We start from the raw sequence: 57671 nt of genomic DNA, 5'->3' as shown, positions 1-57671 counted from the left end.
CCTCAGAATATCTTGCCTGACGAATGTCCAAAGCTTTAAATCCTGATAGCACCAACCCTACTGTTGTTGCGAACATTGGGCTCTTTGCTGCATCCACCTTGCTTCTGCCCAGGTGCTCGTTTGGATAACCAATTCGTGTATCCAGTCCGGTCATGTATTCGAACAACTGACTCAGATTGGTCAGCTGAGAACCACCTCCTGTCACTACGATACCTGCCGCCAGCTTCTTATTAAAGCCGGAGCTAATGATCTCAGTGTGTACCAGCTCGATGATCTCCTCCATTCGTGCCTCGATAATGTGAGCGAGGTTCTTGATGGATATCTCTTTAGGCGGTCGATTTCTCAAACCAGGGATCGATACGATCTCGTTGGGGCTGGCTTCTTCAGAAATCGCCTTTCCAAATTTCGTTTTTAGGAGTTCCGCCTGATGTTCCATCACCATACAGCCCTGCTTGATGTCAGATGTAATGATGTTACCACCGAAAGGAATCACAGCCGTGTGTCGGATGATATTCTCATAGAATACCGCCACATCAGTAGTGCCGCCTCCTATATCCACCAGGCAAACGCCTGCCTCCTTCTCCTCATCGCTAAGAACAGATAAGCTGGACGCGAGTGGTTCCAAAATGAGATTCTCAATCTGGAGCCCAGCCTTCTTCACACACTTGTTTATATTGTTGATTGCGTTGGTCTGAGCGGTAATGATATGGAAATCAGCTTCCAGCTTCACACCGGTCATCCCTACAGGATCCATGATACCATCCTCATAGTCTACGATATAGTCCTGTGGCATCACATGGATAATTTCGCTTCCCGGAGGGGTGACAATGCGGTGCATATCGCTATTGAGACGCGCCAGATCCTCGATGGTGATTTCTCCATCTGTGTCTTCTCGGGTGATACCTCCATGATGGACTGCACTCCGGATGTGCTGACCTGCAATGCCGACATTCACGACTCCAATATCAATACCAGACTGGTCACTTGCTTCAGCAATTGCTTTCTCTATTGCGCGTACGGTCTTATCAATATTGGTGACGATACCACGGATCACACCATCGGATACTGCCTTACCCATGCCCAGTATCTCGAGCTTTCCGTATTCATTTTTCTTACCTACAATGGCACAAATCTTTGTCGTGCCAATGTCTAGTCCAACGATGATTTTATCTTCCATAATATTTTTATTTCTCGGTGATTAAACTTGATTCCGTCATTCCCGCGTAGGCGGGAATCTCAAAACATCCCCCTGCTATCACTTCTCCCTCACACACCCCCTTCAAAGGGGGAATAGATCCTGAAACAAGTTCATGATGACATTCTAAAATGATATTTCCAACCATGCAGGTCATTCGCATATAATTTGATTCTCAAACTTCAGATTTACCCGGTCATAGGTGTTCCAACCTTTCTTGGGCAAGATTTCTTTATAGAAAGTCATCAACTTTGAAAACTTTCGTTCCAAATCCTCAGGCTTCCCAAACTCAACAACCTGCTTCGTTACCTGTGGATACAGTTCTATCTCTCCATCCTTTTTGATGAAGATATGTGCAATCTGGGCCCGCCAGAATTCATCTTTTTCAATGAATGTCAGCAGGTCAAACACCTGCTTTCCAAACTTGCTTTCATCCAGGTTTTTCTCCCACATAAACTCAAACTCGGTCTCCATTAAGGGTACCCGTGCCGTATGCTTTGCATTCACAGGAAGCACTCTGCCATCAGAATCAATATATCTGTCCTTTTTTCCGTCTATGAACAGACGCGCAATCGGCTTACTCTGCTCTACTTTCACCTGCAGGTTTCCTTTCAGATCCCTGTACACCTGTGCCTCCTTTACAAATGGGTTTGCTTCCACACGCTCTTCCAATACCTTCGGATCAAGCTTACCCATCTCTACACCGATCACATAGTCAGCACTTTTGTCTGTTAGCAGATCTACCACTTCCAGCTGATCAGTGAAGAAGTTTCCTTCCTGATCCAGAATCTCCACTTTCACCTCTTCCACCTCACGGCTATTGTTTTTGATCCCTGCAAAAGCAATCAAGGAAATCAACAGCAAGCCGCTAAAGGAGTAGATCAGTATGTTTTTCCTTTCTTCCTTACTCATCTTCGTCAGGTTTAGGGTTGAACTTATTTTTCATATACTCGGCAATCTTTGGGACCTCACGGTCAATATCACCTGCACCGATTGTGCAAACAATATCCAGATTGTGATTCTCAAGCTCATCCAATAAGTGTTCTTTTGCCACAATTACCTTCTTATCATTCTCCATCAAATCATAGATGGATTTAGAAGAAACCCCTTCTATCGGCTCTTCCCGCGCCGGGTAGATATCCAGCAGGATTACTTCATCTGCTTTATCCAATGCTTCCGCAAACCCCTTCTTGAAATCATTGGTACGGGAGTACAGATGTGGCTGAAAAATCGCCGTGATTTTCCGATTCCCTGCCAGTGTTCTCACTGACTTCAGGAAAGCTTCTATTTCTTGCGGATGATGTGCGTAATCATCAATTAAAGTCGCATGTGGACTTCTGAAGACATACTCAAATCTTCTTTTTACTCCTTTATAGGACCTAAGAATCTTTCGGATCTCACGTCCTTCCATCCCAAGGTCTACAGCCACAGTAATTGCAGCGATTGCATTTTCTACATTGTGATATCCGGGCACTTCCAAATGGATATCGGAGATTTTTTCCATTCCGTACCGATAGGTGAAGACAAAAGCCCCATTCACGACTCTAAGCGCATCGGCCACTGCATCTCCATTGCGGATCGCATAGGAAATGTATTTGTTACCGGGATTGATTTTATATCCTGCCTCAGAATACATCAACACCTTTCCATCCTTAGGCGTCTTCTTCACAAACTCTTCGTAAGTATCCAGCATGGCTGTCTCATCCCCATAGATGTCCAGGTGATCCGGGTCAAGCGAAGTGATGATCGTATAGTTTGGATTCAATTTCATAAATGACCGATCGTACTCATCAGCCTCCACTACTACAGGTGCCTTATCATCCCCAATGATCAGATTGGTTCCGGTATTCGTCATAATTCCACCAACAAAGGCTGAGCAACCTTTTCTTGAATGACTCAACAAGTGAGCAATCATGGAAGTGGTTGTTGTTTTCCCGTGTGTGCCGGCCACCGCAATCGTGAAATGATTTTCTGTGATCATTCCGAGCACTTCTGATCGTTTCAGAACCTCAAAGCCATTGTCACGGAAGTAATTCAACTCCAAATGATCCTTAGGAATGGCCGGGGTGTACACAATCAGTGTGCCTTCCTTCGTCAGGAATTTATCATCAATGAGGTCCAGCTGATCTTCGTAATGGACATCAATCCCCTCCTCTACCAGTTTTCTGGTGAGATCGGATTCTGTCTTATCATAACCGGCTACCGATATTTTTTTTGCATGAAACCAGCGAGCGATTGCACTCATACCGATACCGCCGATACCGATGAAATAAGCCTTATTTACTTCTTTGAGATTCATGATTGATGTTTGGTTTTATACATCCTCCTGCTTACACACGAATCCAACACACCACCGCATCGTCGAACCGCCTTCAAAGTGGAAATAGATCCTTCGCTGCGCTCAGGATGGCAAAATTGAACTATATGTTCTCCAGCTAATTTCATTTATCAACCAATTTTACCACTTCGTTTGCAATATCCATGGCTGCATTTTCATGTGCCATGTCTCCAATATTCTTTGACAGTTTTTGCTGTCGGTCTTTATCTTTCAATAAAGCAATGGCTTCATCTATCAGCCGTTCCATGGCTTCATTATCCTTTACCATTTCAGCAGCATCATTATCTACTAATGCTTTCGCATTGATGCTCTGATGATCCTCTGCCACATTTGGGGATGGGACAAGGATGGAAGGCTTACCTGTAAGCATAAGCTCAGCTATCGAAAGTGCACCCGCCCGAGAAATAACTACATCTGCACAGGCATATGCAAAATCCATCTGGAAAATGAAATCCTTAAGGACTACTTTCCCTCCTTTACCCTCTGCTCGTTCCTTCATTTCATTATGATAGTAGCCTCCACATTGCCAGATCAATTGAATGTCTTCCTTTTCCAACTTATCCAGACCACCTAATACGCTTTCATTTAAAGTGCGTGCTCCTAAACTTCCTCCAATCACCAACAGTGTTGGCTTAAATTCTTCCAGTTCAAAATGTCTGTAAGCCTCACCTTTTCGGTTTGGATTTAATTTGATTGTGCTCCGCACAGGGTTGCCTGTCACCACTAATTTCTCTGCAGGAAAGTATTTTTCCATTCCCTCATGAGCAACACAGATCGTTCTGGCTGACTTTGACAACCATTTATTCGTGAGTCCGGCGTATGAATTTTGCTCCTGAATCAATGTTGGAATGCCTTTCTTTCCAGCCACGTACAGCAATGGGCCGCTGGCATAGCCACCAACGCCTACTACCACGTCAGGATTGAATTTCTTGATCAACTTAGACGCTTGTCGAATGCTTGATAGAAGCTTAAATGGAAACATCAGATTATCGGGAGAAAGCTTCCTTTGGATTCCACTGATCCATAGCCCCTCGATCTCAAAACCAGCTTCAGGCACCTTCTTCATCTCCATCTTCCCTTTGGCGCCTACAAACAGAATCTCCACATCCTGAAGCATCTCTTTCAATGCCTGAGCAATGGAAATAGCCGGATAGATGTGGCCACCTGTTCCGCCTCCACTTATCATTATGCGATATGTCCGTTCCTGTTCGATTACGCTGCTTCTTTATATTGATTTCCTATACTTCCGCCGAATTTGTCTATCTCTCCTCTGCTCACACTGAGGATGATACCCAATGCAATACCAGCAAAAAGCTGAGAGGTACCTCCCATGCTAATGAAAGGAAGCGTTAGTCCGGTGACCGGACCTAAGCCTACTGCAACACCCATATTTACCAGAGCCTGTATTACCAAAGCGAAACTGAGCCCTGCGGAGAGTAGACCTCCGTATGCCCGATCGTTCTGCTCAGCGGCTTTCATTCCCCGATATAATAAAGCGAGGTAGAGAAATAATATCAGGACACCTCCAATCATTCCGTATTCTTCTAAGATGATTGCATAGATAAAATCAGAGTATGGATGCGGTAAGAAATTTCGTTGATCACTCTGTCCGGGTCCTTTGCCGATCACGCCACCGGAAGCGATAGCAATGTATGCCTGCTTTGCCTGATAAGGTGTGTCATTATTGATGTAGTCTTCTACCCGCGAAATAGCTGTACCTCCTCTTTGTCCGACCATGAAAGCGACCGATCCAAAAGACATGCAAATCACTACCAGCATAGCCAGGTATTTCACTGGCACTCGTCCGATGAAAAGGACTAACATGCAGGTCAGGAATAATAGGATCGCTGACGAGAAATTGGTCAATGCGATAAGCCCGCAGATTAACCCAATCCAAAATAGCATCGGCACAATCGCTTTTTGAAAATCATCAATAGACTGCTGACGTTTGGAAAGCATACTCGCGAGTGTTACCAATAGAGCCAGCTTCGCAAGGTCAGAAGGCTGGAACGCCTGGTTGATCACCGGGATGGTTAACCATCTGGATGCTTCGTTGATGTTCGTACCAAACATCCAGGTAAACAAGAGTAGTGGCACACAGAGCCATAGAACAAGGCGAGAAATTTTAGAGTAATAACGATAATCGATGCGGTGAGCTAGCCAGATAGCCATTAAACTCACCACCACCAAAACCGAGTGCTTGATCAGATAATACTCCGTGTGTCCATCCCTCATTTTGTATGCCAGGCTGCCGGTAGCACTATACACAACCAAAATGCTAAATAGTGAAAGGATCAGCACGATGAACCAAATCACCGGGTCTCCTTTCAGATTTCGATATGCCCAATTTTTTACTTCATTCATGCCTCTTTCGCTTTTAATGTCTTAGCTAGCTTATTTACAGCTCGTTTGAATTTGTCACCACGATCTTCATAGTTGTTGAATAAATCGAAGCTGGCACAGGCAGGAGATAGCAACACTACATCTCCCTCTTCTGCCCACTCATGAGCCTGGTGTATGGCCTTCTTCACCGAGTCCACCTCTGCTATTTTTTCCAATCTGGTTCCAAAGAATTTGGTCAAGGCGCTGTTATCCTTACCCATACAGATCAGTCCTTTCACCTTCTTTTTCACCAGTTTTTCGATCTGTGAGTAATCGTTTCCTTTATCGATACCACCTGCAATCCAGATAATGTCTCCTTTTACTCCGTCGAGTGCATAGTAAACTGAATCCACATTGGTAGCTTTTGAATCGTTGATATAAGCTGCACCGTCAATCTCCTCCACAAACTCCAGCCGATGCGGCGCATTTTTGAAGTTTTTTAATCCTTTCAATACTTTCTCAATCGGCACCTCCATACAAAGTGCACTCAATACAGCTGCCATGCTGTTGACCATGTTGTGTTTTCCTATTAGTGAAATCTCCGAAACAGGAATCTGATACTCTGAGGCGTTCTGCTTAAACTGAAAATTGAAAATCAGGTGCTCATCTTTGAGGTATGCACTCAACTTGTTATTGTTTGAGGCCGACATGGCAAACATGCTCGCTTCAACCTTTCTTCGACTGATTTCCTCAGTTACCGGCTCAGAATCTGCACAATAAATGAAAGCCTGCTCATTCGTCAGATTCTCAATGATTCTGAATTTCGAAGAAACATATTTATTGAAATTGTACTCATACCGATCCAGGTGATCCGGAGTGATATTTAGAAGCACTGCCACGTCCGGACGGAAATTCTCAATACCATCCAGCTGGAAGCTACTGACCTCCACCACATAATAGTGGTATCCTCCCTCTGCCACTAGTGCCGCCAGACTTGTACCAACATTTCCTCCTAATGCTACTTTGTACCCTGCTGTTTTCAGCAAATGATAGGTGAGCATAGAAGTCGTAGTTTTACCGTTGGTACCGGTAATGGCGATGACTTTTGCTTTGTCAATGAATCGGTAAGCAAATTCTATTTCAGAAATGACAGGTATGCCTTTGTTTACAGCTTTTTGAACAAGTGGAGCCGAATCCGGGATTCCCGGACTTTTTACTATCAGTGAAGCCTCCATGATCAGCTCTTCTGAGTGGCCACCTTCTTCAAAATCTATTTTCTGACTTTTCAGGGTCCTTCTACGGTCTGGTGCCAGATTTCCCCCGTCAGAAAGGAATACATCATAGCCCTTTTGACGAGCAAGTATGGCAGCTCCCACGCCGCTCTCACCTCCACCCAATATGACTATGCGTTCATTCATTATTCTTCCTCTTTTACCTTTCCGTCTATAATCACATCAAAGCATTTTGAATAGATCGACATCAAGTCGTATCCGTCTTTCAAAAAGTCATTGATCAAACTGATCTTCTGCTTCTTATTGGCTAGCTCAAGCTGATCCAGAATGAAAAGCACTTCGTCTGTTTCATCTTCCAGCTGACCCATTATCTGATTGAAAATCATTTCCGAAGGAGCCTTTAACAACTTCAAAAACTGATCATCAATTTTTCTCATGCTTCGAATGAGCATGGAGGTTGCCTGTACTAGTGTACCGGAGGGAATCAATTCGGAAAGCTGCACCGCACCCTTCTGGAATTTCTCGTTCAATTCATGGATTTGTGTTACTGTCATTATCTGATTTTTAGCGTTGCAAGTGTGAAAATGGCTAAGAGAATCCCCACGGTCCAGAAGCGCGCCACAATCTTGGCCTCATGAAGCCCTTTCTTTTGATAATGGTGATGGAGAGGCGACATCAAAAAGATGCGTCTTCCTTCGCCAAATTTCTTCTTGGTGTACTTGAAATAAGACACCTGTATTATCACCGATAGATTTTCGATGACCAGGATCCCACATAAAACAGGGATCAACAATTCCTTTCTGATGACAAAAGCCAACACGGCGATGATACCTCCAAGCGAAAGACTACCGGTATCTCCCATAAATACCTGCGCCGGATACGAGTTGTACCATAAAAAACCAATGCATGCCCCAACGAAAGCCGTACAAAAAATCACTAGCTCGCCCGAGTTCGGGATAAACATGATATTCAGGTAGTTGGCGAAAATAGCATTACCAGACAGGTAAGCTAGCACTGCAAGTGTCAGCCCGATAATTGCACAGGTACCTGCTGCTAAACCATCCAGACCATCGGTAATGTTGGCGCCATTAGAAACAGCCGTAACGATGAAAATGACAACTGCTACGTACAAGACCCATGAATAATCGGAGAGAAATTCAGGTACCAACCATTCGTAGTTAAATTCATTGTTAGCGACAAAAGGGATCGTAGTAAGTAATGTACTTTCATCCTTAAATGCTTCACCTGAGAAGTCCCGCACAACTATGTCATCATGAAATACCATGACCAGGCCGACAAGCAAGCCCAGGCCAATCTGACCAATGATCTTAAACTTTCCTCGAAGGCCTTCCTTGTTTTCTTTTTTTACCTTCAGATAATCATCAAGGAACCCAATGGAGCCCATCCACAACGCTGAAATAATCAAAAGGATGATATAAATATTACTCAGGTTAGCGAACAATAAAGTAGGTATCACAATCGCGGAGATGATGATGATTCCTCCCATCGTAGGTGTCCCTTTCTTCTCAAGCTGACCTTCAAGGCCAAGATCTCGTATCGACTCGCCCAACTGGTATCGACGAAGCATATTGATCAGTCGCTTACCAAAAGTGATCGTGATCAGCAAAGACAGCACTGCTGCCATTCCCGCACGGAATGAGATATACTGAAACAGTCCCGCTCCGGGGAAGTCTATTTGATTGAGATATTCAAATAAGTAGTTCAGCATCTTTCGATTTTAGATTTGTTTGATGTTAGATTAGACATCCCCCTGCATCCGCACAGCCCAGCACACCCTCGAATCGTCGAACCGCCTTCAAAGGGGGATTTAGTTCTTGAGATATTTTCAAAATCTATTTTCATTTAATTCAATAGCTCTTTTAGTACCTCTCTATCATCGAAGTGATTTCTCACTCCATTTATCTCCTGATAGGTCTCGTGACCTTTTCCTGCCACCAAAATGATGTCCTGGTCGCTGACCAAATTGCAAGCAGTTCTTATTGCTTCTTTTCTGTCCGTGATGATCATTACATTTCGTTCCTTGGACTTTGGTATTCCCTCTTTCATGTCCTCCAAAATCTGCTGAGGATCCTCTGTTCGTGGATTGTCAGAAGTCAGAATGATCTTATCACTGAATCGTGCGGCTATTTCTGCCATCTTCGGACGCTTGGTCTTGTCCCTGTCACCGCCGCACCCCACTACCGTAACCAACAATTCGTTTTTCGTCCGTAGGTCATCAATGGTTTGAAGCACATTTTCCAGAGCATCTGGCGTGTGTGCATAGTCCACGATCGCCATTACATTGGACTTGTTTTCAACCTTTTCGAATCGGCCACTTGCACCTGTAGTCGTGGATAGCCCACTAAGCACATCTTCTTTTTCTTCTTCCAGCAACACAGCCACTGCATAGGCAGTTAGCAGGTTGTAGGCGTTGAATTCTCCGATGAGTTTAAACCAAACGTCAACTCCGCTAAAATTCAATTCTAATCCCTGCAGTGTATTATGAATGATTCGAACTTTAAAATCAGCCATCGACCGGATACCCATTCGATGTTTGGTAGCTTTCGTGTTCTGTAGCATCACTGTGCCACGTTTATCATCCACATTGACCAACGCAAATGACTCGGATGAGAGACCATCGAACAGCAGCTTCTTCGCTGCGATGTACTCGTCAAAGGTTTTGTGATAATCCAGGTGATCATGCGTGATATTCGTAAATACACCGCCGGTGAAATGAATACCTGCAACTCGATGCTGAACCAGGGCATGGGAGCTTACCTCCATAAATGCATGCGTACAACCGCTATCGACCATTTCAGCCAAAAGCTGGTTAAGTTGTACCGCATCCGGTGTGGTAAAGCTGGTGTCTAAGATCTTATGGTTAATCTTATTCTCTACAGTTGAAAGTAAGCCCACCGTATAACCCAGGTTTTGGAAAAGCTCATACAGCAATGTGGCACAAGTGGTCTTGCCATTGGTACCGGTAATGCCTACAAGCTTCAGTTTTTCTGACGGTCGTCCATAAAAGTTTGAAGCGATAACACCCAAAGCTTTTGCCGAATTATCGGTCTGAACGACAGTTATATTTTCATCAATATTCTTTGGAACATGCTCACACACGATAACATTAGCTCCTTTTTCCAGTGCAGCTTCAATGAAGTCATGACCATCTACCGTCAGTCCTTTTACAGCCACGAACAAAGAGCCCTTTTCCACCTTACGAGAATCAAAAGCAACGCCAGTAACCACTTCATCCCGGTTTCCGGTGATAGACTTAAGCGAGACACCAAACAATATGTCTTTTAGTGTTTGCATCAGCTTAGTTGAAGTTTAATGGTTGAACCTTTGGTTAACTTGCCTCCTGGTGTCATGGACTGAGTAGCCACACGTCCTCTTCCTTTCACCTGCACTTCAAGTCCCAGATTCTCGAGCACATAGATCGCATCCCGTAGTGTCATGCCTCGTACATCGGGTACTATTTCATATTTCACGGGATTTCCTTTCCAGTAAACAGCATCATTGATGACATCTGTTTTTACCCACTCAGACTCAGACTTAGCATGATTGGAAATACCAAGCTGGTTGCAGATCATTGTAAGTTCCTCTCGCTTTCCTGCTTTGATGTAAGGGAAAACTCCGGTCATATAGGTACGTTCTTGTGTTCCAATCTCATGCATATCCAACTCAAGCGAGTAGATTTTATCTGCGATTTCTTTGAAAACCGGAGCTGACACATCACTGCCGTAGATCTGGTACCCTTTCGGATTGTCAATCACCACAATGCAGCTGTAGCGTGGAGCCTCTGCCGGGAAGTAACCGGCAAATGAGGTATAGTACTCACGCACGTATCTACCATTTCTTACCTTCTTAGCTGTCCCCGTTTTTCCAGCAATTTTGTAGTGACTGTGGTTGATGTTTTTGGCTGTGCCTCTTTCCACAACCCCTTCCATCATCAGCTTCACTTTTCGTAATGTCTCTTTGGATGCAATTCGCTCATTGATGATCTCGGTATCAAATTCTTCCACCATCCGATCGGCTTTCATCACGCCTTTCACAATCATCGGCTTCACCATCTTGCCATTGTTGGCCACTGCATTGTAGAGCGTCAACATTTGCAGGGGCGTCATCTTGAGCTCATAACCGTGTGACATCCACGGAAGGGAAACACCACTCCAGGTACTATCAGATGGATCCTTTATGTATGGTTTGCCCTCTCCTACCATCTGAAAATCAAGCGGTTGGTGAAGGTTCATGCGTTTCAGGTAATTGATGTATTTCTCAGGCTCATTGCCGAAGTAGCGAGAAATCAACTTCGCCACACCAATGTTGGATGACTTTTCAAATACTTCCTGAACAGTCAGCGTACCAAAGCCCTCAGGGGTATGATCCCGCATGGTTTTGTCAAAAAACTCCAGTTTACCATCGCCGGTATCAACCGTATCGGAAAGCTTAATGTCTGTTTCTTCAAGCAGCGCAATCATGCTTGCCAATTTGAATGTAGATCCAGGTTCGCGTGAGCCTTGACTACCTACCGCATAATTGTATCGTTCGTAGTAATCACCCTGGCTATTTCGACTCAAATTAGAAATCGCTTTGATCTCTCCGGTTTTTACTTCCATCACAATGGCCACTCCATAGTCCGCATCGTGCTTTTGAAGCTCATCCAGTAAAGCTGATTCTGTTACATCCTGCAGATCCACATTAATGGTAGTCTGGATATCGTATCCATCCACCGGGCGTCTTTCGGTACCGTCATAAATAGGCCTCCAGCCGCCTCCGGCCATTTTTTGGTACAATCCCTTGCCGTTGATTCCGGCTAGCTGTTTGTTGAAGCTGTACTCCAATCCTACCACGCCACGATCATTCGCATTCACACTGCCAATGGTCCGAATTCCTAAATGGGAGAAAGGCAGAAAGCGCTTTTCTACCTTTTCAAAAATCACCCCACCTTTTAGACGCCCTTCCCGGAAGAGCGGCCAGTGTTCCATGTTCTTTTTGTCCTGGTAGCCGATTTCTTTTCGATTGAGGGTTAGGTATCGACGACCATCTTTTCGTGCCCCGTCAATCTTCCGCTTGTACTGGGTAGGGCTTAAGTCACCATAATATCTTGAAAGCAGGTAGCAAAGCGAGTCGATGTTGTTTTTATATAATCCATTAGAAGGTAAGTACGGATCAATCGCCAACCGGTAAAACGGAAGCGAGGTAGCTAACAAACTACCATCATCCGCATAGATGTTACCGCGCGTCGCTTTGACGTTCATGACCTGCATGCCCAGAGTTTCGCCCATGCTTCTCCACTTGTCTCCTTCCACGTACTGGACTTTAGCAATGCGGAAAATCACTGCTCCCGCCACCAAAAAGGTGAGCAAAAAGGCGATTCTTACGCGTAATACTATGTCTCGTTTTATGCTCATGATAAGGAACTGATTTTACATCCCCCTGCCATCGCACGGTCAGCACACCCCCCTTCCAAGGGGGAATCCATTCTGCCACCAATCTCGGAATCAAAGAATTTGCTATCCACTCGATATCGTATTAGACTAATTTTCAACTTCTCTGATCAATACCGGTGATTCTTTGGTCTCTTCTAATCCGAGCTCTGCTGCTCGTTTTGCTACCTCTGATTGCTTACTTTCATACATGAAATCCGCTTTCAGGGTCGTATAGTCTGCTCTCAGGTCTTCAACTTCTGTTTCCAGATCGTTGATGTCCCGTATTTTCTTCTCTGCGTAGTGGCGGTTGCCGATGTACAACAGACATAGAAAGGCCAGAAATAAAATTTGGGGAAGAAAACGCACGTGTATCACCTCGCTCATGGATGAGTCCATGCGTAGAAAGCGATTGATGAGACGGAATAAGCCTCCTCGCTCTTCTCTTTGTGGTAATTTGTAGGTGTTCTTCATTTTAGTTACGAGTTTATAGTTGCGAGTTGCGAGCGTGTTTCAAGAAAAACTCTCGAAACTCATAACTCGTCACTCAAAACTTTATCTCTTTCTGCCAATACGCAGCTTAGCGCTTCTCGCTCTGCTGTTTTCTTTAATTTCTGCCGCTGTGGGAACGATGGGCTTTCGGTTCACCGGGTCTAATACCCTGATTGGATTCCCGTAAAAGTCCTTTTCATCGACCCCTTTAAAATTTCCTTTGTTAATGAAGTTCTTAACCGGCCGGTCTTCCAATGAGTGATAACTCATCACCACGAGTCTGCCTTCTGCCTTTAGCACCTCGCCTGCCTGTGTCAAAAACTCCCTGAGTGCTTCCATCTCCTCATTTACCTCAATCCGAATGGCCTGAAAGACCTGTGCGAGGTATTTGAGATCCCGACCTTTAGGAGCGTTCTTCATTGCAATAGCTTTCAATTGCTCGTTGGTCTCGATGGGCTGGTTCATCCGGAAATTCACAATCTCTCTTGCGAGTGTTCGCGCATTTCTGATTTCCCCATATGCACTCAAAATATGTATCAGATCCTTTTCCTCGTATTCGTTGACTACTTCCCTGGCGCTTTTAGCTGCGGCCTGATCCATGCGCATATCCAACACACCTTCTGCCCTGATGGTGAATCCACGCGATGGTTCATCAAACTGATGGGAGCTAACTCCCAAATCCGCCAGGATACCATCCACTTCCGTGATGCCATGTAGCCTGAGAAATTTTTTCAGGTATCTGAAATTTGATTCAATGAATGTGAAAGAACGTTTGCCGGCTTCTTCTGCCAGCTGTTGTGCATTTTGCTCAGCATCTTTGTCCTGATCAAAAGCAATGAGGTGGCCGGTTGTCAATCGATCGAGTATCGCTTTGCTGTGACCGCCACCTCCGAAGGTCACGTCTACGTATACTCCATCTGGTTTTATGTCTAATCCTTCCAGACACTCTTTCAGCATCACCGGATTATGGTATTCGCTCATCTTTTTATCCTCCCCCTTACCCCCTCCAGAGGGGGAAATAAGCCTCTTTCAAAACAGTCATTCTGAACTTGTTTCAGAATCTTTCGTGTTTCCTGCCCCGAATTGCCATAGATTCCGAAATAAATTCGGAATGACGTTCTAGGGTTATTTCCGACACTATTCATCCAGGAACTTCTGTGCCAGCTCTGAGTATTCGCTATCGTCACTGATCATGTGCTTATCAAATACCTCAGGATTCCACATTTCTATATAGTTGCCCGTGCCGATGAGGAGTGCTTCCTTGTCTATCTGTGCATGAGCGAGCATCTGTTTCGGGATCAGGATGCGGTTGGCGCTATCCAGCTCCACCTGTGCGATGCTCCTGAAAAAAGTCCGTTTCAACTTTCGCTGCTCCGGATCGAATTCACTCAATGAAGAGATCTTGTGGTGTATTTTTTTGTACTCCACCATCGGATACAGAATGAGGTTCGGCTCGAATCCCTTCCGTATCACTAGTTCTGTAGTGGAGACCTCCGGGAGGTTGTTCTTGATCTTTGCAGGCAAGACCAACCTCCCTTTAGTATCCAACTTACACTCATATTCGCTTGTAAAAAACGCCATACTGAGCCTTGAAAAATATAAACCACCGAGACAAATGTAATCAACTTTTCCTATTTTCCTCCACTTTCCCCCACTTTCATACACAAAATTTAAAATATTGCGTATTTGACGTTTAAATCAATGATTTTAAGCTGAAAATGAAGCTTCTGTGAATGAGTGAGTTATGTGAACCAGCCACTTCAGGCAAACATTTTGAAAAATTTTTGAGATTTGATGCTTGAAATTTGAGATTTAGGACATTTGGTGGGAGATGGTGGGGGAAATTGAAAAATGGAGAATGGGAGAATGAAGAATTGTGAGGATGCGGATATGGAATAATCCACCCTCAGCCGAGGTTTGTGTCTTCACAAACCATATACGAGTCATTCGATTCGTGAAGACACGAATCGAGGAAATTGGTATTTTTTACAAGTGAAAAAATAATGTCACGGAAAGATCTTTCTTCCTGTCAACTATATTTAAACTGACATGTACAGCTAAAAGCAGGCACATGAGTGAGACGACCAATCTTGAAGAAGAGCTGATTCATTATCGCACAAAGCTCTTTCCTTACGCTTATAATATCATTGGAGCTACTGAACCTGCCCGTGATCTTGTAGAAGAAGTGATTGTGCCCTTTTTTACTCACGATCATTCGCATGTTGAAAATACAGCTGGCTATCTCACTCGTTCAGTAATCAATAAATCTATCAACTGTAAGCAGCTACTTCGCAACCAGATGGAGCACTATCCGGGCGACTGGCTGCCCGAGCCTGTCGAAACACCGGAAAGCATCTATCGGGAGGCTGATAAACAACAAGTGCTCAATTATTCGTTGCTAGTACTAATGGAAAAGCTAAATCCACAAGAGCGTGCGGTCTATATCCTGAAGCATGCGTTTGATTTCAAACATCCTGACATAGCTGATGTGCTTGAAATCAAAGAAGATCACTCGCGACAGCTTTATAAACGAGCAAATGACAAGGTGAAAACAATGAAAGGAGGGCGAAGGTCTCTGAATAATTCAGATCGACTTCTTCTGAGCGAGCTGACAAACGCTATGGCGGAAGCTGATCTATCCGCAATTAAACGTCTGTTGACCGATACCATTCAAGCTGTATCGGATGGCGGCCCTGATTATTCTGCTGCACGTAAGCCACTAAAAGGTTTGGATCATGTAGCTAAGCTGTTAAGAGCAATTGGCACCAAGTACATGCTGGAGGGCACTAAAATCCGGTTTACATCCATTAATCATCAGCCGGCCATTGTATACATGGCTGACAAACAGATATACCGCTCCATGATTCTGAAAACCAGAAATGGTAAGGTAAGTGAAATCTACACTCTGCTGAATCGTGAAAAACTAAAATTTCTTTAAAAAAGTGTCACGTTTCTTCCTTTCAAATCGGTCATAATAACAGAATCAAAAAACAAATTATGACAATGGAACGAATAGCGAGTCATGAAGTACCAAAGGGCGCATATGCCGCCATGTTGAATACTGAAAAATACCTGAAGGAAGCAGGAATCAATCCGAAGATTTACCACCTGGTGAAACTGCGGGCTTCTATGATCAATGGCTGTGGCTATTGCATCGATATGCACACAAAGGAGGCACTTAAGGATGGAGAGGATTCACAACGGCTTTACCTTTCCAGGGTGTGGCGGGAATCACCGAATTACACAGAAGAAGAACGTGCGGCGCTGCACCTGACGGAAGCACTTACCAATATCTCAACCAATGATGTAGAGAGTGCCTATGAGCACGCTGCTGAAGTCTTCTCGAAAGATGAGATCGCCAATCTTACCCTATTAATCTGCCAGATCAACTCCTGGAACCGAATAGCCATTACGTTTGGTTTTGTTCCCGGATCGTATGAGGGGTAAGATTTAATTACTGGTCTATAGCTTTCAACCTCCGATCTTCGGAGGTTTTTTGGTTTAGGAATCCTCGTTGGGGACGAGGACAAGGGTGGTAATTTTCGTAGCAAACGAGGACTAGATTGAGACTAGATGAGATTCGGATCAAGACTTCAGGGTCAAATCACGGAAGTAACTTCCGCGCTAGTTGGGATCCTCGTTACAAACAAGGACTTGGTTGGGGGAAGGTTGAGAACTATTGGAAAACTAAATGACTTGATTGATCAATCATGCAACATTATTCATTTCCAATAGTTTATCGGGCTGAACAAAGACACGGAATTCTAAAATCTCTCGACCGAATACACCACCGATTATACATTGCATCTTATGATGACCTAAATATGCAGTACTTACCTCTACTGATGTAGGGTTGTTTTCTTTTGTAACTTCTAAATCTAGCATTTCCTTAGACCGAGCCTCACTACCAGTATTGACAATTTTCCATTGTATTTTTCTCTCTGGATAATTATTTAGAGGTTCACCGTGGCGATTTATGATTATAAATTCCAATCCGATATCGCGAGGTAAAGCATAGGAATTTTCAGAATACAACATCCCATTGTCCAATCTTTTGCATTGTAATCTTTTCTCAGGCATTTTAAATGTAATCCCGTCAACTGTCTTTTCCGTGCAAGAATATGAAAGCAAATACTTCTCCCACTCAAATTTCCAAAAAGGGTATTTCCGGTGTGATGAAATTGAGTAGTTTCTATCCTGCTTAATCTCACCATCCTTGGCATATGTTCTAATGGAATAGAAATCTTCTATATCGAGCCTATTCTTAACATTATCGCCTATCATGATTCCATTTGCAGAGGCTTTTTGCTGAAGCTTGGCAGCCATATCAGTATGAAGACTTGTAGTCGTTAATTCATCACACCCAGGAATTCCATAACGAGACCAAAGTACATCTTTACTTTCTCCAAAATCAATACCTGTTCTTATTTGAATGGGTCTTTCAATTCCCATTCTCTCTATGGCGGGACCTAAATCATTTTTAACAAAATAGGTCAAAATAGAGGCAGCATTCAAGGCACCAATGATTGCGTCATTAGGGTGATGTCCTCTGCGGACAAACAAAACAAATATTCCATCTCCTTGAAGTCTTTGAACATGCCCTCCGAAATAATGACAAACTTTAATAGCGAGGGTCAAAATTGTATCCTTGAGCATCCTAAGTTCTTCTAAACTGCTAACTATATCAATCAGACGGGTTGATCCTTTTATATCCATAAACAAAGAAGCAGCATAATGATTTTCTGTTTGAGAGTGATCCAAGTAGTCAAAATCTGGATGCTCGCCAATTTTTTGTTCCGAAAACCTTAAAGGTGATGGAGGAAAATAGCGATTAATGTCTTCCTCTTTGAAATCAATAAGTAATTCTGGTTTATCAATACTTGCACTAAGCGTTGGGTCCCCTGTGAAGTGATCAACAGATTCGCTGAATATTTTCCCGCCCTGCATGCCTTTGAACATACTTCTTCGTTGTACATATTCATCAAGTCCCTGAAGTGATTTTTCAAATAGTCTCATAGTAGATATTGTATTATTAAGGTTAGAGCCACCAGAAGATGTGAATAGCACAGAAACCCGGCCCATCGAATTTTTTTGAATTTTGCAGATAAACCTTGTGAGAGCGAATACACTTGCTGAATAAGGTCTTCCTCTAAATCAGAATTGCTTTGTATTTGAAACTCATTTTTAAAGCTGTCTAAATCACGTTCTGAAACATCCTTAAAAAAGATCAGGGAGCTTTTCTCACTATTCCCAGTTTTTAGAAATGGATATATGGAGGTGAAAATTAGAAAAGTGGAAACGAGAGAAACTGCAGAAATAATCACTAGAACTAAGTCTAATGAAATTAGAAATGATGGATAGATACACTTAAATTTCGAGTAGTTAACCAGTATGCCCCCTATCACGAAGAAGTGATAAGCAAGAAGCAAGTTTGCCTTTATGTCAACTACCTGCAGAAACCGGTCATACCGATCTATCTGATATTTTAACTGTTCTATTCTATTCTCCTTTTTCAAATCAATCCATTATTAACAGAATACTTCAATTCAAAACCTCGTTCTGGAAATTGATCAAGTAACCAGACAATACAATTGGTATATATCATTTTATTGGTTTCAAAAAATTCATTTCAGCAGGATATAATAAAAAATTATTTTACTGAAATTAGTTAAGAGCTAATTAGACTATGGTTTTACAACCTCAATGCCAAAGTTTATTTTAGCTAAAATTATTAGCATTTTATAATTTGATCTTTGGATAGTTCTAAAAAATACTGTCATGCTGTCATAACGGTATGACACAACAGTAACGTTCTTTGTGAGCAAGTAAATCTGTCAGGTTGTTACGGGTACTGAAATTCACCTTATTTGTGCAATAAAAGTCTGTTCTACTATTAGAATTCTGGAACTATGAGGTAGTGTAAAGGTTTACCACAGCATGAAAACTTAAACCATACTAAAGCTATTAAGAGATCACTCCTTCAAAGGGGTAATTGAAAATAACTGAAGAAGATTTCTGAAAAGAATAGACATAAAAAAACCATCAATGAAGATGGCATCTGTCCATTATCTGTCCTGTCGCTGCAGGCTGGGAGTTGGCACCAGTCATCGCACGCTGACGATCGGGTTGCCAAGGCTGCATCGGGCCCAGTCCCTTCACCTTTCCTGATAATCTATCTAAAGTTACGTGTCTGCACCCGAAATAGTTCCTTGATAAAGTCTTATTCGTCAAAACATCTCATGCCGTTAACATGATCCGGGGAAAGGGGTGCTCACGCCTAGCACCCGGCCCTTCCAAAAGAAAACACCAACTCCTGATCTACTTTAGCCCCCTCAGCATTAGCCGCAGGCTCCCATTGACCTGACGTTTTGCGAATGAGCGCATTCATCGCTTTGTCTATAGCTGGATAACCTGAAGATTCGGTTAGTTGGACATTCGCAATATCGCCCTGCTTATTTACTGTAAACATAATCCGTCCTGCTCCCAATTTATCTTCACTTACGTTCGTCACAACAGAGGCACTGTTTCTCTTGAGGTATTGAACCAATGCATCCATGCCTTCTTTATAGCTGGCCTCTTTCTCAGGGATCACCGTAATGAAATAGTTAAGTTCATTATACTCATCCCAGGCCATCACACGGAAGCTATTGCCATACTCGCATGATCTTAGAGTGGTCAACTGGGGCTCGGTAAGATTAAGATCGGTTCCCTCCCTTTCTGCTTCAAATAAGACATCCAGTCGTTTGATCATGACTTTCTGGATGGGGTAAGCTGACCAGTCCGCTTCGGGTGGAAGGAGGTCGGTCACCGTTGTAGCTTTATGCAAATCTTCCTTCGAGATAGTAGCAAAGAATCGCGAACCAACACCGTAATGAAAATCGACCGGTTTAGAAGAAGTGTGCATAGCACTGAAATCAGTGTGAACATGAACGTCCGTTTCCTTTTTGAATTCGGAGGTTAGTGCATCAGGTTGGCTAACAGCCACAAAACCCACGATTGACATCACAGCTACTAAACATCCGATAATTACTATTTGCTTTTTCATTTTCAACACGGTTTGATCGTTTTACTGATCCAATGATACGGCGCACCTTCAGTCCGGATGTAAGTTGAAGTGTAAAATGATGTAAATGTTATGTAAAACAGTTTTAGCCGGGAAAGAATCAAATAGTTTTGCAATCATGGTATCGTTCAGAACCTTCTTCATAATATTCGTATGCTTAGGTGTTATCATGCCTCAACTGAGTGCTCAGGAATCTTTTGCTGACAAGCACATTGAAGTGGCCTTGCGCAAGATCGGACATGAAATACTACTAAATGCAAAGGATTCCTCCTCCCGGGTATTGCCGGTCACCAGACAAGACGGACAATACATCATTCCATTTGAGGCGGAATTCGGATTCAAACCGGAGGAGCTTGTTCAAACGGTTTCAACGATAATGGATGATGCCAGGATTGCATATCGATACATTGTTGAGGTGGAACAGTGCGAGACGCTCGCAGTGGTGTATAGTTTTGAGATGGATAGATCGGAATATCAGGATATTGTACCGTGCCAATCGAGAACACAGCCCCGTTCGTGCTATCGGCTTGTGCTTACTATCCTGGAACAGCAGCCCAATATGCTGGCAAGTACGGGTCCACCTTCGACCTTTCCGGTATATCCATTAGTCGCCGGCTTCCTATTCGTTTCCGGAATTGTTGCCTTTGTTTTTTGGCAAAAAAACAAGCCATTAGGCAAGTCCCGATTAATCAAGCTGGGTAACTATATATTCGATCAACAAAATGCGCTATTGATCATGAATGATGAAAAGACAGAGCTATCCAGCAAGGAAGTTGACCTGCTGAGCCTGCTTTATTCATCGGTCAATGAGACGGTTAAAAAAGAAACTTTGCTTCAGGAGGTATGGGGTGACGAAGGGAGTTATGTTGGCCGTACGCTTGATGTTTTCATTTCCAAGTTGCGTGGTAAGCTGCAAGAAGACCCCAATATCAAAATATTAAATGCTCGTGGAGTCGGATACAAGCTGGTGGTAAATGAGTGATTGATATCACTATTACTCCCGGCACCAGGGGCATTAAACTAAATCGAGAAATTCCCGTGTAGTCGGGTGTTTCCACCCGACACAGTCAGAATCAAACGAAACCTTCCATCTGAATGTCAGGTAGAAATACCTGACAGCACAGTTAATAGAATAAGCACAACTCTCAAATTTTCTAGCTCCAGGATGTTACTTTTTCAAATTGCTCCGTCCAATTACTAACCCATCATTGGGCAAATACACTTTCTCCCTTTTTTAAGTAACTAATTATGAAAATAATATTGGGGTTTGGCATGCCAGGTTTCGGTGAAATCATGGTTATTGCCCTGTTTATCGTCATATTCTTCGGAGCAAAGAAAATTCCGGAAATCGCCAGAAGCCTGGGTCGAGGTATCCGGGAATTTAAAGACGCGACCAAAGAAATCAAGAAGGAGATCAATGATGGAATGGAGAAAATGGATTAAGAAAGGGTGTGGAAAATTCGTGAGACACAAACCGAGGCATGGAATGACTCAATTTCAAGGTATCATTCCCGTATAGCCGGTGTTTCCACCCGATACAGTCAGAATCAAACGAAACCTTCCTTCTGAATATCAGGTAGAAATACCTGACAGCACAGTTAAAACATCAACCGTATTCATCACACAATCCTGCCGTCTTCCATGGTAATGACTCGATCTGTTCGCTTTGCAAAATCCTCATCATGTGTCACCACCAGCAGAGATAGGTTTGCGTGGTGGCTCAGGTCGCGAAGAATTTGGAATACATTATCAGAGTTTTTACTGTCCAGGTTTCCTGTTGGCTCATCCGCCATAATGATATCCGGGTTATTGATGAGTGCCCGTGCAATGGACACCCGTTGTTTTTGCCCCCCGGAGATCCGGGAAGCCAGCTTGTGTGCCTGATCTGCAATATCCAATAGCCTCAGCTTTTCCAGTGCATCGGCTTCTATTTGAGCCCGTGATCTAAGGCCCAGCTTTAATGCAGGCAGCATAACGTTTTGCAGGACGGTAAACTCCGGAAGCAGGTAGTGAAATTGGAAAATAAATCCGATGTGTTCATTTCTTATGCGCGCCAGTTCATCCCCTGACTGTCCATTTAATAGGCGGTCGTTTAGGTACAGATTGCCTTCATAGTCTGTATCCATAGTAGATAAGATGTATAACAGCGTTGATTTTCCACAACCGGACTTCCCCATGATGGACACAAACTCTCCCCGTTTTATCTCCAATGAGACGTCCTTCAGCACATGAAATATGACCGGATCCCTGAAGTACTTATTCAGCTTCTCTGCCTTAAGAATAATATCGTGCTTTTCCTGCGTCACTGTCCACGAATAATTTCCACCGGATCGATATGTTCTGCTCGCCGTGCTGGTAGATAACCTGCCAGAAAAGTAGATATGAGCGCGAAGACAATACCGATAACATAGTAAAGTGGATTCCAATTGACCGGGAAGGTTTTGATGGTGGGGAGCGCCTCTGTTTCAAACGGAGTGTGATCAATAAGCACAGAGATGCCGTATCCAAACAGCAAGCCCAGCAGACCTCCCGCCAAGCCAATGAGCAGTGCCTGAGAGATGAAGATATACTTGACATCCCGTCCCGAAAACCCAGTTGCTTTTAGTATGGCTATGTCATTCATTTTCTCATAAATAAGCATATTTAGGATGTTGTAAATCCCAAAGCCGGCTACAATCAGCAGGGTAATCGATACCGCATAGGTGATGATGTTTCGAATGGAAGTTCCGGTTTCAAATTGGGCGTTGGCTTCATTGATATCTACCGCTCTAAGCTTGAATTTCCGTTCGATTTGCTGAGCCATTGGCACTGCCTCTTTTATATCATACAGTTTTATGTTTATATCGGTGATGTAGTTTTGTCCCTCCCCCAATATCTGTTGAGCGGTGGCCAGATTTACATAGCTCTGCATATTGTCTATTTCCGCAAGGCCACTTTGGTAAAAACCTACGATTTTGAGTTGGAACAGGTCGCCTTTACTGGAGATGATTTGCACATTATCTCCTACTTTGAGTGAGAGCTTATCAGCCACCCCTGCTCCCATTAAAATGCCGTTGGAGGTCCGCTTTAAAGATTTTGCATCTCCTTCAAATAGATAATCCTCCAGTAAAAACAGCCGTGCTTCTTCCAAAACATCAATACCATTTAGCAATCCATTTATTTGCAATGATCCTGCGGAATAGAAAGCCTGTGCCCGAACCAGTGGTGTAATGCCTTTCACCCTTGGATCCTTCTTTAGATGACTCATTAGCGGAAGTGCATTGTGTATTCTTTCCTGACTAAGTTTTGGTTTAATGGAATGAATGATATTTATGTGACCCTCCACCTCTTTCAGGTAGTCGATGGGTTGTTTCTTACTTGGCTGAACTTCATTATAAATATGCACATGGGGTGTCCGGTTTAATATGAGTCCATCTAATAAGTTATTCAGGCCGGTCATGAAGCTGACCAGGATAATGAACGTACCAATACCAAATGTCACCCCAAGTGCTGCAATGCCCGATTGTTTGATACGGGCCAGTAAATGGGTTTTTGATATAGTCAACAAGATTCCCCAGTTCATCGGTTAAGGCATTAAAAGGTGAGTAGTGGAATCCAGCCCTGAGATAATTTCTACATACTCCATGTTCATTAATCCAACTTCCACCTGCACCACGCCATCACTGGTATTCACCCGATCGTTTTCCATCAGGTAACTCCTTGGAATCACCAGTACATCCTTTTTTTGATTGATGATGATATTCCCTTCACCCGATAATCCTGAATACAAAGGGTCCGGAGGATGTATGAATTCGGCTTCTATCGTAAATGTTTGTGTTCGGCTGTCCTTCTGTGGCAAGATGCGCGTGACTCTCGCCTCAAACACTTCACCTTCAAATGCATCGAGGTTCACAATGACCCGTTGATTGATACGAATCTTGATGATATCCACCTCATCTACCAGCAGGTTTACAGTGAAGGAGCCACTCCTTCCGATGGTGGCAATAGGCTCTTGCGGACTTATCAATTCGCCCGCTTCTTTGAATAAGTCGTACACTTTCCCATTCATGCTGCTTTTAACCGAATAGTCCTCATTCCCAAGTTTGGCACTTTGATAATTATTTCTGGCAGTGTTGAGTGCAGTGGTCAGCTCAGCTTTGGTTCTGCTAAATTCTTTGCGCAGCGACTGCAGATTTTCTGCAGACCTTTCAAAGGCCATCTTCCGGAGCTCATATTCGCGCTGAGTACCGATATTTTGCTCCCACAACCTGCTTTGCCGCAGGTAGTCCACAGAATCTTGCTGGTAGGTCAGATTGGCAGTGGCTATTTTATTTTGGAGTGTTTTTAGAATAGATCCCGACCCGGTGAGATTTTTCTGCGCTAACTCAAGCATCAATCGGGCATTTTCTGCATTCAGCTCCGGACTTTCATTGCGTATTTGCAAAAGAATTTGTCCTTTGCTCACCTCATCACCTTCACGTACATGTAGTTCAGTTAGTATCCCACTTACGACTGAGTAAACTTTATACAGGCTATCCGGCACGATCGTTACCGAAGCATAAACAGACTCAGTAATATCATGCACACCGGGCGTCACCGTGTTGGGTGATTGGTTACATCCTAGTATAAAAAAAAGGATTGTGATTAGAATGGCGGCCTTTTGCTTTATCATCTCAAACATATGGCTAAGATCACTTATTGTCGATGAAAGAAAACTTAAGCCCATCAAATAGATATATGATTAATATCAGAAAATAGTCATACTGACTGGCAAGGTTACCTAACCGATATCGCTAAAACTGAGTAATCACGTTTAAATCGAATGCTTCCGGAGTAGCTGGTTAATAATTTCTGCTCGCCCTGGTTGTAGATGCTCGCTTAGTCCATGTACGAGATACCCTTTATCTCCATTTGCTGCGGCAAGTAAATAAAGGTCCACCTCTTCTGATGGATCCGTTCCGAGATCAAAATTGATATTTTCCAGGATATCCAAATCCTGACAGGATGTATATTTTTTTTCTCCGATCTTTAGTGTTCCGTTTTTGGCAACCTCAACTCTACAATAACCCTTTTGCCCTAATTCATCAATGGCTTCTGATAATGACTGATACATATTCTTTTTATTTAAAACGATGAACTTACTTAGTTAACAAACTATTACACCATTTTGATCGCACGTTCATTAATCACGTCTTCTGCCAACATGGCCAACTCTCGGTCGGTATGCTTTTCCACTTCCAAGTTTTTGTGAATAATAGAGGCTACATTATCAAAATTCAACATCTGCGCATACGTGCAAACAGCCCCATACCCTGCAATCTGGTAGTGTATGATGTGCTGAAGTGCAGTGATCAGACCCGCGTCTCTTACATATTCATCCGCACTTCGATTTATAAGGTCCCTTGCTTCTTTGGTCATGGCTAACATCGCGTCACACATTTCTCCTCTCTTCTGCTCAAACAACGGCTCAAATGCCTGTCTAAGTCTCATCACCTGTTCCTTATTTTCAAATAGATAATCTTCGAATATTTTTCGTAATCGAGGTTCGGAAGCACTTTCTATCATTTTTTTAAGTAAATCATCGAGCTCATTTTCGCTATGATAGAGGTCTCGAAGCTGTTCCATCATTAGGTCTTTCAAACTTGCAATCTTTTTCATTTTCCTGAGTTTTAGCGTTTGTTCATTAATTAACGTTTTGTACCACCCATGAGAGCCTGTTTCTTATTTCCTCTGCTATATCAGCCAGAGCTGGATTGTCTACTGCCATCATAGAGGCGACCGGATCAACGGCCGCTACTTCCACTTTCCGATCTTCTGTTTCGCGCACGATTACATTGCAGGGCAGCATGGTCCCTATCTTGTTCTCATTCTGCAATGCTTTATAGGCAAATTGAGGATTGCATGCTCCCAGAATCTTATACCTTGGAAAATCTACATCCAGCTTTTTCTTAAAAACCTGATCTACATCTATTTCGGTCAGTACACCGAAACCTTCATCCATCAGAAGCTCTTTGACTGTTTGTATTACATCCTCAAAAGTTCCAGAGACGGTTTTATTGAAATAGTATTCCATGATAGTCATCCCGTTTAGCTTTTAAATGCTTTCTTGAAATGATCCCATGCTTCAGACATTTCAGATGAAAAACCGGTCCACTTATCAGATGCTTCTTCTTCCAGGTGATCCAGTTTGGTATTTACTTCATGCAAGCGATGTGACAGTTCTTTCTTCTTCTCCTTCCATTCTTGTCTTGCCTCTGTCATGCCCAGATGCCATTGCAAACGAAACAGGTCAAAGCGGGTATGAAAATCATCTACTTTGTCCTCCACCTTTTCTTTAAAGGATTGAGCATCTTCTTTTGAAGAATCGTAGAGCGTATGGATTTTATGTTTCAGATCGTGCAGCCCTTTTACAAGTTTCTTCTGCTGGTCATGCATGAGATCTTCTGCTTCTGCACGTCCGAGTGCAGCCTGCACACGCAATTCTTCAATGGAAGCTTTGATGCCTTCTGCCTTCTCTTTGCTGACGTCAATGGCGTGATCCAGATCATTCTCAAGCGAGTCAAGCCATGTACGAAGTTTCTTCTTCTGCCGTTCAAACTCTTCTTTTGCATCCGATACTTCATGATGCAATTGCTCGTTTAACTCGTGGACAAACTGCTTCCATTCGAAAAGCTTTTTTGCCCCTTTTTCCTTTAGTGTGAGTTCATCTTTCATGATTGCCATTTTTAAAAGTGGAATAATCCAATATTGAGAACACAATGAGGATTTACTTCTCTCCTCACTCCCTTCTGATTTCAGATATAAAGATTGAAATGATGCGCCACATTATTTAGGACTTCTGTCAACCGTAATCATGATTTTAATTGGCTAATGGGGATCCAACTAAGCCCGGATATCTTTAGTACGTGTCCCTCCATGCCCTCCAGCCACTATCTTCATAATCTTAAGGTTTAAATAGATGAATCTGAAGAATTGAATGATTGGATTTTGCATCCTAAATCGTTGCGCTTTTGTGATTTTAGTTTTCATCTCTTTCAATTTTTTATTCAGGAATAATCCACCATAGCGGCCTCATTTTGGCTTTATATAAAAAGGCATAATGCAGCAAGAGCTTTACCCAGTGTCCGGCCAAACCCATTTCACCGAAGGTCTTTTTCAAACTTCGACCACCAGAATTTTCGTATTTATTATAATCTGGTACAATTGGAAAGGTGGTCATGCTAATGGCATTTCCTTTGGTCATACCATAACCTGCTGAAGCAATACAAGCCGCACCCATATTTCCCATTGACCCACGATGCTTCATGGTCTTGTCCCCTGTCTTAATCATGTGAATAATATTATCTGCTACAAGTTTTCCCATGATGCCTGATGGCATACCTGTGCGTGGTGGGGAAGGGAAAATATCGGTTCCGTTTGTACTTTTCCTTGGTCTTGAAATGCTATGTGGAGGTGCAAAGGCAATTCCCGGTGCAAAGATGTTTGGATAACTGGGGTTTTGATAGGTCTCTGGCCAATCCTGCACACTCCATTCCTCGTAAGGTCTGGGCTTGTAGTCGGCATCTACAATCATAAACCCTTTAAAAAGCCGATCAGTGATGTCATTTCCTTCCTTATCAAAGGCTGTAAAACCATGTCCTGAAAACGCTGGGATCAGCATGGCAAAATCAAAGGTTTCAGTTTTAAATTCTCCAGCGAGGGTCTCATAAGATACTTTGCCATCTTCCACTTTGCTTACACCTGCCTGAAGAATCCAATGGATGTTGCGGTCACGAAATACCATCTCCACAAGCTCTTGAGAACCCAAAACAGAACCACCATAGGAAAGTAGCATGCCATCCATACCAAAATCACCAAGTGTGTACTCGTTGGATATCCAGGTCAGATCCACCTTGTCCCTAACACCATGTTTTCTCAACTCACTTTCCACATTCAGGATATACTCAAACGCCGCACCCTGACAGGTGGCTTTAGGGTGACCTGTTCCGATTAGAATGCTGACCTTTTCATCAGATGCTTTACACTTTTTGATCAGCTCGTCCAGTGAACCCCATGCCTGTTCTGCATGATGATAGGTACACACCGAGTAAACTTTGTTGGTCCCCGGATTCAGGCCAGGTGTCATTTCGAAGGCTAGCTTTGGCCCGGTGGCATTGATGAGGTAATCGTAGGTAACCTTTTCTTTCTCACCCTCCTTATCCCCATATACATATTCCACAAGCACATATGGGATTGGTTCATCCGAACTACCCTCCGGATAAAAAGATAATACACGAGCCTGCTTAAATTGAATTCCTTTTCGCTTATAGAGCGGCTCCAGTGGAAAGGTCGTGTCTGCATGAGTCATACGACCGATCCCCACCCATATATTGGAAGGAATCCACTGGTAATTCCAGTTGGGGGAAATAACTACAACCTCGTGCTTTCTTTGGAGTTTGCGACGAAGGTGCGAGGCGGCCGTGTGGCCGGCAATACCAGCACCTAAAACAACTATTCTGGCCATTTTTCTTCACTTTATTTGATTATTAAACCTACTTGCTAGCACGGCTGAATCAAATGACTTCTATCACAGAAAAAGCTGATAATTCACCTTCCAATTGGGCAGAACATCTCCTACTTTCGACATATTCCAATACCTGTCAATTATGAAAAAGCTTGATAAATCCACTCTTCAAAAACTTGATGCTCAAACCGGAGATCCCTGCATTACCATTGTCATCGGGACTGATGTGAAATCCTTCGCAGACAAAGAACAAATTGAGCTTAAGATCAAAAATGCCATCAAAGAAATCTCTGAAGAGCTTCGGGAAAACTACGATGAAACCAAGAGCAAAAAACTGATCAATAAAGTAAAGACACTTGCCCAAAAAATTGATCTGAATCGCTCATATACAGGAGTGGGATTATACGTTACAGAAAGTTTTCAAGAACTTGTTTCCTTCCCTTTCCCGGTCAGTGAAAGCATTCATGTTTCAAACTCGTTTGGGGTTTCGGAAATACTGGATAGCTATGAAAAAATGATCCGGTATTATGTACTGGCATTGAGCAAAAATGAAACGAGGTTATTCAGAGGTGCGGGTAATTCAGTGCTGGAGATAAACGATCACAATTTTCCATTGAGGATGGAAGATGAATTTCAGGTGAGTAGAAAAGCTCCTCACTCCTTCTACAATGATGAAGAATCAAAAGTAGATCAAGCTAGAATGAAGAGCTACTTTAGGAAGGTTGAAGAACAGCTTGGTAAATATTTGAAGTCCGAACCGTTAATCTTGCTTGGGGTAAAAGAAAATCTGAGTGACTTCAAATCAGTTAGTCAATACACCGATCAAATAATTGCCAAACTCCATGGAAACTTCGATCGTCATTCCATAAGAGACATTGAGCAACTTGTATGGCCTGAACTTGAAAGCTATCTGAAGGAACAGCAATCTGCTTATATAACTACAAGTCATGAATAACCAGGAATTAATCGAATGGCTGCTCCGTGGAGATGTTTCCATCCAGTACCAGGTATATCGTGATCTGTTAGATGCAGAGCGTCCGGATCTGAGAATGAGGATTGCGACGGAGGGCTGGGGAGCCAGATTTCTATCTAAAAGGAATACAAACGGCCATTGGGGCAAGCGATTTTATGAACCCAAGTGGACGTCTACTCACTATACCTTGCTAGACCTAAGAAATCTTGAAATCTCACCCGACCATCCGCTCATCAGGGAAACGATAGACCGGATCCTCAAAGAAGAGAAAAGTCCGGATGGTGGCATTCATCCAATCAGTATGGAAAATAAAAGTGATGTATGTGTGAATGGAATGTTTCTCAACTACGCCTCATATTTCCGAGCTGATCAGGAGCAACTTAAATCGATTATAGATTTCCTCCTTGCTGAACAAATGGATGACGGAGGATTTAACTGTATGTCCAATCGCTCAGGTGCTATTCACAGCTCCATGCATTCCACCTTGTCTGTGTTGGAAGGTCTTACTGAATACGAGTTGAACGGGTATTATTATCGAATGCATGAAATTGATGAAGTGAGAAGAGCCGCCATTGAGTTTTTACTCTTACACAGACTTTATCTCTCCGACCAAACAGGCAAGATCATCAACCCTGATTTTATTAAACTAACCTACCCGTGCAGGTGGAGATATGATATACTCAGGGCACTTGATTATTTCAGACATGCAGATGTTTTGTGGGATGAACGCATGGGACCGGCTGTAGAGGTCCTGTGGAAGAAGCGGAATAAAAACATGACCTGGAATACACAAGCCAAACACCCGGGGCAGGTTCACTTCGATATGGAAGAATCCGGTAAACCCAGTAGATGGAATACGCTTCGTGCCTTGCGTGTTTTAAAGCATTTTAAAATAATGGAAGGAGAATTAGTTGAAGACTTAGCTATTCAGAATTGAAATGAGTCATATTAAAACCCTAAAGAACAGGAAATTACAAATTATCAAAGTTGTTCATACCATCATATGGTTCTTCTTTGTGACAGTGATTTCCTATGTGGTTTACAGTGGACTGATGGATGAAGTTGATCTGATAACCTGGATATGCATTGCTGCAATTCTGGGAGAAGGGCTGGTTCTCTTGCTTTTCAAAATGTTTTGTCCGCTTACTGTTTTAGCCAGAAAATATTCGAATTCGGAAAAGGAAAACTTTGATATCTATTTGCCATTATGGCTGGCCCGTCACAATAAACTCATTTTCACTTCCATCTTTTTGATCGGATTGGTTCTGGTGCTCTGGCGTGTTACTCTATCTGGTTAGTTATTCTTTTTCTCCTCCTTCTCCAGTTTTTTGAAATACCCTCTAAACAGGAAGTGATGCTTCATGGCTTCCATGTTTTCGTTGAATGATTCTGTGCCCTGCCTTATGTTTTCAAGGCTTTCCTCCAGGCTATTTACCATGGTAGAATCATTGATAACACTTCCGGTCAGGCCTGAGCCACTTTGAATTTGAGTGACTAACTCCCTGATATCCCGGGATATTTCCTCAACATTGCTTGTACTTGCATGTATTTCTTCAAAAATCTGATCGATGTTGTTGGCAAGTGTTGTGTCATTCAGGAGCATGCCTACCGTACCCTTGCCTTCGCTCACATTGGCAATATTTCTATCCAGCTCCTCCAGTATTTCAACGGCTCTCTTGCTTGATGCATTGAGGTTACTGACTGTCTCATTGATATCGTTGGCCAGGGTGGAATCAGAAATCAGACGACCCACTGTCCCTTTCCCATCCTTAACGTCTTTCAAGATATCAACTAAACTATTGGTAATTACTGCTACGTTATAGTTCGTACGCTCCAGCAGGCTGAACATTTCATCCTCATCAATTCCATGATACACCTTCAAAGTGTCACCGTCATTTATAAGCCGATCACTGCCATCACCGGGAATAACATTTATTATCCGGTTGCCCAGAAGCCCATCCGTCCCTAGTGATGCAATGGCATCTCGCCGTATAAATTGGTTCATTTCTTCTTTTAAAATAAAACTCACCAATACGGAGGTGTCATTGATCATTTCTATATCCCGAACCGTACCGACATTGATCCCTGAAAAGCGCACATTGTTTCCCTTCTGAAGTCCGCTGACATTTTTGAAAACTGCATGGACGGTAAACCTGGAACCAAATAGATTCTGATTATTTCCAATGAAATACAAAGCCATTACAAGAAACAAGGTCCCGATAATAACAAATAAACCAAGTCGAATATTTTTAAAGTTTTGTTCCATGTCTATAAAAAGAATGAATTTACTATTTCATCTGTTGAATTTTTCAATTCCTCATAACTTCCTTGCTGATAATCAATTCCATCATTTAACACAACAATTCGATGAGCAGTACGCTTAATGCAGCTCATGTCGTGCGAAATGATAATGGATGACGTCTTGTACTTCCGATGCACGTCGTTCATCAAATTTGCTATTTCCCTGCTTGTTATGGGGTCTAAGCCGGATGTCGGTTCATCATATAATATGATATCAGGCTGCAGAATTAGTGTACGCGCAACTCCTACTCGCTTCTTCATGCCTCCCGATAGTGATGCCGGCATGAGTTCCTGCACATCGGGTAAACCAACACTAGTTAAAGCTTCATGTACCATCTGATCTACTTCTGCTTTGGTTTTTTTGATTCTCAATCGTCTCATCGGAAACTCAAGATTTTCTCTTACAGTCAACGAATCATATAGTGCGTTGCTTTGGAAAAGAAATCCAATCTTGCTTCTCACCTCGTCCAGTTCCTGCCGGTCAAGGTTGACCACATCTCTGCCAAACACTTTGATTTGACCCGAATCAGGTTTAATCAAACCGACAATGCATTTGATAAGTACGGATTTACCACTTCCGGATTTGCCGAGGACCGCTACATTTTCACCTTGTTTAATGGATAGGTTAAATCCTTTCAGCACGTGATTATTCCCAAATGACTTTTTAAGGTCAATGATCTCAACGGCTGGAACCGAATCTTCTCTTGTGTTGCTTGGCGCAAGGGTTTCAATATCGGCTTCTTTATAATTCATAAAATAAATCTGCGATTTGGACAGCAATCAAATCAAGAACAAATACGAGCAATGAGGCAACCACCACAGCTGAGTTTGCCGATCGACCTACACCTTGGGTTCCTTTATCAGAGTGGTACCCTTTATAACAACCAATGAGCCCTATTGCAAAACCAAAAAAGAAGGTTTTAATGATAGCAGGTATAACGTCACTAAATGAAAGCGAATCGAAGACCTGATTGAAGAACAAAGTAAAGCTCACTGTGTCCTTGATATTAACAGCCAAGTATGATCCGAATATCCCTATAGCATCTGATAGGATGACCAATAGCGGCAGCATCAATGTGGTAGCTATAATCCTTGTCGCGACCAGGAATTTGAATGGATTGGTGCCGGAGACCTCCATGGCATCTATTTGTTCTGTTACCTTCATGGAGCCTAATTCTGCCCCGATACTCGAACCAATTTTTCCCGCGCAAATCAGGGCGGTTATCACCGGCCCTATTTCCCGGATAATAGAAATAGCCACCATACTTGGCAGCCAGGATTGAGCACCGAATTCAACCAGCGTTGGACGAGACTGAATAGTCAAAACCAATCCCATAATAAAGGAGGTAATCCCTACCAAAGGCAAGGATTTATAGCCAATAACAAATGATTGCTTAATGATTTCCTCCGTCTCAAACGGTGGCTTTAGTCCATCTTTAAAAAAGCGTATAGCAAACCGACTAACATCTGTCGTCTCTGCTAGAAACTTATAAATCTTGGACATACTTCGAGATTCCACATTGTGAAATTAAAAGATGAGGCTTTCCTGTTTCTTGACAGAAGTCAGGGTATCCAATGACTATCATCAAACAAGCCATCTTAGTTAAGATGCATGATTTCAATCATATTTCTGATTGATCAATGATCTTCGTTATGGGTAGTAGAGTTTTATAAGTTTATAAAAAGGAAGGAGTACAACATGATCATCATTGTCTTTGGATTACCAGGATCGGGCAAAAGCTTTTTTGCCTCCAGGCTGGCAGAAAAGCTAGAGGCAAAGTATGTAAACAGTGATAAGCTTCGACTTAACCTGTTTCCAGTGCGGAGCTATTCGGAAGAGGAAAAGAATCAGGTGTACGAATCGATGATCAGGGAGATGGAAATAGCAATCAGGAAAGGTGAAAGTCTCGTACTGGATGCCACATTTTATAGGGAAGACATTCGAAATAAATTCATTGAGAAGGCTAAAGGTCATCGACAAACCATCAGATTTATAGAAGTACACGCTGAGGAAGGTATCATCAAAGAAAGATTGGGAAAGAAGAGGGAGTACAGTGAAGCTGACTTTTCGATTTATCAAAAAGTAAAAGCTTCATTTGAGCCGTTGGAGCAGGATCACTTAACCCTACAATCCACTCAGGAAAACATAGAAGAGATGTTGGAAAAAGCTTTGAATCATATTCAGGAAAGCAATGGAAACTGAACAGGTAAATGAGCTAATGAGATCCGGAGAATATGATGGATTGCCTATAAAAGGTAAGCTCATCGAGACGCATATATCCTGGGTAATCCTGACCAAAAAGTGGGCATTCAAGATCAAGAAGCCAATCAGATACCCGTTCCTTGACTTTTCTACTTTGGCAAAGCGCAAGTTCTATTGTGAAAGGGAATTGTCCTTAAACCGAAGGCTGACAAATATTTACCTGGATGTAATCCCAATCAAATATAAGGATGGTTTTTTGCTGGGAGAAGGCAAGGGTGAGATTGTGGATTATGCCGTCCGGATGACGAGGCTACAAGCTCCAAAAAAGATGGATGAGATGATTCGAGCTAGCCGAATCAATGCTCGTCATATCGAAAGGCTTGCACAAAAAACATCTCAATTCCACCGGGAAACTGAGGTGATTACTACCTCTTTTGACCTTGATCAATCCAAACAAATTTTCAATGACATCCTCGACGTGTCAGACTGGGCAAAAGAGCATTTGGATAGCCATTACTCGACACTTATCCAGGAGGCAGTTGCGTTCAGTGATTCGTTCCTTGAGAAGTTTAGCAACCACATTGAGCATCGGATTCAACATGGATTTAAACGGGATTGTCATGGAGACCTTCACGCTAAAAATATATTTCTGTACGAAGACCCAATCATCTTTGATTGCATCGAATTCAATGACGATTACCGACAGATTGATGTGCTTAATGAAGTTGCCTTTTTCTGCATGGACCTGGAGGCCTTCGGACGCTGGGATTTAAGTGAGATTTTTATGGAAAAGTATGTCTCTTCATTTCCATGCATGAATGGACAGGAGGATGAACAGTTGTTTCTTTATTACAAATTTTACAGAGCCAGTGTACGCGCAAAGGTCAATGCACTTCGAGCTATGCAGGCTTCAGAAAAGGATTCGAAGGATTATTCAATGGAAGTGACCAGCTACCTGGATCTGATGGAGAAGTACAGGATTGATTTAGATCATTACACTTGATTGCTTTTGTCAGTGTCATTTTTTTACCTCCCCCATAGATTTGCCTTAAAAATCAGAATGATTATGCTGTGGTTCAAAACGCCAAAAAAGAAGCTGAGTATACCTGACTGGTTGTCGTTATATCGCATTCTATCTGTTCCGGTACTCCTCACATTCATACTTTTAGATGAGCGACTACTTTTCGGGACCTTTCTTCTTATCAGTTTTATTACTGATTCGCTGGACGGATTTTTAGCCAGGAGATGGAATATTGTATCACAACGTGGTGCTCAGCTGGATAGTGTCGGGGATGCGATTGCATTCACAGTGGGTCTGGTTGGAATTTTTCATTTTGAAAGAACCTTCTTTATTGACCAAATTGAATTGATTGTCGCTGCTTTTAGCTTTTATATTGTTCAATTGCTGGCAGCATACATCCGTTATGGGATGCCAAGTAGTTTCCATACCTATCTGGCAAAATTATCAGCCTTAATTCAGGGTGTATTCATGATTTGGGTGTTCTACTTTGGAGTTGAATTGTGGCTGTTCTATCTGGTTCTGGCATTCAGTGTGTTGGAAACGATCGAAGAAATTATCCTGATCATTCTTTTCCCAAAATGGAAATCTGATGTGAAGGGGCTTATTTGGGTTTTGAATAAAAGAAAAAACTAGATCAACAGCCCATACGCAATGCTATGAACAAGTGAGAATTACTCAAATCCAAAAACCTCATTTAACCATAGGATCACACTATCTATATCCCTTTTAACATTGTCCATTTTTGAGGCACCTGTAATTGCATCCACGCCTTCCATCTCTTCTTCTCCAGACCCGGATGTTGTGATTACGAATACCTTCGTTGGATCGTAATTCATTTTCAGAAATTCGTTAACCACTTCCGGAGGCTTGGAGTATTCCCATGTGTGAATAATCACAATAGCATCCCATTTTTCTGTCTCCTGTTCTGGTAGTTGAAAAACATCTATGACTCTGACATAAACCTCCATAGGTTCGAGGTATGCTACCACACCCTCCTCTACAGCATTTTTGTATTCGCTTCCCTGTGTCGCTATCAACACGTTGTTTTCAAGAGATGGGTCATTCACTTCATAAGTCGTGACTGGCTCCATGGCATACCACCAGATATACCAGACGGAGAACAGGAGAAATGTCAGAAAAATAACCCCTGCTCCAATTCCTATTGTTTTTAACACTTTCATACCTTCAAAATTTAATTACTGAGCTGTCCAGCCACCATCTACTGGCATGGCTGTTCCGGTTACAAATGATGCCGCATCTGAGCATAACCAAAGGACCGATTTAGCTACTTCTTTGGGTTCGCCCAGTCTTCCAATTGGTTCCTGATCCACAAACTGCTGTTCCACCACTTTATCCTTACCTGTGAAGCGGTCGATCATCGGGGTTTTGATTACACCCGGACAAACCGCATTTACCCGGATGCCTTCTTTGGCATATTCTAATGCCGCCGCTTTGGTTAAACCCACAATCCCATGTTTTGAAGCCACATATGGAGGAATTCCCTGGAATCCTACCAATCCGGCTACCGAGGCAGTGTTTACAATTGCCCCTTTCCCTTGTTTCAGCATCTGTGGTATTTCATATTTCATGCACAGCCAGACACCTGTTAGGTTCACACCAATAACCTTATCCCAGTTTTCTCTGGTACAATCAGCAGTGATTCCCTGCTCTCCTTCAATGCCGGCATTGTTAAATGCAAAATCAATCTTTCCGTAAGTACTGACAGCCTTCTCTATCATCTTCTTCACATCCGCTTCTTTCGAAACATCACATTTGATGAAGATGGCCTCCCCTCCTTCTTTTTTTATGGCATTGAGTGTTTCATCATCTTTCACCCAGTCTACGATCACCACCTTTGCTCCGCGCTTTGCAAAAGCAATGGATGTTGCACTCCCGATACCAAAACTACCTCCGGTAACTAGGGCTACTTTGTCTTTAAATACTGGTTCCATCGTTTCAAAATTTTAATCTTAAAAAATATCTTTTACCACACCTTTTAGCTGTTGTAGCTTCTGGTCAAAGAAATGCCTGGCCTCAGCAGCCAGAATATTTTCAATCCCTTTAATCATTGCATCCGGATTGAAGGAAATACTGTCAATTCCTTCATATACCAGAAATTTCGCAAACTCGAGGGAGTCACTGGGAGCCTGTCCACATAGGCCTATTTTTACACCGCTCTTTTTTGCAGAATGTATGACATTTGAAATCAGCTGTTTTACTGCTTCATTATTTTCATCAAAGAGCTCACTGACTAAATCTGAATCCCTATCTAGACCCAAGGTCAGTTGGGTCAGGTCATTCGATCCGATGGAGAACCCATCGAAGACTTCTGCAAATTTTTCAGCCAACAACACATTACTCGGTATCTCGATCATCGTGTAGATCTGCAGGCCATTTTCACCTCTCACCAATCCATACTGAGCCATCAGGTCAACGACCTTTTTTCCTTCTTCTACCGTGCGGCAAAATGGGATCATCAGCTTCACGTTGGTCAAGCCCATCTCATCACGGACGATCCTCATCGCCTCACATTCCAGCCGAAACCCTTCCTGATACAACGGACTGTAATAACGGGACGCTCCCCTCAATCCCAGCATTGGGTTTTCTTCCTCCGGCTCAAATTGTCTTCCTCCTATGAGGTTTGCATATTCATTGGATTTAAAATCACTCATTCTCACGATCACATCCTTCGGATAAAAGGCTGCTGCAGTAGTGGCCACCGCCTGGGAAAGCTGATCGATGAAATATTGTTCTTTACTTTCGTACCCTTCTGTCAGCTCCTTTATCTTATTCTTTGCTTCTTCGTCTTCCACTTGGTCAAAATGAACCAGAGCCATTGGATGCACCCGAATATGATTGTTAATCACAAATTCCATTCGCATCAGACCAATCCCATTGTTAGGTAAAAAGGAATATTGAAAAGCTCTGTCCGGATCAGCCAGAATGAACATAACTTCAGTGTCCGGCAGTGGTATTTTTTGGGTATCAATGATCTCTTCTTCCCAGTTTAATCTGCCTTCATAGATGACCCCTTCCCTCCCTTCCGCACAGGAAACAGTAATAATATCTCCGTCCCTAATAGCTTCTGTAGCATTGCCTGTACCTACCACAGCCACCACTCCCAACTCCCTGGCTACTATTGCAGCATGGCTGGTGCGACCTCCTTTATTGGTCACAATAGCTGCCACTTTTTTCATGATCGGATCCCAATCGGGATTGGTAATGTCAGTGACCAGTACATCATCGAACTGAAGTTTATCAGCCTCTCTCGGATCATTCAGAAGCCTGGCTTTTCCGAAAGCTATTTTGCTCCCAAGGCCAACTCCTTTGGTGAGAACCTTTCCCTTTTCTTTCAGATGATAAGAGTAGAGAATATAGGGATCTCTAATGGTGTGAACGGTTTCCGGACGTGCCTGAACAATGTACAATTCATTCGTCAATCCATCCTTGGCCCATTCAATGTCCATAGGACTCCTATAGTGATCTTCAATCAGTTGGCACCATTTTGCAAGCTCAGTCACTTCTTCATCGCTAAGCACAAACTGGTTTTGCTTTTCTACTGAAGTATCGAGATTAATTGTAGGCGAGCCATTCTTTTCGGTGGCGTACACCATGGTTAGGTGTTTTTTGCCTTTCTTCTTTGAAAGAATACTTTTTTTCTGCTTTTGGAGTGACGGTTTGAAAACAACGAACTCATCCGGATCTACCACTCCCTGTACAATATTTTCTCCCAGTCCCCAGATTCCGTTTATTACTATTACGTCTTTAAAACCGGTTTCTGGTTCAAGGGTAAAAGCCACACCAGAGCATCCTTTGTCAGACCGTACCATCAGTTGCACTCCCACAGACAAAGCAACTTTCATGTGATCAAATCCATGATCGATCCTGTACTTGATGGCTCGGTCTGTAAATAGGGAAGCAAAACATTTATGACATGCTTCTAACAGGGCTTTCTCACCTGAAATATTCAGGTAGGTTTCCTGCTGACCGGCAAAGCTCGCGGAAGGCAAGTCTTCAGCCGTTGCACTACTTCTTACGGCTACTTCAATTGGTTCATCCGGGCTCAGCTCATTGTAGGCTTTTTTTATATCCTCAGCAATTGCAGTTGGCATATTTGCACTTAGAATAAGCTGACGGGCATTTCTACTTACTACTGTGAGATTGGTAAACTTCTCAGTATCGAGCTTCTCCAATATTTTCGTCAGTTCTACTCTGATCGCATTTTCATCAAGCAGATTCCAGTAAGCCTGAGAGGTGATTGCAAAACCTTCAGGAACACGGATTCCCTTTTCCCCCAGCTGTTGGATCATTTCTCCAAGAGAGGCGTTTTTACCTCCCACCAGAGCTATGTCATCCAGTCGGATCTGGTTAAAGGGGATGGTATATGCTTTCGTCTTCATAGCTTCATGAATTGATGTTCTCTGCTCCCATGCTCGCTTTCTTTCTTCGAAGCAGAGAAGTCCTTACCTGGATAAACTCCGCTATATTTTCAAAGTCAAGCACACCCAATAGCTTCCCATTTTCAATGACAGGCATTAAGTGGCCAGATTTGAGTAGTCCTTTTTGAGGATTATACACTTCGGACAGTTCATCATCAGGATGTAATGTTCTAAAAGATCGATCCATGATTTCTCTCACAGGAACATGTGAGTCATGATCATCCAGTCCTTTCAGCAAAATCTCTTTATTGACAGTACCCACTACTTTTCCTTCCTCCATCACCAGAAAGTGATCTTCTGTACTATCAAGCAGATGCTTAACCGCGTCTTCAATGGATGATCCGGCTTCCATGGATTCATAACGGTGAATTAGAATATCCTTGACGGTATGCTCACGCAACATGAACCGCGAATACTCTACAAACCACTCAGAGCGTGCCCCAAGTAATACAAATACTCCTATGATGATTAGAAAGAAGTTGTAGAAGAAACCAATAAGAATAAAAAGTACTGCAATCACCTGTGCAAATGCAGCAGTGATCCGCGTTGCTTTGGTTCGGGATATTTTTATAGCTAATAAGGCTCTAAATACCCGCCCTCCATCCATAGGAAAAGCAGGGATCATATTGAATAGCGCAATAAAGAAATTGGCATACATCAATACATATAGAAAATTATCACTTCCAATGACAAAATCTTTATCAAAGGAAGGCATAGGGCTCCCGGAAACTGACAAGGCTAGGTACAGGGATGTAGCAATTACTATGTTTACCAATGGTCCGGCCAGAGCTACATTGAGCTCTTCTTTAGGGTTTTCAGGGATTGCCTCCATACTCGCGACTCCACCAATCGGCAATAATGTGATACTTCTGGTCTTGCAGTTATACTTTCTGGCAATCAGAGCATGGCCAAATTCGTGGAGGGTGATGCATACGAAAATCGCTAAAACCAGAAGGATATTCCATGAAATGGCTTCCCAAGAATATCCTTGTCTAAAGGCTGATATCCCGATCCATACTGGAAGTACAAAGAAGGTCCAGTGAAGAAAAACTTTTATGTCCGCATATTTCCCCAAAAACAGTGCCCCTTTCATAACTAGGATGTTTAATATTTTCAGACTTCAAGAACCGTTTCCAGTTATGATCAAACTCATAGCCTTAAGAATTTTATTGTAAAAAATGTATATCAAATTTTGCCAGAATGATTGAGGAGTGAAATGACTTCTGACAATTAAGAAGATGATTGAAATCAACAAATGAGGATAAACCCATTTTAATCAAATATTGATTTTACTAACTGTTTAGATTAAATAGTAGTTATCTATCAGTTTAAGCAACAATCAGCACAATTCTCATCATTGAAAACCAATCAGAAATTTGTAAAAACGTATCCGATATAAGGAGAGTCATCCTGCCGGAAAGGAGATTAAAGCGATACTATATCGATGATCCATTACGGTCAGAAGATCACCTATATTTTAAATGAAATACCATAGATAAAAGTAGGATTCCACTTTCTGGAGCTAATTCCTGCCATTAGAAGCAAGTTTTTTGTCAAAGGTGCTTCACATGTCAGAGATGGTATCACCTTCAAGTGCTCTCCATTGGCCAGTCCTGTTCTTAGGTTAATTTTCATTGAAGCACCCTCTTCACGAATCAACGGCATGGCCACAAAAAACCCTGTGAAATTGCTTTCTTTCAGTTCATCTTCCTTTATCTCTTCAGGAAAGATTGCATTGGATGTCTTATGAAAGAAACCGCCGTACTCCCAGCCAGAATGATTTTCAAAGCTGAGAATCGTTCCGACTTTTGTGTTAACATGCGTTGATTCCACATACGCAGTGGCCTTAATGTCTTGTGCTAAAACAATACCTGCTGCTAAAAGTGATCCAATTAAAACAATCACTTTTTTCGGAAATGCTCCTTTTCTTTTCATTGTGTTAAATGATGATTCGTTCACAACAAAACTCCTTATCCGATCATTGAAATATGAGAGTGATTTTGGGATTATAATATTTATGTATTTCACCTATTTCATTAAGTAAATCACTTACATGCAGAAGTTTGCTGGTGTTAGGATGACTTTAAAAAATCAAAAAAGCCAAGAATCCTATTGCTGGTAAACAAGCCGTTTTGGTTATCTTTTCCTAAACACCTCATATATGCGACACATGCTGCAATCACCCGTGCTGCAGGCCAATCCAGCACTGTATAGCTTTCTTCCAATGTTCTATATGGCCTGGGCCGACGCGGTGCTCACACCCGGTGAAGTGACGAGTCTTCAGTCCATCATAGAAAAACAGCATACATTGAAAGCTGACGAACGGGCATTCTTGCTTTCATTTCTTGATCCTAAAGATCCACCTACCCCAAACGAACTAAAATCCTGGCTGAAAACCATCCGTGAGTCAAGTGACAGGATATCGGAGAAAGAGAAAAAGAGCGTGGTAGAAATAGGTATTGATTTGGCCAGGCTCCACCAGGCACCTGATGCAGAAGAGTTAAAAGTTCCGCTTTTGGAAATAGAAGAAGCTTTAGGGATTATCTCAGAGGAGTCTGCTTATCACCTGCGTTCGCTCCAACGCACCACCACGTCCGAATTGCTGAGCACAGCACCTGGTTTTGATATTGATGCAATGGGTGATTTGCTAGACGGGGAGCACAAGGAGATCATCCAGCGTGTGAAAACCGTACTCACTGACCCGGCTTTTAATTATGTAGATCCGGACAATCTCACAGCTTACCGCGCCAAGGTGCTGGAATGGTGCAAACTGCATGCAGCACAGGGGTTTGGCTCCACGGCCTACCCACAGGAGTTTGGCGGTGAAGACGATATGGCTAAATACTTCGCCATCATGGAGACCCTCTCCTATCATGATCTGAGTGTGGTTGTGAAATTTGGGGTGCAGTTTGGTTTGTGGGGAATGAGTATCTACTTCCTTGGCACAGAAAAGCACCATAAAAAATACCTTACCGATATTGGTACACTGAAACTCCCAGGCTGTTTTGCGATGACTGAAACAGGACATGGATCGAATGTGAAAGGGATCGAAACCACGGCTACATACAACCACAAGAAGAACAATATTATCATTCACACGCCAAACCATCAGGCTGGAAAAGAATACATTGGTAATGCCGCACTACACGGACGTATGGCGACTGTATTTGCCAAACTGATTGTTGACGATGTGGATTATGGTGTGAATGCATTTGTGGTGCCGCTCAGAGACGAGAAAGGGAAGACAATGCCTGGCATCACCATCGAAGACTGTGGTCGAAAAATGGGTCTCAATGGCGTTGATAATGGTAAAATCTGGTTTGATCAGGTACAGATTCCATTGGAGAACATGCTGGACAGATATGCCAGTATTGACGAAAATGGAGAATTTCAGAGCCCGATCACCAGCGACAACCGACGGTTTTTCACGATGTTGGGAACACTGGTAGGCGGAAGAATCGGTATCCCTCGGTCGGGAATAAGTGCAGCCAAGTCAGGGCTCACCATTGCTATTCGCTACGGGGATAGCCGCAGGCAATTCGGTGCGCAAAACGGCAGTGAAGTACCTATCCTGAACTATCGCACACATCAGCGTCGATTGATGCCGCTGTTAGCCACCACCTATGGATGTCATTTTGCCTTGCAGCATCTCACGAAGCGATTTATGAAACGCACAGAAGATGATATGCAGGAAATAGAAGCAATGGCCGCCGGGCTGAAAGCTTTTTCTACCTGGCATACCACGCAGACTTTGCAGGAATGCCGGGAAGCATGCGGGGGCAAAGGCTATCTCTCCGAAAACCGCATTGACCAATTGAAAAATGACACGGATGTGTACACCACTTTTGAAGGGGACAATACGGTGCTGATGCAGCTGGTGGCCAAGAGTCGGCTGTCAGATTTCAAAAAAGAATTCAGTGATATCAACCTTTTTGGTATGCTGGGATATGTGGCGGAGCAGGCAAAAACCAATCTTGCCGAAATGAACCCAATCATTGTGCGAAGCACAGATGTCAATCATTTGTTGGATTTTGAGTTTCACAGAAAAGCTTTCGCGTATCGAGAGCGGGACATCCTTACGTCTGCTGCAAAGCGCTTGCGCAAGCATCTTAGTTTGGGTATGGATTCGTTTGATGCATTCAATCAGGCACAATACCATATGGTGGGGGTTGGGTTTGCCTATGTGGAGCAGCTGATTTTAGAACAGTTCATTGCCCAGGTGGAAGCCACCGAAAATCCACTTTGCAAGGCAGCTCTGACGAAGTTGTGCCAATTATTTGCTTTGTCTCAAATCGAAAAGAACAAAGGCTGGTATCTGGAGCACGGATACATGGAAGGTGTAAAAACAAAAGCCATCCGCAAGCTGATTAACCAGCTATGCTGGGACGTACGTCAGGATGCCGTGCCATTGGTTGATGCCTTCAGAATTCCTGATGTAGTGCTAGGCGCTCCAATTGCTATGTCAAAATAGGGCGTGGAGATTTGCGAGACTATTTTTAAGTTTTAGCCAGCACCTCCCGAATCAAGAAGGTACCCATAGGAAAATGCTGCACACTGTAGATATAAGCATCTCGCTCCGAACCAAAGGATTCAACCACCTTTTCATCATGAATGACGATGAATTGGCCTTTGTATTGTTCTATCAATTCTTGTTCATTATGTTGATAAAACTTGTGCTGTTTATTGAGGAGCTCGCCCATAAGTGCTCAAGTTACCAAATTGAAAGGAATCAGACCTCCATTTAATCACCCCTTAAATTTTCAGTAGGGTTTACTTTCACTGCCCGCATAACTTGTCCTATGATTGTGATAATGATAGTACCTGCGGTAATAAGGAAAGCCAAAAGAAAAGGTGATAATCCTGTTTCCATACGTTCCGGATACATAATCGACAGTAATTTATTAATCATGAGATAACCGATTGGCGCCCCCACCAATAAAGCGATCGATATGATGATGACGTATGTTTTACTAACCTGATGGACGATAGAAAGTGGAGATGCACCCAAAACCTTACGAATACTAAACTCTTTCAACCTTCGCTGAATGGTAAACGAAAACATCCCGAACAATCCAAGGCACGCAAGGATGATAGCAATTGAACTGATTATAAGTAAAATAACAGTGGAGGCCTCCGTTTCCTCATAAAACGCCTCAAAGGCATTTTCCTGAAGCATGCCTGTGTAAGGCTCATCTGGTGCTATTTCGTCCCATAGCAATTGTGTTTTTAGCTGCAACCCTCTCAAATCATTGGACGCGCTTTTCATACTTAAATAGTACAGGCTAGATGGGGTGTCTTCCTGGAGGCCAAAAAACAAAACCGGTCTGATAAGACTATGAAAACTGCGGTAATGAAAGTCTTCCACCACACCAATGATTCTGCGTATTTTCCCTTGATATTCAATCTCTTTATTGAGCGGGTCAATCCAGTTCATTTCCTGAACCATGGCCTCATTTACGATAACTGATTTATCAAAGTCAATCTGTGTTCCATCAAACCATCTCCCATGTTTAAGATTAAGTCCAAGCACTTTATGGTAGTTTTCATCCACAAAGTAACTGACTGATTCGTACGCTTTATTTTCATATTGAAAGGAGACGGTGGGGTTATGTGCACCTACATGACTATTCATCGAGATGGCAAGGGATTTAACCTGAGCGTCTTCCATCATTGCATTCCTCATCAGTTCCATTTGCGAGAGACGCACTGTACGTACCATCAGTACATCTTTAGCTTCATACCCCCAGTCTTTCTCAAAAAGCGCCAGTGTATGGGAAGTAAAAACAAAGCATCCAAAAATTGTGATAAATGCCAGAATGAACTGACCGGCTAGCATCAGCCGTGAGAAAAAACTATTGCGTTTAAACTTAGTGATGCCTTTAAGTATGTGGCTCGATGAAAAACGAGAAATATAGGTAGATGGGTAGATGCCAACTATTGTAACAATTCCTGCAAACAAGCAACTTAATGATATGACCATAAAAGATAAAGAGCTAAAACCAGATGGGATTCGTAGCGGTATCAAATAATTAAGCCCTGGTGTAAATACCGCCAGACTCAGGTAAATGCCCAGCAGGAAGCTGAATAAACATAACAAGAAACTTTCTGTAAAAAACTGAAAAATGATCTGCCTACGATTACTACCTATCACTTTTCTAACAGCAATTTCTCTTAGTCTCTTAGCATAAGAAGCAATCGAGATATTGATGAAATTGAAGACAGCAAGTGCAATCAGCATCAAAGCAATAACTGCAAGAGAAATACGTGTGAAGGCAGGGGCTGTAAACGAAACAGAACCCGCTATTTCACGACAATGCTCTGAAATTTCAAAAAGGGGATATAGTTTGAAATCAGTGACCAGCTTTTCCTCTTTGTTTGCATTGATTGGCGTAAGGTATTGACTCAAACCTTCTTTCAATTCTGAAGAATTGGTATTTGGTTTGGCCAGCACAAATGTTGCATCTGTTTGTGTGCCCCAGTTAACTTCACTATGAAGATTTGTGAGATTTTCAAAGGGTATGTAGAAGTCAAAATAGAAACTCGCATAATCAGAATACTTATCCATGACCCCTGTTACTACAAAGTTTGTTTGATGAGTTTCGCTGAACATGATCTGAATTTCCTTCCCAATCGGATCCTCATTCGCAAAGTATTTTTTGGCCATTTCATAACTGATGACTATCGCACTCTTTTGAGTCAGCGCGAACTCATTACCCGAAATCATCGGGAAATCAAAAATTCGCAAAAAATCAGGATCAACGAATGCAATACGTTCCTCAAACGTATCATTTCGATACTTAACATACGCGCCTCGTCGCTCAATGCGAGTCATGCGCTCTACCATAGTCAGGTCAGTCTTTAATGAGGAGCCAAGAAGTGCAGGCGTATTCCCTTCAATTTTTGCTCCTTCTCTGACCTGTGTTATTTGATAAATCCGATCTCCTTTGGTGTGGAACTCGTCCATATTTACCTGCACATCATAAAAGATCAATGAGGTAATACCTATACCAAGGGCCAAAGCAAGTCCCAAAATACTGATCGAATTGACGATATAATGTCTGGTGATATTCCTGATCCCAATTTTCATAAAACTGCGGAACAGAATAAGATTTTTAAGTGGATTCATAAACTTTTTCGGCTTTTTGATATTTGTCCATCGGAGGTAACCCAAAACATCACGAAAGAAAAACACGTCTGCATACAACTGGCTTCTCTTCGTAGACCGACGGTGGTACAGTTCAAGTGCGTCACCGGCAATTTCATCCAGTAAATCAGGATCACAATACCATTCTAAAAATCGACTAATCCATTTTGGGGGACTTTTCATAACCCTGCATTGTTTAGTGTGAATCCGGGTATTCTTTGGTACAGATTTACCCTCAGATTCATCGATTCCTGAAGTGTTTTCTTTCCTGCAGCAGTAATTGAGTAAATGCGTTTGCTTCGACCTCCCCGCTCATTTGTTGATCCGCCCACATGTGATTGAAGGAATCCTTTCTTTTCAAGGCGTTTCATTACAGAATGCACAGCACTCACATTTATACTTCTTCCAGTTGAAGCTTTTAATTCATCCATTACAGAGACTGCATATGCATCATCAATCAATGACGCGGTAATCATTAAAATGATCTCTTCTAATTCACCAAGATGCTCGCCTTTACTCATGTGACTTTTTTGTTATACAAAAGTAAATATAATCAATTATATACACTTTTGTATAACAAAATAAGAGTGTGATCTATTGTTTAAGATTTCCTTGGCAATATGACGTTTAGCTAGTCTTAAGAGTATTTATTTGAGGATTCAATCCTGAATAGCCTTCCACCTTGCGCCCATAATGAGTATCCATAACATCCAGATTACTTCTCCAAAAGTGAGATACTCAAGCAAATCGATCACTAATCCTTTTATGCCTAGAAAGTAGGCAAACGCTGATATGGTATATCCTGCTCCGGCAAAAATCATAAACCAACCAACAATACGGGGAAATAATGGTGAACGAATGATCATATAACCTTGAGGTAGCAGCCACAAACCCCAGAAAATTGTGGCGATCATTGTTCCTCTTGAGCTTTGCTTGAGCAAATAAATGACTTGATCAGAATCATCAAGCATTTCAAGAACCATCAACTGATTTGCTGCACTCAACATATCAATAGGGATTCCGATAAATGCAAAGATGGCGACCAGAATAGTAGCGTCTTTATAATCATTATAGAAAAGCTTATATAGAAACCAAACAGCGGCTATGCAAAACAATTGAGTAACAAGGCTTCCTGCTATCCCAACCCGAAAAAGCATTTCATTCGAGGTGATGTTGGAAGCTGTAAGCTCCGGATCGGTCAAGACAATCAATTGGGACGGAACGTACAAGAGACTGAACATCCCCAAAACTGCCCATAGGGGGTATACTATTCTTAACCATTTTACGGCATTCTTTTGTTGTGTGAGTGTTTGCATGGATTAGGTGTTTTTATTTTCATCATGATGCCATCTCTCTTTGAATGGTTGCGTCATGCATAATAAAAGTAGTTTAAGATTTCAGGCTTAGGATTTTCCCAACAAAGGCTTCAATTGAGGATGCATCTGCGAGGTTTGAAACTCAGTGATTTTGAATTCTGCCAGTTTATGAATGAAGAAAGGATCTTCTGAAATGATCTGATCTACTTCTTCTTTTGAGTCGGCCAAAGCCAGAATTATGCCTCCGGTTCTGGGTACTTTTCGTCCGGATGCCACAAACTTATTCTGCTTATAATATTTGTGTAAGTATTTCACATGATCGGTCATGTGAGCATCCAGTTGTTCCAGCGGAACGATGTAGTTTAAGTCAATGATGTACATAATATTATTTTCTCAAAATACTCTCCATCTTTTTTCCCCTCGCCAATTCGTCAATAAGCTTGTCCAGGTAGCGAACTTCCTGCATAAGTGGCTCCTCAATTTCTTCAACCCGAATGCCGCAGACCACTCCTTTAATCAGTTTGCGATTGGGGTTGAGCTTAGGAGCTTGTTCGAAGAAATCTTCAAAATTGGTTTTGTTATCCAGCACAGCCTGAAGTCCTTTCTGATCATAACCTGTGAGCCATTCAATGATGTGATCGACATCTTCTTTCGTTCGCCCCTTTTTCTCTGCTTTGGTAATGTAATGAGGATAAACCCCTGCAAAGTTCATGGTATAAATTCGGTGTTTGGTCATAGCTTACGAGTTAAAAGATCAATCTTTTGGAAGGTATTTTTCAGGTATTGGATTATCTGCTCGCTCCCCAGTCCAATAAATATTCACGATCCACCACCTATCCTGATCTTTCATCAATTGAATACTATTGATCCCTCGCGTGAATGGTTTTTTATCGGATTCACTTCTGTATGACTCATAGGTGCTAAAAATATGTGTTAGTGAACCAAACGATTCGGTCACACGATAAATCTCTTTTTCAAAAAATCCATTTTCTTCCAGCCACGCTCCTGATGTTTCAATGTATTGATCCGGGTTCATCACACGATAACCAATTTTTCCTTCCTCATCGGGTCCGGAAGGGATCAACCGAGCATCTTCGGTGAAGAGGTATTTAAATAATTCCCAATTCCTTTTTTCCCCTGCTTCTCCGGAGATGACTGCATATAGGGTTTCGATGGTTGAATCGAGCGTTTGAACCTTGTCAAGATATTTATCCTGAGCATAGCCTGTGGCGGATATAAGGATTATCATCAAGGAAAGCAGGGTAGTCCTTTTCATTATTCATATGATTGTTTCCCAAATCAATTTACTAAAATCTCTGATGCAATCTTTCCATTGTCTCGATGACTTCTTCAGAAATCATTAACTTAATCCATCTAACCTTTCTAACATCATGAAAAAGTTATCCGTATTTCTGTTTTCCATCTTATTTGTTGCCGTCTCGTTCGCGCAATCCGCTCGGGAAAAGCTTGAAGAAATTGCCATAATCGATCAGAAGGTCATGATGCCCATGCGGGATGGTGTGAGACTGGCCACCGACATCTACCGACCTAAAACCGATGAAAAAGTGCCAATCATTTTCTCCAGAACGCCTTACAATTTTAACAGCTGGGGTGATGGAGAGGAGCGTACTCGAAACTACGAACGTGCTCTTGACGCAGTAGAAAAAGGATTTGCTTATGTCGTTCAAAATGAAAGAGGAAGGTATTACTCTGAGGGAGAGTGGGATATCCTGGGTGTGCCATTAACAGATGGATATGATGCTTTCACCTGGATGGCAGATCAGGAATGGAGTAATGGGAAGATCGGAACACTCGGTTGCTCTTCCACTGCGGAATGGCAAATGGCAGTGGCTGCAATGGATCACCCTGCGCATGCAGCCATGATACCCATGGGCTATGGTGCCGGTGTTGGAACAGTCAATGGTTATTACGAGCAGGGCAACTGGTATCGGGGTGGTGCCTTTCAGATGCTCTTTGCTGCCTGGCTATACGGCGTGGAGCATGATAAGTTTAAACCACGTATTCCGGCAGGAGCAACCCAGGAAGACCTAATCAGAATATCCAGGTTTTACGATCTGGCCCCTGAAAACCCTCGAATTGATGATATGCTGGCTGCTATGTCACACTTACCCGTACAGGATATGCTAAAAAATATGGGAGGAAAGAAAGAGATTTTTGATAAGATGATCCTGAGAAAACCAAATGATCCTGCCTGGTTTGAAGGCGGGCTTTACCATGATGATATGGAAATCAACAAGCCGAGCTTCTGGTTTGTATCCTGGTACGACGTTTCTGTCAGTCCGAACCTTGCGCTTTTCAATCATATGAGAAACCATCCTGATAAGAAAGTAGCAGACAATCAATACCTGGTTATTGCTCCCACCCTGCATTGTGGTTACCAGAGAGCCACAGAAAATACCATGGTTGGTGAGATGAGTGTGGGTGACGCCCGCAATAACTACGATGAAATGATCTACGGCTGGTTTGATCACTGGCTCAAAGACGATGGCAAAAGTGACTTTACAGATGACCTGCCACGTGTGCAGTACTACCTGATGGGTAAGAATGAGTGGAAGACCTCCGATACCTGGCCTCCGAAAGATGCTAACATGACCTCTCTCTATCTAGATAGTGATGGGAATGCAAACAGCCTTTTTGGAGATGGTAGGCTTTCTCTAAATCCTCCCTCAAAACCCAATCAGGACAACTACACCTATGACCCACATAACCCGGTGTATTCTTATGGTGGAAATGTATGCTGCACCGGCAATGCAATTGATGCCGGAGCTCGGGACCAACGGGAAATGGAAACACGAAACGATATTCTGGTCTACACTTCTGAGCCATTGGCAGAGGGCATTGAGGTTTCCGGATTTATAGAAATGTCGCTGTATGTTTCTTCCGATGTGAAAGACACAGATTTCACTATCAAGTTGATTGATGTACATCCGGATGGTACTGCTTACAATCTGGATGAGACCATCCAGCGAGCCCGGTACAGGGAAGGATATGATAAGGAGGTATTTATGGAAGAGGGAGAAGTTTACAAGATCGACCTTACACCCCTGTCTACGAGTAACTATTTCAAAAAAGGACACAGAATCAGAATTGAGGTTGCCAGCAGTAATTTTCCTCGATTTATGCGGAACCTGAATACCGGTGGTAACAACTATGATGAGACGGAAGGCATTGTGGCACATAACACCATTCATCACTCTGCTGAATACCTGTCTCAGATTAAGCTGCCAATTGTGGGAAAAGTAAAGATTGAGGATCGGTAAACAGAAGTTCGGTCCGACTATTTCTTTGGTTTTAGCACATCATTGTAAGCACTTTCTAAAGCATCCAGAATCAGTTCTTCAGGAACCTCTGCGAGTTCAAATGTGGTCCAACCCTGTAATCCCCATTTGTTGGGAACCTGATAAACCCCATCTCCGAAATCGCAGAAAACCGACTGCTCGACTAATGGCAACTTCAAATTAGCCGTTTGCGATGCTTCGTGGATAGTTGCAAAGTTGCGCTTCTTCGTCACCTTAAAAGCTTGCCTATCAAAGTGTGGGTTTTCTTCCGTACCTGGAAAGGATAAAGCTAATTTTCTGAATTGTTCATTTGTAACCATTTGCTGTGTAATCTAAAGTCGATCCAATCGACCTTTTTTCTTGACAATATTCTTATAGTCCCATTGAATGGTTCTTGATTTTTCAAGCCATCGTTTCAGGTCTTCCTCACTGATTTGATCGACTCGGGTATATTGCATGGAAGCATCTTTGAATTTACCTGTACCAGGTTTTAGTTCCAGCTCTTCAAATCCCATCCCACTCCAGAACATCAACCGAATGCAATCCTTCAACTTGCTGTATCCAACAGTTGGATTTCCATCGAGAAACCACACCGGATGCCTGTGCCATATCTTGCTTTCAGCCTCTGGAAGATATGTATTGATTAGACTCATCAGACGCTCACAAATCCGTCTGTCATTCTCCGTTTGGGTTCTATTGTATTCTGAGATATTCATAAATCAAACCTCAGTTGTTTTCCACTTGCCTTTTTTGAATAGCCAAAGGGTAAATAACCCTACAGCAGTCTCTGAGAAAAATACGGCCCAAAATACACCGGAATGTGCCCAGTTCCATTCCAGTGCCAACAGGTAGGCCAGCGGTATCTGGATCAACCAGAAAAAGACCAAATTAATTTTCGTCGGGGTTTGAGTATCACCCGAACCATTGAATGCCTGAACAGAAACCATCCACCAACCATAAACAAAGTAGGAATAAGATAGAATCTGCAACCACTCACCACCTATCTCAATCACTCGTTGGTCAGCAGTGAAAATTCCCATCAGCTGCTCGTTGAAGAAAAAGTAGGCAAATGAAACCGCTACCAGAAAAATCATATTGTAAAATCCGATCTTCCACACAGAAGCCTCAGCACGGTCGGGGCTACCAGCACCCAGGTTTTGCCCCACCAAAGTGGCTGCTGCATTAGAAAGACCCCACGCTGGCATAAGCGTAAATAGCATGACCCTCAATGCAATAGTAGCACCGGCAACAGCCTCACTCCCTACATCAGCGAGTATTCTCATCAGGAAAATCCAGGAGGTCATGGTTACAATCATCTGACCTACACCTCCTACGGATGTTTTGATAATGTTCATTATCACTTTTGCATTCCACGTAATCTGAGACATCAACACCTGAATATGTTTTCCTCCCTTGAATAGGGTCCAGAGTTGAATGCCCACTGCGATACCTCTTCCGGTGGTCGTGGCGATCGCAGCTCCTTCTATGCCCATTGCTGGTATTGGTCCCCAACCAAAAATGAATAAGGGATCAAGTATGATGTTTAAGCCATTAGCGATCCAAAGTACACGCATCGCAATTGCCGCATCACCCGCTCCTCTGAAAATAGCATTGATCACAAAGAGCAAAATGATGATACCATTTGCTCCCAGCATCCATTGGGTGTAGCCATAGCCGTTTTCAATGGCCCACTCATCCGCCCCCATAAGCCCAAGAAGTTCTTTGGAGAAGAAGATACCGGCAATCGCAAATGGAAGTGAAATCAGTATAGAAAGGAAGATGGCCTGTACTGCCGATTTTCCCGCCTCATCTTTGTTTTTCTCTCCGATCCGCCGAGCGATTATGGCAGTGACTGCCATAGCAAGACCCATGGCTATGGAATAAAGTAGAAACAGATATGTCTCTGTAAGTCCAACCGTTGCAACAGCCGAGGAACCCAGCTTCCCGACAAAATAGATGTCCACCACAGCGAAAGTGGATTCCATCACCAGCTCCAAAATCATGGGAACTGCCAGTAAGAAGATGGCCTTTTTGAGGTCAATTTTGGTATAGTCAGCATCCGTGCCACGGATGGCATCATTTAAGGCTCTCCACAGGGATCTTTTAGGAGCGGGTGCCTCTGCTATTACATTTTCATTTTCCATGCATCAAAGGTGAGTTACAATTTGATATTTCCTAAGGTGTAAAAACGGCACAATAGAGGGTTATTTCCGTCAATAAACCGTTCTTTCATTGCAAAAAGAAAAAGTCAAGTGACAACCCTATGTCACTCACTATTCAATTTTTTTAAAAAATCCATTTTGAATTTTTAAAATGCTTCTCCTATAAAGAAATAATACCCTAAACCATCCTCTGTAACTGCCACATCAAATCGCGTAAAGATGTCCTTACTACGAAAAATCAGAAAGCGCACACCTGTACCACCTGCCACTTTCAGCTTACTCATATCCAGGTTTGCTATTCCATCACTCACCGTCCCAACACCAAGAAATGCTGCCGCTCCCCAACGCTCGCTGAACGGAAATGGCAGAAATCGATACTCTGTCTGTGCGGCCAGCAGTGTTTGATCCCTATATCTCCCAAGATAATATCCTCTCATTAGCGACTCCCCTCCCATCAACGAAAGTTGATTGAAAGGGGCTGTTCCCTGAACTTCTGAGAAATAAATCTGTGAAGCCAACACTTGTGATTTGTTCATCGAGTGATAATATCTGGAATCAAAAAAGAAGGAGGTGAATTCAAAATCACTCCCCCAGGCATTGTCGTAACGTAGAAAACCCGTTTCACCAAAGAAGCCGTCTCTCACATTGAGTACGTTGTGACGATTATCATAAACCAATCCGAAACCTAAACCGATGTTACTGAATTTCTGTAATCCTCTCGGCATTTCATACGGCTCAGATGTAAGTGAAGTAAGGCTAACATCTGACAACTTTTGAAAGTCAGTCTCAAGTCCTAAATACAGACTCTTGTAGACCTTTCTGAGCACCCGCTCTCGTATATTTATGCTACCGGCATCAATCCGTGCAAGCTCTTGACCATTCGTATCCGGACCCACTCCGAAATAGTGCAATGGAAACTGTTGAAGTCTGATCCTTCCAAGAAAAAACCATTTGCTCTGATCACTGTATAGAGCATGATCCATCCATAAACCATACTGGTTTTCCAAAGTGACAAAGCTAAACGCTGTGATTTCACTCAATCGATTTTTTATATCCTGATTAGCATAGTAAACATACACCGCACTCACCCCAATCTCCCACTCGGTTTCCGGCGAATAAGCTAAAGTCGGATAAGCGATGAATTTGGGTCGCTCCATAGAGGTGGTATCATTGAAGATCGAATTCCACACACGCTTTACTAAGCCGGCCTCCTGGGCCCGCATTGGTAACATCAATCCGATGCAAAAAATAAAAGCGATAATAAATCTGAGGTGAGATAATCGATTAGCCATTTCGCAGGATTGAAAACGCAAATATGATTCAATTGGTTTGTCGAATACCATCTTATATTATGGTATCAAAAGTTTTATATTCACTTCAATGTCTGATCGCTACTCCATCTATGAACAAATTGTGGCCACTGAGCTACATAATTGGCAGCATGCCATGCGCAAAAAACCTACCTTCTGGAATCGGACAACAAAAAAAGTACAGAAGAAAGTCAATACCATCATTCCGGAGAAAGTACACCGGGTCATTACCAAAGCAATTAAAGAAATGACACGAGCAGTGCTATTCGGGTCAAGATTCACAACTCGTACAAGAAAGGACATCAAATCACTGGAAGAGACAGAGAGCAAAATCAAAGAACGGATCAACTTCTACTCCTCTTCAGCAGCGGTGGAAGGAGCGGCTACCGGGTTTGGAGGATTTCTTCTCAGCCTGGCCGACTTCCCCCTATGGCTAACCCTTAAAATGAAAATGCTATTCGAAATCGCCTCAAGGTATGGGTATAGCACTAAAGATTATAAAGAGCGATTATACATTCTCTACATCTTTCAGCTCACTTTTTCCAGTCAGCAGCACCGCAACATGATCTTCGAAAAAATGGAAAACTGGGAGTTGACAAAAGAGCAGCTTCCGGACGATCTCAATACATTTGATTGGCGTACCTTCCAGCTTGAATACAGGGATTACATTGATTTGGCCAAATTGCTGCAACTCATTCCAGGAGTAGGTGCCATTGCCGGCGCATTAGTCAATCACAGACTCACAAACAAACTCGGTAAAACGGCCATGAACGCCTATCGAATGAGAGATAATCAATTTCGCAAAGTGAAGCTTTTGAAATAAATCAGAAACTTCCCTTGTTCTGTTTATCTTTCCAGAAAGGCACAAATGATGGTAGACGCAACCCCTGAAAACAAAGCGATTCTTCTTGAGGCACTGGAAGATATGATGTATAAACTCTCACTTCAATTGGATGATTTTAAAGGTGGCCCTTTAGATAAGCAACGAAAAGAGCTTACAGAAAAACAATCGAAGGTGGAAAAGCTTCAGCATCAGATTTCTCTAGCTTAAACCATGTCCAGCTTCAAGATACGTCCACGGTTTAAGCACGTGACTCCCGGTAAAAAAGAGGAGGTAGAAAAAAAACTTGTAGAGGGTGTACAGCAAAAAGCAGAAACCTTTGTTACAAATTATTTACCCGGACACTTATATATTAAAATCCATCCTAACGAGCAGCACTTTTGGTCTCCTCAGCTACACCTGACATTCGAGCAAGATGAAGATCAGGTAGTCATTCGGGGACTATATGGTCCCAACCCCACCGTCTGGGCGATTTTCTTTTTTGGGTATGTGACTCTGGGTTTATTATCACTTTTCCTTGGCATGTGGGGGCTGACCCAATTGAGTTTGGGAATGGACGCCTCCATCCTTTGGACTTTACCTGTCTTTGCAGTAATTGGTCTTATTCTTTATTTCTCAGCTCAGGCCGGTCAGAAATTAGGAGCCCAGCAACTGTTTGATATTCATCACCTGTATGAATATCTCATGGGTCAACATGTAAAGGTTATTTAACACTCTTTAATTGAGTTTGCTTCTTATGTAACAATTGTTACATAACTACCTGATTTTGAGATTATTCAATCATTCATATGACGTTCATCATGCCTTTTAACCATGTCTGCATCTAGTTTAGTATCAGTTAAAACCAAATGTCTAAGGCCATGAAAAATATCGTCATACTGGGCAGCAATTTCGCGGGGTATACGGCGGCATTGCAATTACGAAAAAAACTGAAACGGAAAAGTGAATACCAGATCACAGTCATCTCTCCCACTCATGACTTCCTGTATGTACCTTCATTAATATGGGTACCATTTGGACGTAGAAAAATAGAAGATATACGATTCGATCTTCGTCCAATTTTCAATAAGAAAGGAATTCATTTCATTCAAAAGATGGCCGAACAGATTGACCCTGATACCAACACCGTTTATATTGAAGGAGGTGAAAAAATCAATTACGAGTACCTGGTTATTGCTACAGGGGTTAAAATGAATTTTAATATTGTCGATGGTCTGAAACCTGAAGATCACAAAATCAACAACATCGTAATTCCTAAGCTAGCAATGAAAACCCTGGAAAAATTTGAAGAACTGGTCAAAGACCCAGGTCCGGTAATCGTGGGAGCTACTCAAGGGGCTAGCTGCATGGGTGCTGCATACGAGTATTTGTTCAATATGGATAAGGAGCTCAGGAGAAGAAAGGTACGCGATAAGGTGAAGCTCTACTGGATCACACCTGAACCATACCTTGGCAATTTTGGAATCGATGGCATGCCCGGAGGTGAGAAGATGCTTAAGCTCTTCATGAAAATGTATAACATTGAATGGATCACTGATGCCAGTATCGAAAAAATCGAGACTGACAAAATCATTCTAAAAGACGGAAGGGAACTACCATATAAAATGGCCATGTTAATGCCACCTTTTGAGGGTGCGGATGTAATGAAAGCAAGCACCAAACTGGTAGATGCAAAGGGTTTTGTGGAAACCAAACCTTCTTACCAACATATTACATATGACAATGTGTTTGCTGCCGGTCTAGCTGTGCAGGTCAAACCTCCGTTTGAAATTAAAAGCACCCCTTTTGGGGTACCAAAAACGGGCTTTCCAAGTGATGTAACCGGAAAGATTGTGGCTAAAAATATAGCAAGGATAATCAACGGAAAAACCAAGCTATACGAAAAAGAATGGGGTAAAATACCCGCTTTATGCATTATGGATGCGGGGCATAAGGAGGTATATCTCTTTGCAAACCACCTATTTAAACCAAGGCAGTTTGCCATTATGCTTCCTAACATATTTAACGATTTTGGAAAAATTCTATTGGAGAAGTATTTCATCTGGAAAAACAAACGGGGGCTGGCATGGCTTCCGTAACTGACCAATGGTTTTAGCTAAAGGCATCCTA

General features: G+C 42.6%; 59 protein-coding genes and 1 riboswitch (1 of these 60 only partly in view). Of the genes, 16 read left to right on the top strand and 43 right to left on the bottom strand.

Going from position 1 to position 57671, the window contains the following annotated elements:
* From ftsA to mraZ, 13 genes are all read right to left on the bottom strand, one after another.
* A protein-coding gene (gene ftsA, locus ACOQON_RS04595; RefSeq protein WP_420577752.1) for a cell division protein FtsA crosses the window boundary here: on the bottom strand, positions 1–1177 show its 5' portion. It extends 116 nt beyond the left edge of the window; 1177 of the gene's 1293 nt are visible here — the first part of the coding sequence; its start codon is at positions 1175–1177; the stop codon falls past the left edge of the window.
* 171 nt (positions 1178–1348) lie between these two features.
* Positions 1349–2107: a cell division protein FtsQ/DivIB gene (locus ACOQON_RS04590; RefSeq protein ID WP_420577751.1), complete on the bottom strand. Its 759-nt coding sequence runs from the start codon at positions 2105–2107 to the stop codon at positions 1349–1351.
* On the bottom strand, positions 2100–3494 hold the full coding sequence (gene murC / locus ACOQON_RS04585; RefSeq protein ID WP_420577750.1) for a UDP-N-acetylmuramate--L-alanine ligase: 1395 nt from the start codon (positions 3492–3494) through the stop codon (positions 2100–2102). The genes ACOQON_RS04590 and murC overlap by 8 nt, the downstream gene beginning before the upstream one ends.
* Before the next feature lie 142 nt (positions 3495–3636).
* Positions 3637–4719, bottom strand: a complete 1083-nt coding sequence (gene murG / locus ACOQON_RS04580) for an undecaprenyldiphospho-muramoylpentapeptide beta-N-acetylglucosaminyltransferase (RefSeq protein ID WP_420577749.1) — start codon at positions 4717–4719, stop codon at positions 3637–3639.
* A 26-nt stretch (positions 4720–4745) separates the two neighbouring features.
* The gene (locus tag ACOQON_RS04575) at positions 4746–5897 is read right to left on the bottom strand and encodes an FtsW/RodA/SpoVE family cell cycle protein (RefSeq protein WP_420577748.1); all 1152 of its coding nucleotides are present in this window, start codon (positions 5895–5897) and stop codon (positions 4746–4748) included.
* Entirely contained in the window at positions 5894–7273 is a 1380-nt protein-coding gene (gene murD / locus ACOQON_RS04570; protein ID WP_420577747.1) for a UDP-N-acetylmuramoyl-L-alanine--D-glutamate ligase, read from the bottom strand. The genes ACOQON_RS04575 and murD overlap by 4 nt, the downstream gene beginning before the upstream one ends.
* Positions 7273–7641, bottom strand: coding sequence for a hypothetical protein (locus ACOQON_RS04565; RefSeq protein WP_420577746.1), 369 nt, complete (start codon positions 7639–7641; stop codon positions 7273–7275). The genes murD and ACOQON_RS04565 overlap by 1 nt, the downstream gene beginning before the upstream one ends.
* Positions 7641–8816 (bottom strand): phospho-N-acetylmuramoyl-pentapeptide-transferase, encoded by a 1176-nt coding sequence (gene mraY, locus ACOQON_RS04560; protein WP_420577745.1) that lies wholly within the window; start codon positions 8814–8816, stop codon positions 7641–7643. Before mraY ends, ACOQON_RS04565 begins: the two co-directional genes overlap by 1 nt.
* Positions 8817–8950: 134 nt before the next feature.
* Positions 8951–10402 (bottom strand): UDP-N-acetylmuramoyl-L-alanyl-D-glutamate--2,6-diaminopimelate ligase, encoded by a 1452-nt coding sequence (locus ACOQON_RS04555; protein ID WP_420577744.1) that lies wholly within the window; start codon positions 10400–10402, stop codon positions 8951–8953.
* Entirely contained in the window at positions 10402–12501 is a 2100-nt protein-coding gene (locus ACOQON_RS04550) for a penicillin-binding protein (RefSeq protein ID WP_420577743.1), read from the bottom strand. The genes ACOQON_RS04555 and ACOQON_RS04550 overlap by 1 nt, the downstream gene beginning before the upstream one ends.
* Before the next feature lie 126 nt (positions 12502–12627).
* Positions 12628–12990 carry an FtsL-like putative cell division protein gene (locus tag ACOQON_RS04545; protein WP_420577742.1) on the bottom strand — a complete coding sequence of 121 codons (363 nt, stop codon included), beginning with the start codon at positions 12988–12990 and terminating at the stop codon, positions 12628–12630.
* A gap of 81 nt (positions 12991–13071) precedes the next feature.
* Positions 13072–13989: a 16S rRNA (cytosine(1402)-N(4))-methyltransferase RsmH gene (gene rsmH / locus ACOQON_RS04540; protein WP_420577741.1), complete on the bottom strand. Its 918-nt coding sequence runs from the start codon at positions 13987–13989 to the stop codon at positions 13072–13074.
* A gap of 156 nt (positions 13990–14145) precedes the next feature.
* A complete protein-coding gene (mraZ, locus tag ACOQON_RS04535) occupies positions 14146–14589 on the bottom strand; it encodes a division/cell wall cluster transcriptional repressor MraZ (protein WP_420577740.1) in 444 nt (147 codons plus the stop codon).
* A gap of 490 nt (positions 14590–15079) precedes the next feature.
* Between mraZ and ACOQON_RS04530 the strand changes: the two genes are divergently transcribed.
* Positions 15080–15946, top strand: coding sequence for a sigma factor-like helix-turn-helix DNA-binding protein (locus tag ACOQON_RS04530; RefSeq protein ID WP_420577739.1), 867 nt, complete (start codon positions 15080–15082; stop codon positions 15944–15946).
* 65 nt (positions 15947–16011) lie between these two features.
* Positions 16012–16455, top strand: coding sequence for a carboxymuconolactone decarboxylase family protein (locus ACOQON_RS04525; protein WP_420577738.1), 444 nt, complete (start codon positions 16012–16014; stop codon positions 16453–16455).
* Between the two features lie 261 nt (positions 16456–16716).
* Here the strand turns inward: ACOQON_RS04525 and ACOQON_RS04520 are convergent, their stop codons facing one another.
* The 3 genes from ACOQON_RS04520 to ACOQON_RS04510 all read right to left on the bottom strand — a co-directional run bounded on the left by ACOQON_RS04520 (position 16717) and on the right by ACOQON_RS04510 (position 20053).
* Positions 16717–18024 (bottom strand): nucleotide-binding domain-containing protein, encoded by a 1308-nt coding sequence (locus ACOQON_RS04520; protein WP_420577737.1) that lies wholly within the window; start codon positions 18022–18024, stop codon positions 16717–16719.
* Complete coding sequence (locus tag ACOQON_RS04515; RefSeq protein ID WP_420578675.1) at positions 18021–18332, bottom strand: Pycsar system effector family protein; 312 nt, start codon at positions 18330–18332, stop codon at positions 18021–18023. The genes ACOQON_RS04520 and ACOQON_RS04515 overlap by 4 nt, the downstream gene beginning before the upstream one ends.
* Before the next feature lie 738 nt (positions 18333–19070).
* Positions 19071–19182, bottom strand: a riboswitch (SAM riboswitch).
* 103 nt (positions 19183–19285) lie between these two features.
* The gene (locus ACOQON_RS04510) at positions 19286–20053 is read right to left on the bottom strand and encodes an energy transducer TonB (protein ID WP_420577736.1); all 768 of its coding nucleotides are present in this window, start codon (positions 20051–20053) and stop codon (positions 19286–19288) included.
* Between the two features lie 187 nt (positions 20054–20240).
* Here ACOQON_RS04510 and ACOQON_RS04505 point away from each other — a divergent pair, with 187 nt between their 5' ends.
* Positions 20241–21053, top strand: coding sequence for a winged helix-turn-helix domain-containing protein (locus tag ACOQON_RS04505; protein WP_420577735.1), 813 nt, complete (start codon positions 20241–20243; stop codon positions 21051–21053).
* Between the two features lie 266 nt (positions 21054–21319).
* Positions 21320–21514, top strand: a complete 195-nt coding sequence (tatA, locus tag ACOQON_RS04500; RefSeq protein ID WP_420577734.1) for a twin-arginine translocase TatA/TatE family subunit — start codon at positions 21320–21322, stop codon at positions 21512–21514.
* A gap of 176 nt (positions 21515–21690) precedes the next feature.
* Here the strand turns inward: tatA and ACOQON_RS04495 are convergent, their stop codons facing one another.
* The 8 genes from ACOQON_RS04495 to ACOQON_RS04460 all read right to left on the bottom strand — a co-directional run bounded on the left by ACOQON_RS04495 (position 21691) and on the right by ACOQON_RS04460 (position 28553).
* The gene (locus tag ACOQON_RS04495; RefSeq protein ID WP_420577733.1) at positions 21691–22377 is read right to left on the bottom strand and encodes an ABC transporter ATP-binding protein; all 687 of its coding nucleotides are present in this window, start codon (positions 22375–22377) and stop codon (positions 21691–21693) included.
* The gene (locus ACOQON_RS04490) at positions 22374–23633 is read right to left on the bottom strand and encodes an ABC transporter permease (RefSeq protein WP_420577732.1); all 1260 of its coding nucleotides are present in this window, start codon (positions 23631–23633) and stop codon (positions 22374–22376) included. Before ACOQON_RS04490 ends, ACOQON_RS04495 begins: the two co-directional genes overlap by 4 nt.
* A 3-nt stretch (positions 23634–23636) precedes the next feature.
* Entirely contained in the window at positions 23637–24722 is a 1086-nt protein-coding gene (locus ACOQON_RS04485; protein ID WP_420577731.1) for an efflux RND transporter periplasmic adaptor subunit, read from the bottom strand.
* A gap of 141 nt (positions 24723–24863) precedes the next feature.
* Positions 24864–25163, bottom strand: a complete 300-nt coding sequence (locus tag ACOQON_RS04480) for a hypothetical protein (RefSeq protein WP_420577730.1) — start codon at positions 25161–25163, stop codon at positions 24864–24866.
* A 44-nt stretch (positions 25164–25207) separates the two neighbouring features.
* Positions 25208–25708, bottom strand: coding sequence for a ferritin-like domain-containing protein (locus tag ACOQON_RS04475; protein WP_420577729.1), 501 nt, complete (start codon positions 25706–25708; stop codon positions 25208–25210).
* 25 nt (positions 25709–25733) lie between these two features.
* On the bottom strand, positions 25734–26123 hold the full coding sequence (locus tag ACOQON_RS04470; protein WP_420577728.1) for a DUF302 domain-containing protein: 390 nt from the start codon (positions 26121–26123) through the stop codon (positions 25734–25736).
* Between the two features lie 14 nt (positions 26124–26137).
* Positions 26138–26764 carry a hypothetical protein gene (locus ACOQON_RS04465; protein WP_420577727.1) on the bottom strand — a complete coding sequence of 209 codons (627 nt, stop codon included), beginning with the start codon at positions 26762–26764 and terminating at the stop codon, positions 26138–26140.
* A gap of 328 nt (positions 26765–27092) precedes the next feature.
* On the bottom strand, positions 27093–28553 hold the full coding sequence (locus tag ACOQON_RS04460) for an NAD(P)/FAD-dependent oxidoreductase (protein WP_420577726.1): 1461 nt from the start codon (positions 28551–28553) through the stop codon (positions 27093–27095).
* A gap of 142 nt (positions 28554–28695) precedes the next feature.
* Between ACOQON_RS04460 and ACOQON_RS04455 the strand changes: the two genes are divergently transcribed.
* Genes ACOQON_RS04455 through ACOQON_RS04445 form a run of 3 tightly spaced genes read left to right on the top strand, consistent with a single transcriptional unit; the run spans position 28696 to position 30824 of the window.
* Positions 28696–29508, top strand: a complete 813-nt coding sequence (locus ACOQON_RS04455; RefSeq protein ID WP_420577725.1) for a hypothetical protein — start codon at positions 28696–28698, stop codon at positions 29506–29508.
* Complete coding sequence (locus ACOQON_RS04450) at positions 29501–30463, top strand: hypothetical protein (RefSeq protein ID WP_420577724.1); 963 nt, start codon at positions 29501–29503, stop codon at positions 30461–30463. The genes ACOQON_RS04455 and ACOQON_RS04450 overlap by 8 nt, the downstream gene beginning before the upstream one ends.
* A 1-nt stretch (position 30464) precedes the next feature.
* Entirely contained in the window at positions 30465–30824 is a 360-nt protein-coding gene (locus ACOQON_RS04445) for a hypothetical protein (protein WP_420577723.1), read from the top strand.
* On the opposite strand, the gene ACOQON_RS04440 is transcribed toward ACOQON_RS04445, so the two are convergent.
* Genes ACOQON_RS04440 through ACOQON_RS04430 form a run of 3 tightly spaced genes read right to left on the bottom strand, consistent with a single transcriptional unit; the run spans position 30821 to position 33331 of the window.
* The gene (locus ACOQON_RS04440) at positions 30821–31792 is read right to left on the bottom strand and encodes an MlaD family protein (RefSeq protein WP_420577722.1); all 972 of its coding nucleotides are present in this window, start codon (positions 31790–31792) and stop codon (positions 30821–30823) included. The two genes, ACOQON_RS04445 and ACOQON_RS04440, sit on opposite strands and share 4 nt — an antisense overlap.
* A gap of 2 nt (positions 31793–31794) precedes the next feature.
* Positions 31795–32580, bottom strand: coding sequence for an ABC transporter ATP-binding protein (locus tag ACOQON_RS04435; RefSeq protein ID WP_420577721.1), 786 nt, complete (start codon positions 32578–32580; stop codon positions 31795–31797).
* Complete coding sequence (locus ACOQON_RS04430; protein WP_420577720.1) at positions 32570–33331, bottom strand: MlaE family ABC transporter permease; 762 nt, start codon at positions 33329–33331, stop codon at positions 32570–32572. The genes ACOQON_RS04435 and ACOQON_RS04430 overlap by 11 nt, the downstream gene beginning before the upstream one ends.
* Positions 33332–33526: 195 nt before the next feature.
* Here ACOQON_RS04430 and ACOQON_RS04425 point away from each other — a divergent pair, with 195 nt between their 5' ends.
* From ACOQON_RS04425 to ACOQON_RS04415, 3 genes are all read left to right on the top strand, one after another.
* Positions 33527–34030 carry an AAA family ATPase gene (locus ACOQON_RS04425; protein WP_420577719.1) on the top strand — a complete coding sequence of 168 codons (504 nt, stop codon included), beginning with the start codon at positions 33527–33529 and terminating at the stop codon, positions 34028–34030.
* Positions 34020–35033, top strand: a complete 1014-nt coding sequence (locus ACOQON_RS04420) for a hypothetical protein (RefSeq protein WP_420577718.1) — start codon at positions 34020–34022, stop codon at positions 35031–35033. The genes ACOQON_RS04425 and ACOQON_RS04420 overlap by 11 nt, the downstream gene beginning before the upstream one ends.
* A gap of 63 nt (positions 35034–35096) precedes the next feature.
* Positions 35097–35684, top strand: coding sequence for a CDP-alcohol phosphatidyltransferase family protein (locus tag ACOQON_RS04415; protein ID WP_420577717.1), 588 nt, complete (start codon positions 35097–35099; stop codon positions 35682–35684).
* A 38-nt stretch (positions 35685–35722) separates the two neighbouring features.
* Here the strand turns inward: ACOQON_RS04415 and ACOQON_RS04410 are convergent, their stop codons facing one another.
* The 5 genes from ACOQON_RS04410 to ACOQON_RS04390 all read right to left on the bottom strand — a co-directional run bounded on the left by ACOQON_RS04410 (position 35723) and on the right by ACOQON_RS04390 (position 41425).
* Positions 35723–36232 carry a hypothetical protein gene (locus ACOQON_RS04410; protein ID WP_420577716.1) on the bottom strand — a complete coding sequence of 170 codons (510 nt, stop codon included), beginning with the start codon at positions 36230–36232 and terminating at the stop codon, positions 35723–35725.
* Positions 36233–36247: 15 nt separating this feature from the next.
* The gene (locus ACOQON_RS04405; RefSeq protein WP_420577715.1) at positions 36248–37003 is read right to left on the bottom strand and encodes an SDR family oxidoreductase; all 756 of its coding nucleotides are present in this window, start codon (positions 37001–37003) and stop codon (positions 36248–36250) included.
* 18 nt (positions 37004–37021) lie between these two features.
* Positions 37022–39451 (bottom strand): phosphoenolpyruvate synthase, encoded by a 2430-nt coding sequence (gene ppsA, locus ACOQON_RS04400; protein ID WP_420577714.1) that lies wholly within the window; start codon positions 39449–39451, stop codon positions 37022–37024.
* A 4-nt stretch (positions 39452–39455) separates the two neighbouring features.
* Entirely contained in the window at positions 39456–40583 is a 1128-nt protein-coding gene (locus tag ACOQON_RS04395; RefSeq protein WP_420577713.1) for a site-2 protease family protein, read from the bottom strand.
* A 377-nt stretch (positions 40584–40960) separates the two neighbouring features.
* On the bottom strand, positions 40961–41425 hold the full coding sequence (locus tag ACOQON_RS04390; protein ID WP_420577712.1) for a hypothetical protein: 465 nt from the start codon (positions 41423–41425) through the stop codon (positions 40961–40963).
* Between the two features lie 226 nt (positions 41426–41651).
* Here ACOQON_RS04390 and ACOQON_RS04385 point away from each other — a divergent pair, with 226 nt between their 5' ends.
* Positions 41652–43961, top strand: a complete 2310-nt coding sequence (locus ACOQON_RS04385; RefSeq protein ID WP_420577711.1) for an acyl-CoA dehydrogenase — start codon at positions 41652–41654, stop codon at positions 43959–43961.
* A 25-nt stretch (positions 43962–43986) separates the two neighbouring features.
* Here ACOQON_RS04385 and ACOQON_RS04380 read toward each other — a convergent pair whose 3' ends face one another.
* From ACOQON_RS04380 to ACOQON_RS04350, 7 genes are all read right to left on the bottom strand, one after another.
* Complete coding sequence (locus tag ACOQON_RS04380) at positions 43987–44190, bottom strand: hypothetical protein (RefSeq protein ID WP_420577710.1); 204 nt, start codon at positions 44188–44190, stop codon at positions 43987–43989.
* 41 nt (positions 44191–44231) lie between these two features.
* Positions 44232–46817 (bottom strand): ABC transporter permease, encoded by a 2586-nt coding sequence (locus ACOQON_RS04375; RefSeq protein WP_420577709.1) that lies wholly within the window; start codon positions 46815–46817, stop codon positions 44232–44234.
* Positions 46814–47155, bottom strand: a complete 342-nt coding sequence (locus ACOQON_RS04370) for a PadR family transcriptional regulator (RefSeq protein ID WP_420577708.1) — start codon at positions 47153–47155, stop codon at positions 46814–46816. The genes ACOQON_RS04375 and ACOQON_RS04370 overlap by 4 nt, the downstream gene beginning before the upstream one ends.
* Before the next feature lie 138 nt (positions 47156–47293).
* Positions 47294–47950 (bottom strand): DUF4386 domain-containing protein, encoded by a 657-nt coding sequence (locus ACOQON_RS04365; protein WP_420577707.1) that lies wholly within the window; start codon positions 47948–47950, stop codon positions 47294–47296.
* A gap of 87 nt (positions 47951–48037) precedes the next feature.
* Positions 48038–48331, bottom strand: coding sequence for a YciI family protein (locus ACOQON_RS04360; protein ID WP_420577706.1), 294 nt, complete (start codon positions 48329–48331; stop codon positions 48038–48040).
* A 4-nt stretch (positions 48332–48335) separates the two neighbouring features.
* Positions 48336–48686, bottom strand: coding sequence for a DUF2200 domain-containing protein (locus ACOQON_RS04355; RefSeq protein WP_420577705.1), 351 nt, complete (start codon positions 48684–48686; stop codon positions 48336–48338).
* 18 nt (positions 48687–48704) lie between these two features.
* Positions 48705–49226 (bottom strand): hypothetical protein, encoded by a 522-nt coding sequence (locus ACOQON_RS04350; protein WP_420577704.1) that lies wholly within the window; start codon positions 49224–49226, stop codon positions 48705–48707.
* Positions 49227–49341: 115 nt separating this feature from the next.
* Between ACOQON_RS04350 and ACOQON_RS04345 the strand changes: the two genes are divergently transcribed.
* Positions 49342–51231 carry a CocE/NonD family hydrolase gene (locus ACOQON_RS04345; protein ID WP_420577703.1) on the top strand — a complete coding sequence of 630 codons (1890 nt, stop codon included), beginning with the start codon at positions 49342–49344 and terminating at the stop codon, positions 51229–51231.
* Positions 51232–51248: 17 nt separating this feature from the next.
* Here the strand turns inward: ACOQON_RS04345 and ACOQON_RS04340 are convergent, their stop codons facing one another.
* The 4 genes from ACOQON_RS04340 to ACOQON_RS04325 form a co-directional block, all read right to left on the bottom strand.
* On the bottom strand, positions 51249–51569 hold the full coding sequence (locus ACOQON_RS04340) for an MmcQ/YjbR family DNA-binding protein (RefSeq protein ID WP_420577702.1): 321 nt from the start codon (positions 51567–51569) through the stop codon (positions 51249–51251).
* 12 nt (positions 51570–51581) lie between these two features.
* The gene (locus tag ACOQON_RS04335) at positions 51582–51965 is read right to left on the bottom strand and encodes a DUF1801 domain-containing protein (RefSeq protein WP_420577701.1); all 384 of its coding nucleotides are present in this window, start codon (positions 51963–51965) and stop codon (positions 51582–51584) included.
* 3 nt (positions 51966–51968) lie between these two features.
* Complete coding sequence (locus ACOQON_RS04330) at positions 51969–53393, bottom strand: MATE family efflux transporter (protein ID WP_420577700.1); 1425 nt, start codon at positions 53391–53393, stop codon at positions 51969–51971.
* Between the two features lie 164 nt (positions 53394–53557).
* Positions 53558–54703, bottom strand: a complete 1146-nt coding sequence (locus tag ACOQON_RS04325; RefSeq protein ID WP_420577699.1) for a BamA/TamA family outer membrane protein — start codon at positions 54701–54703, stop codon at positions 53558–53560.
* 88 nt (positions 54704–54791) lie between these two features.
* Between ACOQON_RS04325 and ACOQON_RS04320 the strand changes: the two genes are divergently transcribed.
* The 4 genes from ACOQON_RS04320 (at position 54792) to ACOQON_RS04305 (ending at position 57640) form a co-directional block, all read left to right on the top strand.
* Positions 54792–55544, top strand: coding sequence for an EcsC family protein (locus tag ACOQON_RS04320; protein ID WP_420577698.1), 753 nt, complete (start codon positions 54792–54794; stop codon positions 55542–55544).
* Between the two features lie 45 nt (positions 55545–55589).
* Positions 55590–55772: a hypothetical protein gene (locus ACOQON_RS04315; RefSeq protein WP_420577697.1), complete on the top strand. Its 183-nt coding sequence runs from the start codon at positions 55590–55592 to the stop codon at positions 55770–55772.
* Between the two features lie 3 nt (positions 55773–55775).
* Positions 55776–56273 carry a hypothetical protein gene (locus tag ACOQON_RS04310; RefSeq protein WP_420577696.1) on the top strand — a complete coding sequence of 166 codons (498 nt, stop codon included), beginning with the start codon at positions 55776–55778 and terminating at the stop codon, positions 56271–56273.
* A gap of 149 nt (positions 56274–56422) precedes the next feature.
* Positions 56423–57640, top strand: a complete 1218-nt coding sequence (locus ACOQON_RS04305) for an NAD(P)/FAD-dependent oxidoreductase (RefSeq protein WP_420577695.1) — start codon at positions 56423–56425, stop codon at positions 57638–57640.
* Positions 57641–57671 lie beyond the last annotated feature (31 nt).

The sequence above is a fragment of the Ekhidna sp. genome (assembly GCF_965221965.1).
In the GTDB taxonomy this organism is placed as follows: Bacteria; Bacteroidota; Bacteroidia; order Cytophagales; family Cyclobacteriaceae; genus Ekhidna.
This window is presented reverse-complemented; position numbering and strand designations above follow the sequence as displayed.

Coding starts and splice junctions, on each gene's coding strand:
- ACOQON_RS04380 (WP_420577710.1), bottom strand. CDS start 44,190: ATGGGCGAGCTCCTCAATAAACAGCACAAGTTTTATCAACATAATGAA.
- ACOQON_RS04370 (WP_420577708.1), bottom strand. CDS start 47,155: ATGAGTAAAGGCGAGCATCTTGGTGAATTAGAAGAGATCATTTTAATG.
- ACOQON_RS04340 (WP_420577702.1), bottom strand. CDS start 51,569: ATGGTTACAAATGAACAATTCAGAAAATTAGCTTTATCCTTTCCAGGT.
- ACOQON_RS04450 (WP_420577724.1), top strand. CDS start 29,501: ATGAATAACCAGGAATTAATCGAATGGCTGCTCCGTGGAGATGTTTCC.
- ACOQON_RS04480 (WP_420577730.1), bottom strand. CDS start 25,163: ATGTATCAGTCATTATCAGAAGCCATTGATGAATTAGGGCAAAAGGGT.
- ACOQON_RS04375 (WP_420577709.1), bottom strand. CDS start 46,817: ATGAAAAGTCCCCCAAAATGGATTAGTCGATTTTTAGAATGGTATTGT.
- murC (WP_420577750.1), bottom strand. CDS start 3,494: ATGAATCTCAAAGAAGTAAATAAGGCTTATTTCATCGGTATCGGCGGT.
- ACOQON_RS04510 (WP_420577736.1), bottom strand. CDS start 20,053: ATGAAAAAGCAAATAGTAATTATCGGATGTTTAGTAGCTGTGATGTCA.
- ACOQON_RS04435 (WP_420577721.1), bottom strand. CDS start 32,580: ATGAATTATAAAGAAGCCGATATTGAAACCCTTGCGCCAAGCAACACA.
- ACOQON_RS04310 (WP_420577696.1), top strand. CDS start 55,776: ATGTCCAGCTTCAAGATACGTCCACGGTTTAAGCACGTGACTCCCGGT.
- ACOQON_RS04420 (WP_420577718.1), top strand. CDS start 34,020: ATGGAAACTGAACAGGTAAATGAGCTAATGAGATCCGGAGAATATGAT.
- ACOQON_RS04410 (WP_420577716.1), bottom strand. CDS start 36,232: ATGAAAGTGTTAAAAACAATAGGAATTGGAGCAGGGGTTATTTTTCTG.
- mraY (WP_420577745.1), bottom strand. CDS start 8,816: ATGCTGAACTACTTATTTGAATATCTCAATCAAATAGACTTCCCCGGA.
- ACOQON_RS04565 (WP_420577746.1), bottom strand. CDS start 7,641: ATGACAGTAACACAAATCCATGAATTGAACGAGAAATTCCAGAAGGGT.
- ACOQON_RS04555 (WP_420577744.1), bottom strand. CDS start 10,402: ATGCAAACACTAAAAGACATATTGTTTGGTGTCTCGCTTAAGTCTATC.
- ACOQON_RS04460 (WP_420577726.1), bottom strand. CDS start 28,553: ATGGCCAGAATAGTTGTTTTAGGTGCTGGTATTGCCGGCCACACGGCC.
- ACOQON_RS04485 (WP_420577731.1), bottom strand. CDS start 24,722: ATGATAAAGCAAAAGGCCGCCATTCTAATCACAATCCTTTTTTTTATA.
- ACOQON_RS04490 (WP_420577732.1), bottom strand. CDS start 23,633: ATGAACTGGGGAATCTTGTTGACTATATCAAAAACCCATTTACTGGCC.
- ACOQON_RS04395 (WP_420577713.1), bottom strand. CDS start 40,583: ATGAAAGGGGCACTGTTTTTGGGGAAATATGCGGACATAAAAGTTTTT.
- ACOQON_RS04455 (WP_420577725.1), top strand. CDS start 28,696: ATGAAAAAGCTTGATAAATCCACTCTTCAAAAACTTGATGCTCAAACC.
- ACOQON_RS04550 (WP_420577743.1), bottom strand. CDS start 12,501: ATGAGCATAAAACGAGACATAGTATTACGCGTAAGAATCGCCTTTTTG.
- ACOQON_RS04530 (WP_420577739.1), top strand. CDS start 15,080: ATGAGTGAGACGACCAATCTTGAAGAAGAGCTGATTCATTATCGCACA.
- ACOQON_RS04320 (WP_420577698.1), top strand. CDS start 54,792: ATGTCTGATCGCTACTCCATCTATGAACAAATTGTGGCCACTGAGCTA.
- tatA (WP_420577734.1), top strand. CDS start 21,320: ATGAAAATAATATTGGGGTTTGGCATGCCAGGTTTCGGTGAAATCATG.
- mraZ (WP_420577740.1), bottom strand. CDS start 14,589: ATGGCGTTTTTTACAAGCGAATATGAGTGTAAGTTGGATACTAAAGGG.
- ACOQON_RS04365 (WP_420577707.1), bottom strand. CDS start 47,950: ATGCAAACACTCACACAACAAAAGAATGCCGTAAAATGGTTAAGAATA.
- ACOQON_RS04440 (WP_420577722.1), bottom strand. CDS start 31,792: ATGGAACAAAACTTTAAAAATATTCGACTTGGTTTATTTGTTATTATC.
- ACOQON_RS04325 (WP_420577699.1), bottom strand. CDS start 54,703: ATGGCTAATCGATTATCTCACCTCAGATTTATTATCGCTTTTATTTTT.
- ACOQON_RS04415 (WP_420577717.1), top strand. CDS start 35,097: ATGCTGTGGTTCAAAACGCCAAAAAAGAAGCTGAGTATACCTGACTGG.
- ACOQON_RS04355 (WP_420577705.1), bottom strand. CDS start 48,686: ATGACCAAACACCGAATTTATACCATGAACTTTGCAGGGGTTTATCCT.
- ACOQON_RS04475 (WP_420577729.1), bottom strand. CDS start 25,708: ATGAAAAAGATTGCAAGTTTGAAAGACCTAATGATGGAACAGCTTCGA.
- ACOQON_RS04575 (WP_420577748.1), bottom strand. CDS start 5,897: ATGAATGAAGTAAAAAATTGGGCATATCGAAATCTGAAAGGAGACCCG.
- ACOQON_RS04360 (WP_420577706.1), bottom strand. CDS start 48,331: ATGTACATCATTGACTTAAACTACATCGTTCCGCTGGAACAACTGGAT.
- murG (WP_420577749.1), bottom strand. CDS start 4,719: ATGATAAGTGGAGGCGGAACAGGTGGCCACATCTATCCGGCTATTTCC.
- ACOQON_RS04470 (WP_420577728.1), bottom strand. CDS start 26,123: ATGGAATACTATTTCAATAAAACCGTCTCTGGAACTTTTGAGGATGTA.
- ACOQON_RS04335 (WP_420577701.1), bottom strand. CDS start 51,965: ATGAATATCTCAGAATACAATAGAACCCAAACGGAGAATGACAGACGG.
- ACOQON_RS04590 (WP_420577751.1), bottom strand. CDS start 2,107: ATGAGTAAGGAAGAAAGGAAAAACATACTGATCTACTCCTTTAGCGGC.
- ACOQON_RS04525 (WP_420577738.1), top strand. CDS start 16,012: ATGGAACGAATAGCGAGTCATGAAGTACCAAAGGGCGCATATGCCGCC.
- murD (WP_420577747.1), bottom strand. CDS start 7,273: ATGAATGAACGCATAGTCATATTGGGTGGAGGTGAGAGCGGCGTGGGA.
- ACOQON_RS04425 (WP_420577719.1), top strand. CDS start 33,527: ATGATCATCATTGTCTTTGGATTACCAGGATCGGGCAAAAGCTTTTTT.
- ACOQON_RS04545 (WP_420577742.1), bottom strand. CDS start 12,990: ATGAAGAACACCTACAAATTACCACAAAGAGAAGAGCGAGGAGGCTTA.
- ppsA (WP_420577714.1), bottom strand. CDS start 39,451: ATGAAGACGAAAGCATATACCATCCCCTTTAACCAGATCCGACTGGAT.
- ACOQON_RS04465 (WP_420577727.1), bottom strand. CDS start 26,764: ATGAAAGATGAACTCACACTAAAGGAAAAAGGGGCAAAAAAGCTTTTC.
- ACOQON_RS04390 (WP_420577712.1), bottom strand. CDS start 41,425: ATGAAAAGAAAAGGAGCATTTCCGAAAAAAGTGATTGTTTTAATTGGA.
- ACOQON_RS04330 (WP_420577700.1), bottom strand. CDS start 53,393: ATGGAAAATGAAAATGTAATAGCAGAGGCACCCGCTCCTAAAAGATCC.
- ACOQON_RS04430 (WP_420577720.1), bottom strand. CDS start 33,331: ATGTCCAAGATTTATAAGTTTCTAGCAGAGACGACAGATGTTAGTCGG.
- ACOQON_RS04405 (WP_420577715.1), bottom strand. CDS start 37,003: ATGGAACCAGTATTTAAAGACAAAGTAGCCCTAGTTACCGGAGGTAGT.
- ACOQON_RS04505 (WP_420577735.1), top strand. CDS start 20,241: ATGCCTCAACTGAGTGCTCAGGAATCTTTTGCTGACAAGCACATTGAA.
- ACOQON_RS04520 (WP_420577737.1), bottom strand. CDS start 18,024: ATGAGACTATTTGAAAAATCACTTCAGGGACTTGATGAATATGTACAA.
- ACOQON_RS04350 (WP_420577704.1), bottom strand. CDS start 49,226: ATGAAAAGGACTACCCTGCTTTCCTTGATGATAATCCTTATATCCGCC.
- ACOQON_RS04315 (WP_420577697.1), top strand. CDS start 55,590: ATGATGGTAGACGCAACCCCTGAAAACAAAGCGATTCTTCTTGAGGCA.
- ACOQON_RS04305 (WP_420577695.1), top strand. CDS start 56,423: ATGAAAAATATCGTCATACTGGGCAGCAATTTCGCGGGGTATACGGCG.
- rsmH (WP_420577741.1), bottom strand. CDS start 13,989: ATGAGCGAATACCATAATCCGGTGATGCTGAAAGAGTGTCTGGAAGGA.
- ACOQON_RS04385 (WP_420577711.1), top strand. CDS start 41,652: ATGCGACACATGCTGCAATCACCCGTGCTGCAGGCCAATCCAGCACTG.
- ACOQON_RS04445 (WP_420577723.1), top strand. CDS start 30,465: ATGAGTCATATTAAAACCCTAAAGAACAGGAAATTACAAATTATCAAA.
- ACOQON_RS04345 (WP_420577703.1), top strand. CDS start 49,342: ATGAAAAAGTTATCCGTATTTCTGTTTTCCATCTTATTTGTTGCCGTC.